The sequence below is a fragment of the Rhodanobacter sp. PCA2 genome (genome assembly GCF_013620825.1).
In the GTDB taxonomy this organism is placed as follows: Bacteria; Pseudomonadota; Gammaproteobacteria; order Xanthomonadales; family Rhodanobacteraceae; genus Rhodanobacter_A.
Map to the genome: position 1 here is coordinate 110208 of NZ_NJIC01000033.1, position 43991 is coordinate 154198.

Consider the following 43991-nt stretch of genomic DNA (forward strand, 5'->3'; position numbering starts at 1 on the left):
TCCTCGCGCCGGGTGCTGGCGATCCAGCACGGCCAGCCCATCCTCAACGGGTCGGTTTCCTTCCAGGTGCCGGAAAAGGGCTTCGAGCACCAGGTGGCGATGCCCGAGGTTCCCGCGCCGGAAGATGTGGAACCGATGCGCCCGCTGCCGCCCGACGAACTGGCCAAACTGCCGGTGAAGCTGCAGCGCTGGCTGGGCATCGACGGTCCGTTCGAGTTCCGCCTGGTGTGGCCGCGCGACGAGATGCACCCGGTGAAGCGCCCGCCGATCCAGCACATCTGGTTCCGCCTCGCCGCGCCGATCGGCGATTCGCCGGTGCTGCATCGCGCCCTGCTGGCCTACGCCTCCGACTTCCACCTGATCGGCACCGCCACGCTGCCGCACGGCATCTCCTACCTCACGCACAACGTGCAGATGGCCAGCCTCGACCACGCGCTGTGGTTCCACCGCCCGTTCCGGGTGGACGAGTGGCTGCTGTACTCCTTCGACAGCCCCACCGCCCAGGGCGGCCGCGGCCTCGCACGCGGGCAGATCTTCAGCCGCGACGGCCGGCTGGTGGCCTCCACCGCGCAGGAAGGCCTGATCCGCCTGCGCGGGGGCTGAGTAAAATCACGCCATGCGCCAGATCTATACCTCGCCCCGCCCCGAAAACATCGACCGCGTGGTCTCCCTGATGTCCGAACACGGCATCGAGGCGTCCGTGGAAAACCGCTCCAACTGGCGCAAGCCCGGCCACCGCCGCTTCAGCTACCGCGACCCGATCGACGACCGCAGCAGTTGGGAACAGGTGTGGATCGCCCGCGCCGACGACTATCCGCGCGCCCGCGCGCTGCTGCGCGAGCTGGGCATCGAGCCGGTGGTGCGTTTCGGGCAGGACCTGGCCGAATCGCGCAATCCCACGCCGCAGGCACGCCGCCGGTATACCGTGGCGCGGGTGCGCCGCATCGTGCTGCTGGCGATCCTGGGCATCGTGGCGATGATGACGCTGCGCTACCTGCACATCTTCTGAGACCCGCCCCGGGCAAAAACCGCCACCGGGCCGCGCGGAATCCGGCGGCCATGGCCTGCGGGCGGCCCGCCGCAAGGGCTCGTGCCCGCCAGATGCGCGCACCCCGACTCCGGCCTAGAATCGGGCCATGCGCTCCGAACACGTCCGCCTGTTCCAGACCCTGCCGCACGCCTGCGGCTACTACGCCGAGCGCACGGCGCAGAACCTGGTGATCGACCCGGCTGCGCCGCAACTGGACCGGCTGTACGGGCCGGCGCTGGAGCGCGGCTTCCGGCGCGCCGGCGGCCACCTGTACTTTCCGCACTGCCCGGAGTGCAACGCCTGCACGCCGTGCCGCATCGACGTGGCGCAGTTCCAGCCCGACCGTTCGCAACGGCGCTGCCTGAAGCGCAATGCCGACATCACGGTCACCGAATGCCGGGCCGGCTACAACGCCGAGCGCCACGCGCTGTACGAGACCTACCTGCGCCAGCGCCACCCCGGCGGCGGCATGGACGAGGCGGACGCCAGCGACTTCCGCCGCTTCCTCACCGCGCCGTGGAGCCCCACGGTGTTCCTGGAGTTCCGGCTCGGCCGGCGCCTGCTGGGCGTGGCGGTGACCGACGTCTGCCGCACCAGCCTGTCGGCGGTCTACACCTTCTTCGACCCCGCCGAAAGCGCGCGCGGCCTGGGCACCTACGCGATCCTGCAGCAGGTGGCGATGGCCACGCGACGCAAGCTGCCCTGGGTGTACCTGGGTTTCTGGATCGAAGGCCACCCGAAGATGGACTACAAGCGCCGCTTCCGGCCGCTGCAGCTGCGCACGGCCGAGGGCTGGCAGCCGATGCCCTGAGGCGGCCCCGCCGCCTCAGCCCGCGCCGGCTCCCGGCGGATAGGGAAACAGCTTCACCAGCGGCACCGAGATGCCGTCGTCGCCGACCACGCGGCAATGCGTGCGGTCGAGCTGGCGCGGATCGTCCACGCCGCAACTGTGGGCGATGATGCCCACTTCGTGCATCACGTTGCGCGCGTAGTTCGCCACCTTCTCGGTCTTGTCGCTGACCACCAGGCCGCGCTGCAGCCTGGGGTCCTGCGTGGTGATGCCGGTGGGACAGGTGTTGCGGTTGCACTGCAGCGACTGGATGCAGCCCAGCGCCAGCATGAAGCCACGGGCGGAGTTGACGAAGTCCGCCCCCGTCGACAGCGCCCGCGCCACGTCGTAGGCGGTGATGCACTTGCCCGAGCAGATCACCTTGACGCGTTCGCGCAAGCCCTTCACGACCAGCGTGTCGACCAGCGCGGGCAGCGCCTCGTGCAGCGGCAGGCCCACGCCTTCCATCAGCGTCTGCGGCGCGGCGCCGGTGCCGCCTTCGGAACCGTCCACGACGATGAAGTCCGGCGCGCTCTCGATGCCGCGCCGGTGCACCTCGTCGCACAGCTCCGCGATCATGTCCATGTCGCCGAACACCGCCTTGAAGCCGGTGGGTTTGCCGGTGAGCTCGCGGATGTGGTGGATCGCGTCCAGCAGCTGCGGCACGTTGGCGATGTCCAGGTGCCGGTTCGGGCTCTGCGAATCCTGCCCCACCGGAATGCCGCGGATCTCGGCGATCTCCGGGGTCACCTTCGCCGCCGGCAACAGGCCGCCCATGCCGGGCTTGGCGCCCTGGCTCAGCTTGATGCTGACCATCTTCACCTGCGGGTGCGCGCAGACCGCCGCGAGCTTGCCGTCGTCGAGCCTGCCGTCGCTGGTGCGCACGCCGTACTTCGCGGTACCGATCTCGAACACGATGTCGCAACCGCCTTCGAGGTGGTATGGCGCGAGGCCGCCTTCGCCGGTGTCCATCCAGATGCCGGCCTTCGCCGCGCCGTGCGACAGCGCGCGCACCGCGGGCGCGCCCAGCGCGCCGAAACTCATCGCGGAGATGTTGAAGAACGCGGCGTGGTCGTACGGTTCGCGCGCGTAGGGGCCGATGCGCACCGGCTTCGGCTTCACGTGGTGGTCGCCCAGCGCCGGGAAGGCCGCGTTGACGAAGAACGGCACGCCTTCGGCGCGCAGGTCGCGGGTGGAGCCGAACGCATTCGTGTTCTCCGCGTTCTTCGCCGCGCGGTATATCCACACGCGCTGGGCGCGGTTGAACGGCAGCTCCTCGCGGTCGCTGGAATACAGGTACTGGCGGAAGAACTCGCCCAGGCGCAGGAAGCCGTAGCGGAAGTGGCCGATCACCGGGAAATTGCGCAGCACCGCGTTCGCGGTCTGGTTGCGGTCCAGCACCCACACCGACGCGGCCACCACCACGGCCATTACCAGCAGCAGCACGAACAGCGCCGCGAAGGTTTCCACCAGCACCACCAGCCAGCGCGCGAATCCCGTCGATTGCATGTGCCGCTCCCGTGCGTTGCAGGAAATACCGATCGCGCCGAGCGTAACTCGCGCAGCGGGCGAAGTCGAAGCGCCGCGCCCGGCATGCCCTTCGACCTTGCGCCTGCGGCGCGACACCGGGGCGAACGGTGTCGCGATCGGCGCATCGGCCGCGCGGCCGGTCTAGAGCTCCACGCGCAACTGTGCCGCCGCGCGCACGGCCTTGGCCCTCGCCGCCTCGATGCTGGCGTCGCGCGCCAGCGTCACCGCCATGCGGCGGCGGCCCTTCACCTCGGGCTTGCCGAACAGGCGCAGCTGCGTGTCGGGCTCCGCCAGCGCGGCCGCCACGCCGTGGTAGCGCGGCGCGCGGCCCTCCCCCTCCACCAGCACCGCGCACGAGGCCGAGGGACCGAACTGGCGGATCGCGGGAATCGGCAGGCCCAGGATCGCCCGCGCGTGCAGCGCGAATTCCGACAGGTCCTGCGATATCTGGGTGACCAGGCCGGTGTCGTGCGGGCGCGGGCTGACTTCGGAGAAGATCACCGTGTCGCCCTTGACGAAGAACTCCATGCCGAACACGCCCCAGCCGCCCAGCGCATCCGCCACGGCCGCGGCCTGGCGCTGCGCCTCGGCCAGCGCCTGGTCGCCCATCGGCTGCGGCTGCCACGACTCGCGGTAGTCGCCGTCCTCCTGGCGATGGCCGATGGGCGCGCAGAAGCTGGTGCCGTTCTTGTGGCGCACGGTGAGCAGGGTGATCTCGTAGTCGAAATCGACGAAGCCTTCCACGATCACCCGCCCCTGACCGGCGCGACCGCCGGACTGCGCGTAGTCCCAGGCATGCTGCAGCCCGGCTTCGTCGCGCACGACGCTCTGGCCCTTGCCCGAGGAACTCATCACCGGCTTGATCACGAACGGGTAGCCGATGTCGGCCACGGCGCGGCGGTAGTCGGCCTCGTTGTCGCAGAAGCGGTACGGCGAGGTGGGCAGTTCCAGTTCCTGCGCGGCCAGCCGGCGGATGCCCTCGCGATCCATCGTCAGCCACGCGGCGCGCGCGGTGGGGATCACGTGCAGGCCTTCGCGTTCCATCTCCACCAGGGTGGGCGTGTGGATCGCCTCGATCTCCGGCACCACCAGGTCGGGATGCTCGGCCTCGATCACGCGGCGCAGCGCGGCGCCGTCCAGCATGTCGATCACGTGGCTGCGGTGCGCCACCTGCATCGCCGGCGCGTCGGCGTAACGGTCCACCGCGATCACTTCCACCGCATAGCGCTGCAGCTCGATCGCCACCTCCTTGCCGAGCTCGCCGGAGCCCAGCAGCAGCACGCGCACGGCATGGTCGGAATGGGGTGTGCCGAAGGGTTTCACGGGCGGGCTCCGTCATTGGGCGGGAGCGCATTGTAGGCGGATCGCGACCGCTTCCGCGGCGTCGCATGATTTTGCTGCGCCGCGCATTGACCCTGCCCCACATCCCCCTTCCACTGCGGATTCCCGTCTCGCAGACCCACTTCATGGGTCGTCCGATCGCCTGGTTCCGGCTGGCGCTTTGCCTGGTCTGCATGTTCGCCATCCCGGTGCAGGCCCGGGATGCGGTCGCCGCTCCCGCCGACGCGGAAGACACCTGGATGAGCGTGCTGCTGGGCGGCCGCAAGATCGGCAGCCTGCACGTCGAACGCCAGCGCGACGGCCGCACGGTGACCACCATCCAGACGTTGACGATCCTGCTCACCCGCAACGGCAAGAGCATCCCGCTGGCGAACACCATCCGCAGCGTGGAAACCCCCGACGGCCGGCCGCTGGGCTTCGGCGCACGCACCACGATGTCGACGATGGACAGCGTGGTCGAGGGGCTGCGCCTGCCCGATGGCCGCTTCGAGGTCGACCTCGTCGTGGGCGGCGCCACGCAACGGGAAACCATCGACTGGCCATCCGATGCCTTGCTTGCCGAAGGCCAGCGCCTGGCCATGCAGGCCGCGCAGGCGCGACCGGGATCGCATTATCTGCTGCCGGCGTTCGACCCGGCCAGCCGCCAGGTGATCGATGCCCAGGTGGACGTGCTGGGCGAGGAGCTGGTGTCCTTGCCGGACGGCCCCGAACGGCTGAGCCACCAGCGCCAGCGGCTGCACCAGGCCCGCGGCGACCAGGTGATGGACCTGTGGCTGGACCGGGAGGGCCGGGTGCGCAAGGGGCTGGTGGCCATGCTGGGCAGCTCCATGGAGATGGTGGCCTGCAGCCGGGCCTGCGCCGAGGCGCCGGCGCAGAGCGTGGACATGTTCCGCGCGGCGATGGTGGCGTCGCCGCGGCCGCTGACGCCCAACCTGCGCAACAACTCGTTGCGTTACCGCGTGCACGTCGAAGGCGATGCGGCGCAGCCGCTCATCGATACCGACGAGCAGCGCATCACCCCGCTGGGCCACGGCGACTGGCAGATCGACACCGGCGGCCCGCATGCGCACGGGCAACCGCCACCGCAACCCGGCGACCTGGCGGCGAATGCGTGGCTGCAGTCCGATGCGCCGCTGATCCGGGAACTCACGGCGAACGCGATCGGCAAGGCCGCCACTCCGCACCAGAAAATGCGCCGGCTGTACAACTTCGTCGGCAGCTACATCACCCAGCACGGCCTGGACGTGGGTTACGCCTCCGCGCTGGAAGTGGCGAACACCCGCCAGGGCGACTGCACCGAATTCGCGGTGCTGCTGGCAGCCATGGCGCGCGCCGCGGGCGTGCCGGCACGCGTGGTGACGGGGATGGTCTATGCCGACCGCTACGGCAAGGCGTCCCGCGTGTTCCTGCCGCATGCATGGGTGCAGGCATGGGTGGGCAACCGCTGGCAGAGCTACGACGCCGCCCTGCGCCAGTTCGACAGCACCCACGTCGCGCTGGACAGCGGCGACGGCGATCCCTGGCACTTCTATGGAGTGACCGACCTCTTTGGCCGCCTGCGCATCGACAGCATCAAAGCCGCGCCGGAGATCTTCGATGCTCCCATCGACAACGCGCCGGCGCCCGCACCGTCCACCGGCATTTCAGGAAACGGCGCGGGTCCGGGTGGCGACGGCGGCTGATGCCCAGCCGTACCGGGCACGCTGGCTCAACGCGAGCGGGAAGCCGCCATGCCCAGCTCCGGCAACCTGAGCTCGCGTCGCGTGCCGTGGTCGTCCACCAGGTACACATGTCCGTCGCGGCGGGCCATCGCGGCGATGCCGCCGGCGGCGGCGGGCCCCAGCCGCTGCAGCGGGCGGCCATCGGCAGCGTCATACACGGTCAACTGGTCGGTATCGGCGTCGGCGACCAGCAACCAGTCGTGGCCGGCATCCTGCCAGCGCATCAGTTGTCCGGAACCCGACGGCGGATGCGCCAGGCCGAAACCGCCGGACACGATCGCCACCAGGGCCGCCCACAGGATCAGGGCCGCCAGCCAAGGACGGTGAGGCGTGGTTGCAAGCGCGGGCATGCGCCCATGCTCGTACCGCGGCATGACAGCCGCATGACGCCGCGATCAGCGGCCATCCCCGCGCGGATGCAGCGCCAGCCCCAGCGCAATCCAACCCGCCACGAACGCCACGCCGCCGAACGGCGTCACGATGCCTACCCAGCGCGGCGCGCCCAGGGCCAGGGCGTACAGGCTGCCGGCGAACAGCACGATGCCCAGGGCGAACGCCGCGGTCGCGCAGCGACCGGCGCGCCCGCTGCCGAGGCCTGTCGCGGCGACCAGCGCCAGCGCATGCCAGGCGTGGTACTCCACTGCGGTGTGCCACAGTTCGCGATGGGCCGGGTCCAGCGTGCCGCGCAAGGCGTGTGCGCCGAACGCGCCCAGCAGCACCGCGCTGGCGCCGGCGAGGCCGGCGAGCAGGCCGGCGCCGCGTCGGCGTACGGGAGGATGGACAGTTTGTCGCAGCATGGCCGGGCTCCGGGACGCGCACGATCGCTCAGCGCGGGCGCTGGCGTATGCTTGGACGCTTGCAATCCACGGATTCTCGCATGAAGCACCTGCGTCTCCTGCGCTGCGCCCTGCTCCTGTTGCCGCTGGCCGGCGCATTGCTGCTCGGCGCCTGCCATCGCGACGCGCTGCCGTTCCGGCTCACCAACGTCAGCGGGCACATGCCGGACCTCGACTTCCGGCTCACCGACGACAACGGCAAGCCGGTGACCGGCGCCGACTACCGCGGCAAGGTGGTGCTGCTGTACTTCGGCTACACGCACTGCCCGGACGTGTGCCCGCTGACCCTGGCCCAGTTGCACGTGGTGATGCAGCGGCTGGGCAAGCAGGCCGACGACGCGCGCATCCTGTTCGTCAGCGTCGACCCCGCGCGCGACACGCCGGAGGTGATGCACGCCTACGTCAACGCGTTCGACAAGCGCGCGGTCGGCCTCACCGGCAGCCCGCGCGCGATCGAGGCGCTGAGCAAGCGCTACCGCTCCGCCTTCACGCGCGAGCCGTCGACGAAGGACGGCAACTACGAGGTCACCCACAGTTCGGCGATCTACGTGTTCGACCGCGACGGCCACGCCCGCGTGCTCTCCACCCCCGGCACCCCCCAGGAGGATCTGGTGCACGACCTGTATCTGCTGCTCAACACCGGAGCCCCCGCATGAACCGTATCGCCCTGTCCCTGCTGCTTGGCCTGCTCGCCGCCGTACCGGCGCATGCCGCCGCCCCCGCGCAGGTCAGCGCCAGCCACGCCTGGATCCGCGTGCTGCCCGGCAGCCTGCCCGCCGGCGCCTACGTCGTGCTGCGCAACGACGGCGATCGGCCGGTCTCGCTGACCGGCGCGAGCAGCCCCGCCTACGGCGAGGCGATGCTGCACGAAAGCTCCAACGCGGGCGGGATGAGTCGCATGGCCATGATCCATGCGCTGACCATTCCGGCCCACGGCACGCAGACGCTGCAGCCCGGCGGCTATCACCTGATGCTGATGGACGCGAAACACCCGGTGCAGCCGGGCGACACGGTGAAGGTGGTGCTGGAGTTCGCCGACGGCAGCACGCTGCCGGTGGATTTCGCGGCGCGGCCCGCGAGCGCGCTGGGCGAAAAGGACTGACTCAGCCACGCCCGCCCGCCACCGCGGGAGGGCGCGCCGGCCACGTCTTGCGCGGCAGACGCCCCCTGCGCGACAGCCGCAGCCACTGCTGCAGCGCCAGCAGGCCGCCCACCGATTCCAGCAACGCCGCCGGCACCCAGGTGATCACGCCGCCTATCATCTGGCCGGTGAGCACGTTGAACGTGAACGCGCGACCGCAGATCTCGAAGATCGGGTAGAGGTCGGTGCGCGAGAAGGTGACGATGGCGCCGGCCAGGATCTGCGGCGCCATCGTGATGCCGGGCGACAGCACGCGCATGCCCGCGCCCATGCGCCCCGGAGGATGCGGGCGGTGGTCGAGGATCAGCGACCAGTAGACGAAGCCGCTGAGCAGCATCGTCCAGTTCATGAAGCGGTACACGCGCCAGTCCAGCATCGCCAGCGTCTGCATCGACGGCAGCAGCCAGACCAGCACGAAGAACACGAACAGCACCGACGCCACCAGCGGCTGGAACAGCACGCCGCCGACCACGCGCCACGGCCACGAGCGGCGCAGCGGCCTCAACCAGCGCAGGCGCCAGCGCCGCGGCAGGCCCGCGCGCAGCACGCTGGCGGGATACGAGGCGCAGATCAGCAGCGGCGTGAGGTGGTGCAGCAGCAACTGCTGCAGCCGGTGCACGAAGAACTCGTGCTCCGCGTAGAAATCCAGGTAGGTCTGCAGGCTGAGCCAGATGATCGTCATGCCGGCCCAGAACGCGATGCGCCGGCCGCGGCTCACGCCAAGGCGCCGGCTGCCGCGCCAGTACAGCACGCCGACCAGGAAGAAGCTCGCGAGGAACACCCACGAGAACTCCCACGGCACGATCCATTTCAGCAGTGTTGCCATCAATCAGCCCGACGCACCCGCATGGCCTGCCAGCATAGCGCCGGCCCGGCGCGGCCGTCGCGGCGGATCGTCGCCCTCACGGCCGCCGCCGGTTGCGCCGCGAACGGCGCCAGCCGTACAGCAGGCCCAGCAACGCCACCAGCGCCGGCACCACCACGATGTTGATCACCTTCAGGCGCAGGCCGAGCGCGTCGATCTCGGCGTTGAGCTGGTGCTGCACGTCGCGCAGCTCCTTGTTGATCGCGAGCTGGCGCTGGCGGAACTGCTCGATCTCGCGCCGCTGCTCGGTGCCGATGCTGGCCCCGTGGCCGCCGCCCTTGCCCGGCTGCAGCTCGTCCAGCCGCTGCCGGGTCTCGGCCAGCTCGCGCTCCAGCTCCTGCTCCTTCTGCAGGAACTTCTGGTCGGCCACGTTGCGCAAGGCCTCCACCCGGGTGAACGGCCGCTGCGAGGTCGAGCGGCCGCGGATCGACAGCAGCGCCGAGGAACCGCTGAGGTTGTCCACCAGGTTGCCCACGAAATCGCCGTTGTTCGCGAACGGCCGCAGCATGGTCTGGCCCAGGATGGTCTGCGACTCCACCCACAGGCGGTCGCTGAGCAGGTCGGTGTCGGCCACCAGGATCACCTCGTCGCCGGGTGCGGACTGCGCGAGGTGGCCGGGCTGCCCTGCCCGCCCGGGGAACGCGCTGGCGAAGCTGCCGCGCAGGCGCGCGGCGAACACGTAGCGCGTATCGGTGGGCGTGTAGCCCTGCAGCAGCAGGGAAGGATTGTCGCTGGCCTGCAGCACCTGCTGCACCGGCACCAGCTCGGCGTCGGGGCTGCTCTGCAGCAGCGGGATCAGCCGGGCGTTCGCGTTCGCGGCAAGGTCGAAATGGCCGGCGGTGGAGAGGTCGATGCGCTGCAGGCTCGCGGTGACGACGTCGTTGTGGTTCAGCGACTGGGCATCCAGCCCCAGCATCGCCGGGTGGCTGACGTTCGCGCCGTTCAGCTCGACGGCGAGCGCATGCGAGCGGTCCAGCACCACCTGGTGCGGGTCGTAGCGCACACCCCAGGCCGCGAACAGCCGCGACAGGTCGGAGCTGCGGTCGGGCAAGCCGCCGGTGGCAAGCGTGTCCGGGCTGTCGTCCATTTCCGCGTCCGGGTCCACGAACACCACCAGGTGGCCGCCGCGCAGCACGTACTGGTCGATCGCATACTGCGCATCTTCCGGCAACGCCTTGGGATGGATCAGCAGCAGCACGTGGATGTCCGCCGCGACCTGTTTCAGGTCGCCCGCGTTCATCGTCGTCACGTCGAACAACTGCGACAGCTGCTGCATCACCACCCAGGGCTGCTGGCCCAGCACCGGATTGCCCTCCACCGGCAGCGAGCTGATCACGCCGATGCGCGGCTTGCTGGACTGGTTGAGCTCGAACAGCAGCTTGGTGATGTCGTATTCCAGGAACGACTCCCGCGACAAATCGAAATACGGGATTGCCAGCAGGCGCTCGGGCGCCGCGCCCTCGATCGTCTCGCCGTCGGCGCCCGCCGGCAGCGCGCCGCCGGCGAGGCCGAAGAACACGCGCTCGCCGTTGCTGCCGCCGGTGGCCGGGGTGAGGCCGGCGCCCTCGGCGCTGGCCTCGTCGTCGGAATACGGCACCGGGTCGATCACCTGCAACTGCACGCGACCGTGCGAGCGGGCGGCGATCTCCCGCAACATGTCGCGCACGCGCTGTTCGTAGCTGCGCAGCTTCGGCAGGTCGCGGGTGGCGTGCTCGGAGAAATACAGCGTGAGCCGCAACGGCCGGCGCAGGTGGTCGACGATCTGCACGGTGCCGGGCGAGAGCGTGTACAGCTTGTCGGCCGTGAGGTCGATGCGCCGCGTGCGCAGCCAGTGGCCGCTGGACACGATCAGCGAAACGAACACCACGGTCAGCAGGGCCAGCGCGACATAGATCGCGGTGCGGCGGCCGATCCGCAGCGGGCGGGTGAAGGCGGCGGGCAGGCGCGGACGCATCATCTCAGCGCACCCGCTTCAGCTCTAGCAGCAGCACGCCGGCGATCAGCCAGCCCAGCGTGCTCAGCACGAAATACGCGAGGTCGCGCAGGTCCAGCACGCCGCGCGCGATCGCCTCGAAATGGCGCAGCATGCTGAGGTAGCCCATCGCGTTGACCAGCCGGCGCGGCAGCGCGCCGGAGAAGAAGTCCAGCACCTGCGGCTGGCCGGCCAGGATCAGCAGCACGCACACCGTGGCGGTGAGCACGAAGGCCACCACCTGGCTGCGGGTGAGCGCGGACATGCAGGCGCCGATCGCCACGAAGCTGCCGGCCATCAGCCAGCTGCCGAGGTAGCCCGCGAAGATCACGCCGTTGTCGGGCGCGCCCAGGTAGTTCACGGTGAGCCAGATCGGGAACGTGAGCGCCAGCGCCAGGCCGATGAACAGCCACGCCGCGAGGAACTTGCCCAGCATCGCCTGCCACAGCGTCAACGGCAGGGTCAGCAGCAGTTCCAGCGTGCCGCCCTTGGCCTCCTCCGCCCACATGCGCATGGTCACCGCGGGCACCAGGATCAGGTACAGCCAGGGATGCATCACGAAGAACGGCTGCAGGTCGGCCTGGCCGCGCTCGTAGAAGTCGCCGGTGTAGAACGTGAGGATGCCCGCCAGCACCAGGAAGATGACCAGGAACACGTAGGCCATCGGCGTCACGAAGAAGCTGCGCAGCTCGCGCCGCATCACGGCCGTCACCGGACTCATGCCGGGGTCCCTTGCTGCGCGGTGGTGATGTGCCGGAACACCTCGTCCAGCCGCCCGCGTTCGAGCTGGATCTCCGAAACCTCCAGGCCCTGCTCGCGCAGCAACTGCTCCACCGGCTCCAGGATGCGCGCGCCGGGCTTGGGAAACACGGTGATGCGCCCGTCCAGCGGGTCCACCTCGATCGCGGCCACCTGCGGCAGCCGCCCCAGCATCTCCTGCGACACGCCGCTGCCCGGCGCGCTGAACGACACCGCGCCGTGATAGCGCGAGCGCGCCTCCAGTTCGGCGGGCGTGGCGTCGGCCAGCAGCCGGCCGCGGGCGATGATCACCACGCGGTTGCACAGCGCGTGCACTTCCTCCAGCAGGTGGGTGGAGATCAGGATCGTGCGCTCGCGCGCCATCGCGTCGATCAGCTGGCGCACCGCGTGCTTCTGGTTCGGGTCGAGGCCGTCGGTGGGTTCGTCCAGCATCAGCACCGGCGGGTCGTGCAGGATCGCCTGGGCCAGCCCCACGCGCCGGCGCAGGCCCTTGGACAAGGTCTCGATCGAGGCCTCCAGCACGTCCTCCAGCTGCAGCCAGCCCACCACCTCGTCGAAACGGCGCCGTCCGGTCTCGGCCGCGAGCTTGCGCATGCGCGCGATGAACACCAGGAACTCGCGCACCGTCATCTCGCCGTAGCTGGGCGCGCCCTCGGGCAGGTAGCCCAGCGCGCGCCGGGCGGCCAGCGGTTCACGCTGCACGTCGTGCCCGCAGACCCGCGCGGTGCCGGAGGTGGGGGCGAGGAAGCCGCCTATCATGCGCATCGCGGTGGACTTGCCCGCACCGTTGGGGCCGAGCATGCCCAGCACCTGCCCCGGCTCGGCGCGGATGCTCAGCGCATCCACCGCGGTGAGGTGGCCGTAGCGGCGGGTGAGTCGTTCAGTCTCGATCATGGACAGGCGGGCGACGAAATCCACTGCAATGTACCGCATGCATGCGGGAAGGTTCACCGCACGGCACCGCACAAGAAGAAAGGCCCTTCCGGGGAAGGGCCTTTCGATGGAACGACGGGCGGAACTCAGGGGCTGGCGGCGGGCGCCGGAGCCGTGCCGGCCGGCGCCGGCGCACTGCCGGACTCGGCCGGGCCTTCCACTTCCAGCGTCGGCTGCTTGATGCCGGCAGCCTGCTCCGGCGTCTGGTCCGGGGCATTGCCCAGCGGGAGGTACACGTCGAATTCGGCGTAGCTGGTGATGTTGCCCTGCGCATCCTTCACTTCGGGCTTGGCGAGGATGTCGTAGCTGCGGTTCACCACGTCGTCGAACTTGTAGCCGTGGGTCAGCGCATAGGCCTTCAGCATGTCGCGGGTCTGCGGCACGCCGGCGGCGGTGCCGTTCCACACGCCTTCCAGCGCGGCGCCGCCGAACGCCAGGGTGGCGCGCACGTTGCCGTCGACGACGAGGCGGCCCAGATTGTCGTGGTCGCCCGGCTTCAGCGTTTCCGCGGTGGCGGGCGCCTCGGCGGTGCCCGCTTCGGCCGGCGCGTTGGCGTCCAGCGCGGGCGGCGTCGGTGCGGTGAGCTGCTGGGTCTGGCCGTTGACGTTCAGTGCGCTGGAATCGATCGGCATCGCCACGTCGAACGTGTAGGTGGTGTCGCCGTAGTTGGTGGTGAACAGGATGCGCGGGCCGGTGACGTTCACGCCCAGCTTCTTCGCCGTGGCCTGGATCTGCGCCACCGCCTTGTTCACGGTGTCGGCCAGGCCCTCGATGCCGTCCTTGCGCTGGATCGACGCCGGCACCAGCAGCACCGGGGTCTGTTCGGTCTGGCGGATGTAGGGGATCAGGTCCTTGTAGTCCACGTTCGGCACGGAGGCCAGCACGTTCTGCAGGTTGTTCAGGCCGTACTCGATGAACGAGTCGGGATCGCCGTGGATGTACAGGTTCGCGAAGCGGTTCACCAGGTTCCAGCCGTACTTCACGTCATACGCCCAGGTGACGTTGGTGAGCTGGTTGCGGCTGCCCTGGCGCTCCAGGTCGAAGGTGAAGGTCTTGTTGTAGCCCTTCCAGCCGTTTTCCACGTCCCACACGATCTTCGCGGACTTGGCGGTGCTGTCGACCTTGTTGAAGTCCGGCGTGGCGCTGTCGATGGTCAGCGAACCGGTGCCCACCTTGGGGTCGCTGCTGGTCCAGGCCACCTCGGCGCCGGGGCCGTAGGTCTTGCCGGAGTAGGTGTACTTGATCTGGCGATCGTTGGAAGTGAGCACCGAATACTCGGGGAAGCGCCGGAAGTTGCTCAGCACGTCGTAGACCTGGCGCATGTCCTTGCCAACCGCCAGGGAGCGCTCGATGTGGCCGCTGCCGGGCATGACCACCGCGGCGAGGATACCAAGGCCGACGACGATGGCGCACGCCGCCAAGAATTCAAGAACACGAACACGCATCATTCCAAGGTCTCCGAACGTCTGAACGCGGTATCCAGGTGTTGCCCCAGCCGTCGCGCGAGCCTGGACGTCGGCTCGATCGCGGGGGGACGACCGGGGGTCGGCAAACGCCGAAGGACTGGATGGTACTTGCTCATGCGCCGGAACGCCACGGGTTCCGGCGCCCCGTTTGGACGGCCGCAAGGCCTTGTCTTGTCAGGCTTGTCGGCACCTGCCCGGCATTGCGCCGCAGCATCCGCCGGCGCATGGAATCGCCGCCGGGCGGCCTCAGACGATGCCCAGTTCCAGCGCCTTCAGCACCGCCCGGGTGCGGTCGCGCACCCCCAGCTTGGAGAGGATGTTGGAAACGTGGTTCTTCACCGTGCCCTCGGCCACCTTCAGGGAGTTCGCGATCTCCTTGTTGGAGTAGCCGCCGGAAAGCAGGCGCAGGATCTCGGTCTCGCGCTCGGTGAGCGGGTCGGGCTGCTCCAGGCTGGTGAACTGGTTCTGCATGCGGCCCACGCCGGCCAGCAGGCGCTGGGTGACCATCGGCGCCACCAGCGAGCCGCCCGCGGCCACGGTGCGCACGGCCTCGACCAGTTGTTCCAGCGACACGTCCTTCAGCAGATAACCACGCGCGCCGGCCTTCAGGCCCTGCAGCACCAGCTGGTCGTCGTCGAAGGTGGTGAGGATGATGGTGGGCGGCAGCTCGTTGCGGGCGGCCAGCGCCTGCAGCACCTCCAACCCGCTCATGTTCGGCATGCGCAGGTCCAGCAGCACCACGTCGGGCTTGACGCGCGGGATCTCCTGCACCGCCTGGGCGCCGTCGGCGCACTCGGCCACCACGCGGATGTCCTGGGCCAGATCGAGCAGCGAACGTACGCCCTGGCGCACCAGGTTCTGGTCGTCGACGAGACAGACTGAAATCATCGTGGATCCTCGAAACGGTCGTCGTTCCAGCGCAGCGGCGATCGGACCGGCGCATTCTGGCACGCTGAAACCGCGCAACGCGAACCCCGGCCGGGGGTCAGGTCGGTACTGTGCATCAGGGCACACTCAACGCCGGCGGAGCGATGCGCGAAGGCGCATGCGCCAGCTCCGGCTGCTCGCCCAGCGGCAGCCGCACGGTCAGCGCGAAACCCTCGCCCGGCGCGGTTTCCAGCGTCATGCTGCCGCCGAACTCGGCCAGCCGTTCGCGCATGCCGGACAAGCCGTTGCCCGCCTCCGGCTGCGTGGCGCCGCGGCCGTCGTCGCGCGCGTGCAGCCCCAGCAGGCTGGGGCCGGCATAGGCGAAGGTCAGCCACAGGTTGCGCGCGCCGGCGTGCCGCGCGGTGTTGGTGATGATCTCCTGCGCGCAGCGCAGCAACACCTGTGCGCGGCGCGGGTCCTCCATGCTGAAGCGCGGCGGCATCGCCACGTGCACCTTCAGCCCCGGCACGCCCTCGGTGAGGCCCTGCAACGCCTGGGTCAGGTCGATCGCGTCGTCCTGGCGCAGCTCGCTCACCGCCTCGCGCACGTCGGCCAGCAGGTGCTTGGCGGTGGTCTGGGCCTTGCGCACGTGCGTGCCGGCGTCCTCGTTGCAGACGTGGCTGGCCACTTCGAGGTTGAGGCTGAGCGCGGTGAGGTGGTGGCCGATCAGGTCGTGCAGCTCGCGCGCGATGCGCATGCGCTCGGCCAGGCGGCTGGATTCGGCCAGCAGCGCGCGGGTGGCGCGCAGTTCGGAATTGAGCCGGCGCAGCGCCTCGCGCTCCTCGGTCTGGTGGCTGGCCACCACCGAGGCGATGAACGCGAGCGCGCAGATGCCCAGGTAGATGATGGTCTGCAGGAACGCCAGCGCCAGCGTCGGGTATTCGGGAAAACGAGTGAACACCGCCACCAGGCAGATGTTCTGCACCACGATGCACAGCACGCCCAGCCAGAACGGCAGCAGCCACGGCAACACCATCGCCATCACCGCCAGGAACATCGCGGTGAGGCCGCTGTGGCTGTACCAGCCCACCGCCAGCGCCGCCAGCGTCATCACCATCAGGCCCAGCAGGCGCAGCCCCAGATGGCGCCGCGAACCGAGGTCGTAGGTCACCGCCCAATACAGCACGCCGAACACCAGGTAGCACAGCGACCACAGCAGCAGCGCGAAATTCGGCCGGTTCAGCAGCACCAGCCGGTTCGTCGCCCACTCGGTGAGCAGCGGCGTGCCCACGCAGAGATAGGTGAACAGTCCGGCATAGCGCAGCAACCGGATATGGCTGAAATTGACCTGGGGCATGCCGCCCATGATTGGACACCTGCCGACCCTGCGCAATGCGCGGGAAGTCATCCCTGCCGAAAGGCACGGCCCCGGGTTTTACGCAGCCTTTACATGTGGCGGCGCGAGGTGTGCAGGTGCCGGGTGCATGCCATAATGCGTCTCTGCCGTCAGGCCATGCCGGCCCGGCACCCACCTTCCCTGCGGAGCAACGCATGGCCCTCGCCATCCGCGACGTCAGCGAGCACGACCTGGACGCCGTGCTGGCCCTCAACAACGCCGGCGGCCAATCCATCATCGCGCTCGACGCGGCCCGGCTGCGCTATTTCTTCGAGCGCGCCGACTACTTCCGGGTAGCCGAGATCGACGGCCACCTCGCCGGCTTCCTGATCGCGCTGCGCGAAGGCGGCGACTACGAAAGCACCAACTACCGCTGGTTCAGCGAACGCTATCCCGCGTTCCTGTACATCGACCGCATCGTGATCGCGAACGCCTACCGCCGCCACGGCCTCGGCCGCATCTTCTACTGCGACGTCACCAGCTATGCCGAGGTGCGCGTGCCGCTGCTCGCCTGCGAGGTGTTCCTGGAGCCGCGCGACGACGTGGTCGTGCTGTTCCACGGCACCTACGGCTTCCAGGAAGTGGGCCAGCAGCGCATGGCGCCGCACGGGCGGCAGGTGAGCCTGCTCGCCAAGGAACTTCCCAGCTACGCCTACGTGCGCGAGACCTGGCTCGAACACGGCGGCCTGCCCGATCTGCCCTGGCTGGCCGAGCGCGAACGCGCCACGCCGGCCTCCAGCCCGCGCCGACAGGCCGGAGATCGCCGCCAGTGACCGTTAAAGTGGATACCTCCGACGCCTGCGATCTGCGCTTCGGGCAGGTCGGCCTCGCCTGCGTGCGGGTGCGCCGCGCCGATGCCGCCGCGCTGTGCGACGAACTGGAGCGCCGCGTGCGCAGCGCACCGCAGCTGTTCGCGCGCGCCGCCGTGGTGCTGGACCTCAGCCACCTCGCCGCCCTGCCCGACGACGGCGCGGTCGACGCGCTGCTGGAAGCCGTGCGCAGCGCCGGCATGCTGCCGGTGGGCCTGGCCTACGGCACCAGCGAGACCGAGGCAATGGCCCGGCGCATGGGCTTGCCGCTGATCGCGAAGTTCCGCGCCGCCTACGAGCCGGCCAGCGGCACGGCCGCGGCTCCCGCCGAACCCGAACCCGCCGCCGCACCGGCGCCCGCACGCGATGCCACGCCTGCGGAAGCCGCGCCTGCTGAACGCACGCAGGGCACGCTGCACCACGACGGCACCGTGCGCTCGGGCCAGCAGATCTACGCGCGCGACCGCGACCTCGCCGTCACCGGCACCGTCGCGAACGGCGCCGAGGTGATCGCCGACGGCGACATCCACATCTACGGCGGGCTGCGCGGCCGCGCGATGGCGGGCGCCCAGGGCGACACCGACGCGCGCATCTTCGTGCACGACTTCCGCGCCGAACTGGTGGCCATCGCCGGCCACTACCGCGTGTTCGAACAGATACCGAAAGACCTCGAAGGCCAATCCGTGCGATGCTGGCTGGAAGGGGAGAAACTGCTGCTGGCCAGGCTGTGACCGGCCGCAGTCGCAACAACCACAACGACAAGAACATTCCCGGGAGATGGTTCCTTGACTGCTGAAATCATTGTTGTCACCTCGGGCAAGGGCGGCGTCGGCAAGACCACGACCAGCGCCTCGCTTGCCACCGGCCTGGCGATGGCCGGCAAGAAGGTAGCCGTGATCGACTTCGACGTCGGCCTGCGCAACCTCGACCTCATCATGGGCTGCGAGCGCCGGGTGGTGTACGACTTCGTCAACGTCGTGCACGGCGAGGCCACGCTGAAGCAGGCCCTGATCAAGGACAAGCGCCACGAGAACCTGTACGTGCTGGCCGCCAGCCAGACCCGCGACAAGGACGCGCTGACCCAGGAAGGCGTGGAGAAGGTGCTCGACGGCCTGTCCGCGGACGGCTTCGACTACGTCGTGTGCGACTCGCCCGCCGGCATCGAGAAGGGCGCGCACCTGGCGATGTACTTCGCGGACCACGCCGTGGTGGTGGTGAACCCGGAAGTGTCCTCGGTGCGCGACTCCGACCGCATCCTCGGCCTGCTCGCCAGCAAGACCCGGCGCGCCGAGCGCGGCGACGGCGCGATCACGCAGCACCTGCTGCTGACCCGCTACAGCCCGGTGCGCGTGGCCAACGGCGACATGCTCAGCGTGAAGGACGTCGAGGAAATCCTCGGCATCAGCGTGGTGGGCGTGATCCCGGAATCGGAACAGGTGCTGGCCGCCTCGAACTCGGGCGTGCCGGTGATCCTCGACCCGAATTCGCACGCCGGCCAGGCCTACAGCGACACCGTGGCCCGCATCCTCGGCGAGGAGCGCGCCCTGCGCTTCCTCGACGCGCCTAAGAAAGGTTTCCTGCAACGCGTGTTCGGAGGCTGACACGATGGGCATACTCGACTTCCTGAAGCGCAAGCCCGAGCCCACCGCAGGCGTCGCCAAGGAACGCCTGCGCATCATCGTGGCGCAGGAGCGCTCCACCCGCGGCGCGCCGGACTACCTGCCGCTGCTGCGCAACGAGCTGCTCGAGGTCATCAAGAAATACGTCCACGTGGACCTCGAAGCCATCAACATCAACGTCGAGCGCGACAGCGGACACGAGGTGCTGGAACTGTCGGTGGCGTTGCCCGAGGGCAAGGCTGCGTCCAACCCCGCAACCTGATGCCCAGCTCCCTCTCCCCTCCGGGGAGAGGGTCGGGGTGAGGGGCCACGCTGCCTCGCCCCTGTCGTTGCAGCAAGGTTTTTCTGCTTTCGAAGCGCCTCGAAGATCGGCTTTCCCGCCAACCTGATCCCACCACCTCGCCCTTCCTCCCGGAGGGGAGAGGGAACGCCATGTCCAGCCCTGTATTGCGCCTCGCCGATATCGACACCGCCACCGTCGAATCCCTGCTTGCCCGCTACGGCCTCGCGCTGCACCGCGTGGCCGACGGCACGCCCATTCCCGGCAGCTACTGGGGCGACGAGGAAGCCGGCATCATCGGCCACGACGTGTATGCGCGCGGCGACACGCCGGTGCATTCGCTGCTGCACGAGGCCTGCCACCTGATCGTGCTGCCGCCGGAACGGCGCGCCGCCGTGCACACCGACGCCACCGACTCGATCGAGGAAGAGGACGCCACCTGCTACCTGCAGATCGTGCTGGCCGACGCCCTGCCCGGCGTGGGCCGCGTCCGCCTGATGGCCGACATGGACGCCTGGGGCTACAGCTTCCGGCTCGGCTCCGCCCGCGCCTGGTTCGAGCAGGACGCCGGGAATGCGCGGCAGTGGCTGGTCGAGCGCGGTCTGCTCGTGCGCGAGGACAAGCCTTCCGCCACGCCTGACGCTACGATGCGCGCTGCTGGCTGACCCGGCTCATCTCCTGCAGGCATACCGTGGCGCGATCACCGCACGACTCCTTCGACCTCGACCACCTGCGCCGCCGCGCGGCGCGCGGACTGATGCGCCTGCTGTTCGGCGCGCCGGCGCAACCCAGCAGCGAGCCGCTGCCGCGCCGGGGCATCCATCGCATCCTGGTCTGCCACATCAGCCACACGCTGGGCAACGCGCTGCTGCTGACGCCGCTGATCCAGGAGCTCGAAGCCACGTATCCCGGTGCCGAGATCGACATCGTCACGCGCAGCCAGGCCGGCCGCGAACTCTACGGCCACTACGACCGCGTCAGCCAGGTGTTCCAGCTGCCCGCGCACGGCTTCGGCCACCCGCGCCAGTGGATGCGCGGGCTGCGCGGCATGCGCAAGGCGCACTACGACCTCGCGATCGACGTGGACCCGCAATCGCAGACCGGCCGCCTCTTGCTGCTGAAGGCGCGCGCCACCTGGACGCTGGGCTACAGCGGCCCGAAGAAGAGCGGCAGCGTGACCCACGCGGTCGAGGTGCCCGAGCACGTGCAGAGCAAGGGCCAGCGCCCGGTGTACCTGCTGCGCCAGGCGCTGGGCGACACCGCCGAACGCGCCTACCCAGTGCCGGACATCCGCCTGGACGAGGCCGAGCGCGCCCGCGGGCGGCAGGTGCTGGATCGCGTGCTGGCGCTGGCGCCAGCCGATCCCGCGCAGCGCAAGACCATCGGCGTGTTCGCCAACGCCACCGGCCCCAAGCTGCTGGGCGCGGACTGGTGGAACCCGCTGCTGCAGACGCTGGAACGGCTGCGCCCCGACTGCCGGCTGGTGGAGATCGTGCCGATGTCCGGCCGCTCCATGCTGGACTCGCGCTATCCCGACTACTATTCCACCGACCTGCGCCAGCTCGGCGCCGTGCTCGCCAGCCTCGACGGCTACCTCAGCCTCGACTGCGGCATCATGCATCTGGCCTGCGCCTCGGGCGTGCCCACGCAGGGCATCTTCACCACCACGCGCGCCGACGAGTGGGGCCCATACGGCCCCGGCAACCATGTGATCCACGCCTACGGCCTCGCCCCGGAAGCCGTGGCGCAGGAACTCGCCGCCCGTCTCTGATTCCCCAACGGCTCCGTGCCCTTCGACACTGCGCGCGTGGGCTGCGCTGCGCTAGTCTTCCGGCATGGCCGTGCCGCCACGGGCGGATACGGTTCGTCATGCCATGGGGAAATTCTCGATGAAACCGCTCACCCGGATCGCCTGCGCCCTTGCCCTCGCCCTGCCCATGAGCGGCGCGGCCCTCGCGGCGCAGGCCGCGCCTGCGGCTGCCACGGCGGCAGCGCCTGCCGATCAGGCCTTCATGCAGCTGGCCGACCACTATTTCGACGACTACTACTTCCCGGCCAACCCCAGCACCGCCACCGTCGACGGCTTGCACGCCCTGGACGACAAGCTGGAGGACTACTCGCGGGCAGGCGTGGACGCCAACATCAAGGCGCTGAAGCAGTGGGAAGCGCGCGTCGCCGCGGTGGACCCGAAGACGCTCGGCGAATACGTGCGCGGCGACCGCGAGCTGGTGCTCAACAACATCCGCAGCACCCTGCTCACGCTGGAGACGATACGGCCCTGGCAGAAGAACCCCGACATCTATTCCAGCGGCATCACCAGCAGCGCGTTCACCCTGATGGAGCGCAAGTTCGCGCCGCCCGAAACGCGCCTGCGCGCGCTGATCGCCCGCGAGAAGCTGATGCCCGCCGTGCTGGCCGATGCGCGCAGGAACCTCGACAACCCGCCGGAGATCTACACGAAGATCGCGCTGGAACAGCTGCCCGGCCTGGTGAGCTTTTTCCAGAAGGACGTACCGTCCGCGTTCGCCGACGTCGCCGATGCGGACCTCAGGAAACAGTTCGCCGCCAGCAACGGCGCGGTGATCAAGGCGCTGCAGGATTACCAGGCGTGGCTGAAGACCGACCTGCTGCCGCGCTCGCACGGCGACTTCCGCATCGGCGCGCAGGCGTTCCGCGACAAGCTGAAGTACGACGAGATGGTCGCGCTGCCGCTGGACAGGCTGGTCGCGATCGACATGGCGAACCTGCACGCGAACCAGCAGGAGTTCGCCAGGGTCGCGCACGAGCTCGACCCCGCGAAGACGCCGCAGCAGGTGCTGGCCGAGCTGGCCGCCGACCATCCGCCGCGCGACAAGCTGCTCGATGCGTTCCGCGGCACCTTCGACCAGCTGGTCGCGTTCATCCGCGCGAAGGACATCATCACCGTGCCCTCGGACGTGCGGCCGATCGTGGAGGAAACGCCGCCGTTCATGCGCGCCACCACCTTCGCCTCGATGGACACGCCCGGGCCGTACGAGCACGTGGCGAAGGAGGCCTACTTCAACGTCACCCTGCCCGATCCGGACTGGAGCAAACAGCGCACCCAGGAATTCATGGCGCAGTTCAGCTACCCGGTGATCAGCAGCGTGGCCACGCACGAGGCCTATCCCGGCCACTACATCCAGTTCCTGTGGATGCACGACCTTCACGACCGCGTGCGCAAGCTGCTGGGCGCGAACACCAACGTGGAAGGCTGGGCGCACTACTGCGAGCAGATGATGCTGGACGAGGGCCTGGCGCAGTTCCTCTACCCGCACGACCGCCGCCAGCAGCTGATGCTGCGGCTGGGGCAGCTGCAGGATGCGCTGCTGCGCAACGCGCGCTTCGTCGTCGGCATCAAGCTGCACACCGGCCGGATGACGATGGACCAGGCCGTCGATTTCTTCGTGAAGGATGGCTACCAGTCGCGCGCCGTGGGCGAGGTGGAAACCAAGCGCGGCACCTCCGACCCCACCTACCTCTACTACACGCTGGGCAAGCTGGAGATCCTCAAGCTGCGCGCCGACCTGGAAAAGAAGCAGGGCAAGGACTTCAACCTGGAACGCTTCCACGACAGTTTCATGCAGCAGGGCTTCGCGCCGATCGCGATCGTGCGCAAGGCGATGCTGGGGGACGATTCGCCGGTGCTGTGACGCGGCGCATCGTCCACGCGGTGTCGTCCGGCACGGACGCCGGGCGACCCGGAATCCGGACGGACAACGCGGCCGCGGCCGCCACGGAGGACGACATGAGCGCACGCAGACTGGTCGTACTGTTCGACGGCACCTGGAACAAGCCGGAGTCCAACACCAACGTTGAGCGCCTGCGCCGGCTGATCGCGCCGCGCGACCCGGCCGGCGCCGAGCAACTGGTCGAGTACATCCCCGGGGTGGGCGTGGAACCCGGCATCGGCCGCCTGCTGGGCGGCGCGTTCGGCTACGGCCTGTCCGGCAACGTCAAGGACGGCTACCGCTGGCTGTGCGAACGCTGGCAACCCGGCGACGAGATCTGGCTGTTCGGCTTCAGCCGCGGCGCCTACACCGCGCGCAGCCTGGGCGGCATGCTGCGCAAGTGCGGCCTGCTGCACTGCGACCGCAGCGGGACCATCGCCGACGCCGACGCGAGCGCCGCCTACACGTTCTATCGCGACACCGAGATCAAGCCCGGCGACGACGCGGCCGTGGCCTGGCGCACCGCGCGCTCCCGCGAAACGGACATCCATTTCATCGGCGTGTGGGACACCGTGGGCTCGCTGGGCATCCCCGGCACCGCCGCCTGGTTCCCGTTCGCCCGCAAGCGTTACCAGTTCCACGACACCGACCTCAGCTACATCGTCAAGCACGCCTACCAGGCGCTGGCGCTGGACGAGCGCCGGGCCGACTTCGCGCCCACCAAGTGGACGCGCAACCCCGCGATGCTCGCGCCCGGCGAGCCGTCCACCAGCAAGAAGCCCGAGCAGATCGACGTGGAGCAGCGCTGGTTCGTCGGCGCGCACGCCGACGTGGGCGGCGGCAACGACCACGACGGCGCCGGTCGCAGCCCCGATCCGCTGCCGGACCTTGCGCTGGCCTGGCTGCAGCGCAAGGCGATGGACGCCGGCCTGGCCTGCAGCGCGCTGCTGACGCCCGCGGCCGACGCGGTACTGGGCACGCCGCGCGATTCCTTCGGCGAATTCATGGGCGGCGTCTACAAGCGGTTCAAGTCGCCGTACCAGCGGGAGCTGGGCGGCGGCGTCAACGAGACCGTGGACGAGTCGGTGTGGCAGCACGCCAGCGTGGCCGCGGATTACCGCTCCGCGACGCTGGCGCAGGCGCTGCGCGACGACGTGATTTCCGCGCCGCCCGGAGTCGCTTGACCCCGGCCCCGTCGCATCGGCTAGCATGCGGCTCCATGAGGGAGATGGCATGCCTCCCGTTCCCCGACGGAACGAACCGCCCCGCACGACCCATCGCAGGGGCTGATGATGCCTGCACCACCGGATTCCGGCGGCGCAGGCGTGCCTGTAGCCGCGGATGCCACGAAGCGCGCACAGGAGACTTTTCACGTGAACTTCAACGGATTCATCGCGGTGGGCCTGGGCGGCGCGCTGGGCTGCTGGCTGCGCTGGCTGCTGGGCATCGCGCTCAACCCGATCTTCCCCACCGTGCCGCTGGGCACGCTGGCGGCGAACCTGCTGGGCGGCTTCATCATGGGCTGCATGATGGGCGTGTTCGAGCACTTCCACAGCCTGCCGCCGGAGCTGCGGCTGTTCATGCTCACCGGCTTCCTCGGCGGACTCACCACGTTCTCCACCTTCTCCGCGGAAGCCGACACCCTGCTGCTGCGCCAGCAATACCTGTGGTTCGGCGGCCACGTGGCGATGCACCTGGTCGGCTCGCTGGGCATGACCATCGTGGGCATCGCGCTCAGCCGCGGCCTGCTCAGGCACTGACACCGGAGTGGCGACATGGGCACTGAAAACCTGATCGACGGCGTGCTGCTGCGTTTCTACGCGCAGATGCACGCGCGCAACGACGGCATGCTGGTCTCCGAGTGGCTGCTGGAACTGGCGAAGCGGCGCAAGCTCGGCGGCGGCTCGGTGTTCCGCGCCATCGCCGGCTTCGGCCGGCACGGCGTGCTGCACGAGGAAGCGTTCTTCGAACTCACCGACGACCTGCCCACGGTGGTGGAGTTCATGCTGCGCGAAAGCGAGGCCGAGGCGCTGCTGCAGGAAGTGCGCGACGCCGGCGTGGCCGTGGTCTACGCACTTCTGCCGGCGCGCTTCGGCGTGCTGGGCGGCGAGCGGCTGCCGTGAGCCGGGATTCGCTGAAGCAGCGCGCCGCCGAGCTGCTGGAGCTGGCCGGCGTGCGCATCAACGGCCACGCCCCCACCGACATCCACGTGCACGACAGGCGCCTGTACGCCCGGGTGTTCGCGCATGGTTCGCTGGGCCTGGGCGAGGCCTACATGGACGGCTGGTGGGACGCCGAGGACCTGCCCGGCTTCTTCACCCGCCTGCTCGGTTCGCACGTGGACGAGCATCTCCGCACGCTGGACACCTTGATTGCCCATCTCCGGGCGCGCTTCGTCAACCTGCAGCGCGGCGAGCACGCGTTCGAGATCGGCAAGGCGCATTACGACCTCGGCAACGACCTGTTCCAGGCCATGCTGGGCAAGCGGCTGGTGTATTCCTGCGCCTACTGGGCGCAGGCCGACAACCTCGACGACGCCCAGGCCGCCAAGCTGGACCTGGTCTGCCGCAAGCTGCGGCTGGCGCCCGGCCAGCGCGTGCTGGACATCGGCTGCGGCTGGGGCGAGGCGCTGAAATACGCCGCGGAGCACCACGGCGTCAGCGGCGTGGGCATCACCGTGTCGGAGCAGCAGGCCGAGTTCGCCCGCGAGCTGTGCCGGGGCCTGCCGATCGAGATCCGCCTGCAGGATTACCGCGAGATCGACGAGCCGTTCGACGCCGTGTACTCCATCGGCATGTTCGAGCACGTGGGCGGGCGCAACTACCGCGCCTACTTCGAGGCCGTGCGCCGCTGCCTGAAGCCGGGCGGCCTGTCCGTGCTCCACTGCATCGGCAGCAACGGCCCGCCCGCGCAGACCGACCCGTGGATAGAGAAATACATCTTCCCCAACTCCATGATCCCGGCGATGGGCCAGGTCGCCGCCGCGCTGGAGAACCTGTTCGTGGTCGAGGACTGGCACAACTTCGGCCCGGACTACGACCGCACCCTGATGGCGTGGCGCGCGAACTTCGACGCCGCGTGGCCTGCGCTGTCGAAAAGCTACGACGAGCGCTTCCGCCGCATGTGGCACTACTACCTGGGCGCCTCCGCCGCGGTGTTCCGCAGCCGCCGCGACCAGCTGTGGCAACTCACCCTGAGCCCCGACGGCGTGCCGGGCGGCTACCGCGTGCCGCGCTGAGCAGGCGGCGACCTTCCGCGCTGGCTTGCGCCCGCTGTGCCGCGCAGCCTTGAGCGGTCGCGCGCCAGCCGATAACCTCCGTCCGCATGCCCACCTCCATCATCGTCGTCGACGACTTCCTCCAGGATCCCGTCGGGTTCCGCGACGCCGCCCTCAAGCTCACCTATCCGCCGCAGGAAGGCTCGTTCCCCGGGCGCAATTCGCTGGAACGCCTGCCGCTGGACGGGCTTCCCGAATTCGTGTCGACCATCGTGGGCGAACCGCTGGCGCTGATGACGCCGCCGCAATCCCACGGCAAGTGCCGCATCACGCTCGCGAACGACCAGGGCAAGGCCAGGGTGCACACCGATCCATCGCACTGGTCCGGCGTGCTGTACCTCAGCCGGCCGGAGGATTGCCGCGGCGGCACCGACTTCTACCGCCACCGCCGCACCAACACGGACCGCCGCCCGCTCACCCACGAGGAACTGGCGGCGATGGGCTACGCCTCCAGCGCCGAAATGCACCGCGACATCATCGAGAAGGACAGCAACGACGACAGCCAGTGGGAACTCAGCATGACGGTGCCCATGCGCTTCAACCGCCTCGTCCTGCTGCGTCCCTGGCTGTGGCACACCGCCGGCAACGGCTTCGGCGACAGCCTGGAAAACGGCCGCCTGGTCTACCTGATGTTCTTCGGCTCCGGCCGCCGCTGAACCGCGGCGCAGCGCGCCCTGCGCGCGCCGCCCCTCGCCCGGGGGCCCCGGTTTCTGGCACCATCGTCCGGTTATCCGCGCGATCCGCGCGCCTTTTCGACGTTCCCGCATGAACCTGCAAGCCAATTACGAACAGATCCCGCTCAAGGAATACGCCGAGCGCGCCTATCTCGACTACTCGATGTACGTGGTGCTGGACCGCGCCCTGCCCTTCGTGGGCGACGGCCTGAAGCCGGTGCAGCGGCGCATCGTGTACGCGATGAGCGAGCTGGGCCTCGCCGCCAGCAGCAAGCCGAAGAAATCCGCGCGCACCATCGGCGACGTGATCGGCAAGTTCCATCCGCACGGCGACACCTCGTGCTACGAGGCCATGGTGCTGATGGCGCAGCCGTTCTCCTACCGCTACCCGCTGGTGGACGGCCAGGGCAACTTCGGCTCGCCGGACGATCCGAAGAGCTTCGCGGCGATGCGCTACACCGAATCCAAGCTCAGCCCCATCGCCGAGGCGCTGCTGGGCGAGCTGGGCCAGGGCACGGTGGACTGGGTGCCGAACTTCGACGGCACGCTGGAAGAACCCTCGTGGCTGCCCGCGCGCGTGCCGCACGTGCTGCTCAACGGCTCGATGGGCATCGCGGTCGGCATGGCCACCGACATCCCGCCGCACAACCTGCGCGAACTGGCCGCCGCCTGCATCCGCCTGCTCGACGAGCCCGAGGCCACGGTGGCCGACCTCTGCGAGCACGTGCGCGGTCCGGATTATCCGACCGAAGCCGAGATCATCACCCCGCGCAGCGAACTGCTGGCGATGTACCAGGGCGGCACCGGCTCGGTGCGCGCCCGCGCGGTGTACGTGCGCGAGGAAAGCAACATCGTCATCACCGCGCTGCCGCACCAGGTCAGCCCGTCGAAGATCCTCGAACAGATCGCCGCGCAGATGCGCGCGAAGAAGCTGCCGATGATCGAGGACCTGCGCGACGAATCCGACCACGAGAACCCGATCCGCCTCGTGCTGGTGCCGCGCTCCAGCCGCGTCGACGCCGACGAGCTGATGCCGCACCTGTTCGCCACCACGGACCTCGAAAAGAGCTTCCGCGTCAATCTCAACATGATCGGCCTGGACGGCCGCCCGCAGGTGAAGGACCTCAGGAAGATCCTCACCGAGTGGCTCAGCTTCCGCACCAGCACGGTGACGCGCCGGCTCAACCACCGCCTCGCCAGGGTCGAGCGCCGCCTGCACCTGCTGGAAGGCCTGCGCATCGCCTACCTCAACCTGGACGAGGTGATTCGCATCGTCCGCACCGAGGACGAGCCCAAGCCGGTGCTGATGAAGCGCTTCGCGCTCAGCGAGGAACAGACCGACTACATCCTCGAAACAAGGCTGCGCCAGCTGGCCCGCCTCGAGGAAATGAAGATCAACGCCGAGCGCGACCAGCTCGAAGAGGAGCGCGCGCGCATCAACGTGCTGCTGAAGTCGCCGGCCAAGCTCAAGGGCCTGATCAAGGACGAGTTGCGCGCCGACGCCGAGAAGTACGGCGACGCGCGCCGCTCGCCGCTGGTCGAGCGCGAAGCCGCGCAGGCGCTGGACGAAAGCGCCCTGGTCGCCAGCGAACCGGTGACCGTGGTGCTGAGCCAGAAGGGCTGGGTCCGCGCCGCCAAGGGCCACGACATCGACGCCGAGGGCCTGAGCTACCGCGAGGGCGACGGCCTGCTCGCCACGGTGAAGGCGCGCACCACCCAGCAGATCGCGGTGATCGACTCCACCGGCCGCAGCTATTCCACGCCCGCGCACACCCTGCCCTCCGCACGCGGCAACGGCGACCCGCTCACCGGCCGCTTCACCCCGCCGGCCGGCGCCAGCTTCGACGCGCTGACCGCGGGCGACAACGACACCCGCCTCGTGCTCGCCACCGATTTCGGCTACGGCTTCGTCACCCGCTTCGAGGCGCTCACCGGCCGCAACAAGGCCGGCAAGCAGATCATCTCGCTGAGCGACGGCGCCAGGGTGCTGGCGCCGCAGGCCAGCGCCGACCCCGCCCGCGACCGCATCGTGGTGGTCACCTCGGAAGGCCACCTGCTGATGTTCTCGGTGGCCGAACTGCCGGAACTGGACAAGGGCAAGGGCAACAAGCTGATCGAGATTCCGAAGAAGCAGCTCGCGGAAGGCGAGCGCGTGGCCGGCGTCGCGGTGGTGACCGAGGGCAAGGGCGAGGTCACGATGTACGCTGGCGCGCGCAAGCTCACCCTGCGCTGGGCCGACCTGGTCGAGTACGGTGGCAACCGCGCCACCCGCGGCAACCTGCTGCCGCGCGGCCTGCGGCGGGTGGAGCGGATCGAGACCACGGGCTGAACGGCGCCGGACGGAACTTCCGGCGGTGGCCAGCCGTCCAATCAGGCAGGTGTCCACCGCGTCGCCGCGTCGCGCGTTGTACACGCAAGGTCCCCGGAGCCCCGCCCCATGAAACGGCTAGTCATCGCACTCACCGCCAGCCTGCTGGCCACCGCGGCCCTGGCCCAGACTTCGGGCCAGCCGCTCAACCTCAAGCTGCCGCCGCAGAGCGACCTGCCGCCCTCGGACCTGCCCGCGCATGCCGGCACCACGTCCAAACCCGCCAGCAGCGCGCCCGGCGTGTACTACGGCGACACCAGCGGCCGCACCCGCGCGCAGGACGAGCAGCTCGCCAGCGCGCAGCGCTGCGACGACTCCACCTACAACCAGGCGCAGATGCACGGCAGCGTGGGCATGGGCGTGATGGCCGGCAACCACATGAGCGGCAACTACCAGACCGGCACGGTGGGCGTCACCAAGCGACTTGGCGACTGCGACCATCCCACCGGCGCCGTGAGCTTCTCGATCGGCGTGGGCAAGAGCAATTTCCACGGCCGCGGCTGGTAAGCCGGCTCCGCGTTAAAATCGTCGTCCACGTCCCGGCAGGCCCGGGCGACACGCAGGCGCGCGGCGGATGCACGGCGAATACAAGATGCCCGGCGGCAAGCTGGTGGTGATGGACCTCGCGCTGCGCGACGGCCGGCTCGCCGACGTGCGGCTGAGCGGCGATTTCTTCCTGGAACCGGATACGGCGCTGCCGGCCATCGACGCCGCGCTGGAAGGCCGGCCCGTCGCGAGCGACGACGCCACGCTCGCCGCCGCCGTCGAGGCCGCGCTCCCTGCAGGCACCATGATGTACGGCATCTCCGTCGAGGCCATCCTCGTCGCGCTGCGCCGTGCCCTGCACGAAGGCGCGCACGCATGAGCCGCAGCGAATGGCGCGACCACGACTGGCGGCTGATCCACGCCGCGCCGCAGCCGCCGTTGCTGCACATGGCGCTGGACGAAGCGTTGCTGACGGAAGTCGGCGCGGGCCGGCGTCCGCCCACGCTGCGGCTGTGGGAATGGGCCGCCCCCGCGGTGGTGATCGGGCGGTTCCAGTCGCTGCGCAACGAGGTGGACGGCGAGGCCGCGCGGCGCCACGGCATCGAGGTGGTGCGGCGCATCTCCGGTGGCGGCGCGATGTTCATCGAGCCGGGCAACACCATCACCTATTCGGTCTACGCACCGCTGTCGATGGTCGAAGGCCTGAGCTTCCAGGAATCCTACGCGCTGATGGACGCGTGGGTGCTGGAGGCGCTGCGCGAACTGGGCATCGAGGCCTGGTACCAGCCGCTCAACGACATCGCCTCCGCCGCGGGCAAGATCGGCGGCGCCGCGCAGACGCGCCGCGGCGGCGCCCTGCTGCACCACGTCACCATGGCCTACGACATCGACGCGGCGAAGATGCTGGACGTGCTGCGCATCGGCCGCGAGAAGCTGTCCGACAAGGGCACCGCCAGCGCCGCCAAGCGCGTCGATCCGCTGCGCAGCCAGACCGGCCTGCCGCGCGCGGCGGTGGTCGAACGCATGCTGGACACCTTCCGCCGCCTGCATGGGCTCGCCGACGACTCGCTGCGCGAGGAGGAACAGGTGCAGGCGCAGGCGCTGGTGAAGGACAAGTTCGGCACGGATGCGTGGATCGCCGACGTGCCCTGACCGGCGCGGCTCAACGCAGCAACGGCAGGATGTGTTCCAGGCTCAGCTGCGCCACCGGCACGTCCGGCGCGGCGGGATCGACCCAGCACAGTTCGGCGATCTCGGCCTGGGCGCGGATCGCGCTGCTCACCTCGACCAGGTAGACCTCGGCCTCCACCACGTAGCCGCGCTCGTTCGCGGCGGGCGCGCTGGCGCGGCACAGGAAACGCGCCGAACCGGGTACCAGCGTGCAGCCAAGCTCCTCGCGCAGCTCGCGCGCCAGCGTGGCCTGGTCGTCCGCGTCGCCGGGATCGCGCTTGCCGCCGGGCTGCTGGAACACCGTGGTGCCGTGCTTGCGTACCAGCAGGGTGCGGCCGGCCGCGTCGCAAATCACCGCGGCGACGATGCGGATGCGCTTCGCCGCCGCGCTCACGACCGGCTGCACGACCACGACTGCATGCGCCCGTCCTTGTATGGCATTACGCCGTGGAACGGGCGCGGGTCCGCGTCGAACACCAGCGGCAGGAAGTGGCGGTCGCCTTCCCACATCGGCAGGTCCAGCAGCCGGTCGCGCGCCACCCATTCCAGCGTTCCTTCCGGGTTGGCGGCCAGCGGCGTGCCTTCGTAGCGGTCGATCAGGAAGATGAAGCCCAGCCAGTCCTCGCCCTGCTTGCCGAAGCCGGGCCAGTTCAGCGTGCCGCGCAGCTGCATCGACAGGCATTCGATGCCGGCCTCCTCGCGGATCTCGCGGCACATGCAGGCGGCGATGTCCTCGCCCGGCTCCATCTTGCCGCCCAGGCCGTTGTACTTGCCCAGGTGCTGGTCGTCGGGCCGGGCGTTGCGGTGGATCATCAGCACCCGGCTGCCGTCGGGCGAGAGGACGTAGCCCAGGGTGGCGACGATGGGGGTGTAGGGCATGGCGAAACGACCGCGGAAAGCGGCCATTCTAGCGGCTTTGTGACGCCGGCCCCGGATGCGGCGTCCGCGGACTTGCGCCGACGGCCGCCGGGCGGCGACCATCCGCGGATGCGCATGATGCCCCGCCCCCCCCGCATGCTGCGTCGCTGGCGCCCGCTGGCGCTGCTCGCGCTGCTTGCGTGCGCCGCCGGTTGCAACAGCTCCGCCCGCACGCCCAGCAGCCGCGAGCTGAGTTTCGACGGCCAGAACTACCGGGTGGTGACGCTGGACCTGAAGCGCGACCCGCTCAGCCTGCACTGGCGCGACCCGGCCAGCAGCGAGGCCTACGGCGACATCGAGACGCTGCAGCAATGGGGCGAGGCGCGCGGCCAGCGCCTGCTGTTCGCCACCAACGCAGGCATCTACGACCGCCAGAACGCCCCGCTGGGCCTGTACGTGGAGAACGGCAAGACCCTGGTGCCGCTGAACCTGGCGCACGGCAACCCGGCCTCCGGCAACTTCTCGCTGCTGCCGAACGGCGTGTTCGCGGTCTACCCCGACGGCCACGCCGCCGTGCGCACCAGCGCCGACTTCAAGGCCGACGGCAAGCCCGCGCGCTGGGCCACGCAGTCCGGCCCCATGCTGGTGATCGCCGGCCAGCTCAATCCGCAGTTCGTGGACGATTCCGGCAGCCTGAAATGGCGCAGCGGCGTGTGCGCGAAGACGCCGCACGAAGTGGTGTTCGCGGTGAGCGAGGTGCCGGTGAATTTCCACGACTTCGCGCGGCTGTTCCGCGACGAACTGGGCTGCCGCGACGCGCTGTATCTCGACGGCAGCATCTCGCAGATCTTCGTCAACGGCGACGGCTACGCAGGCGCGCCGGCCTTCCTGGTCCGGCCCTACGCGGGCATCTTCGCCGTCTTCGCGCCGCAATGAGCGCGCGCCGCCGCCGCTGGGTGCGCGGCCTGCTGCTCGGGGTGGCTGTGCTGCTGTCGGGCGCGTTCGCCGCCGGCTGGTACGCGCTGGCCGGCAGCCGCGCCCGGCTGGATGGCGAAGTGCGCACCGGCGGCGTGCAGGCGCCGGTGCAGATCCAGCGCGACGCGCTGGGCACGGTCACGTTCACCGGCAAGAGCCGCAGCGACCTGGACTTCGCGCAGGGCTACGTGCACGCACAGGAACGCTGGTTCGAGATGGACCTGACGCGTCGCGCCGCCGCGGGCGAGCTGGCCGAACTGGTCGGGCCGCCGGCGCTGGCGATCGACATCGAGCATCGCCGCCATCGCCTGCGGGCGGTGGCGACAGCCGCCTATGCCCAGCTTTCCCCGGCCGACCGGCTGGCGCTGGAACGCTACCGCGACGGCGTCAACGCCGGGCTCGCCGCGCTGCGCGTACGGCCCTGGGAATACCTGCTGCTGCGCACGAAGCCCAGGCCGTGGCGCGCGGAGGACACCTTGCTGGTGATCGCCGCGATGTACCTGGACCTCAACGGCGACGGCCGCAACACGCGCGAGCTGCACATCGCCCAGATGCGCGCGACGCTGCCCGGCCCGCTGGTGGATTTCCTGCTCGCACCCGACCCCGAGTGGGAGGCGCCGCTGCAAGGCCCGCTGTCGCCGCAGCCGGTGCCGCCCGATGCCGGCACGTTCGACCTGCGCCGCCTGCCCGCCGCCAAGCCGGCCGCCAGCCTTGCCGCGCTGCTCGCGCCCAGCCACGACGCGCGGCGCCCCGGCAGCAACAGCTTCGCGGTGGCCGGCAGGCTCACCGGCAGCGGGGCGGCGATGCTGGCGAACGACATGCACCTGGGCCTGCGCGTGCCCAACATCTGGTTCCGCACCCGCCTGCGCTATCCCGACCCCGCCGCGCCGCACGGCGAGCGCGACGTGGTCGGCGTGGGCCTGCCCGGCACGCCGGCGGTGGTGGTGGGCTCCAACGGCCAGCTCGCCTGGGGCTTCACCAACAGCTACGGCGACTGGATGGACTGGGTGCGCGTGCAGCGCGATCCGCGCGATCCCTCGCGCTACCAGGTGCCCGGCGGCTGGGACACGCTGCAGACGCACCAGGAAATCATCCGGGTGAAGGACGCGGCGCCGCACACGCTGGCGGTGGAAGACACGCGCTGGGGCCCGATCCTCGCGAAGGACACCGACGGCACGCCGCTGGCGCTGGCCTGGATCGGCCAGCAGCCGCGTTCCTACAACCTCGAGCTGATGCAGCTGGAACACACCGCCACCGCCGCGGCCGCGCTGGATCTCGCGCCCCGCTTCGGCATGCCGCCGCAGAACATCCTGGTGGCCGACAGCGCGGGCCACGTCGGCTGGACCATCGCCGGCAACGGCGTTCCCTTGCGCGCCGGCCACGACCCCCAGCTGCCCGCCGACTGGTCGCAGCCGGGCAGCGGCTGGACCGGCCGGGCCGCCGCAGCGCAGTACCCGCGCGTGTCCGATCCCGCGGACGGCCGGCTGTGGACGGCGAACAACCGCACCGTGGGCGGCGAGGCGCTGGCGCTGCTCGGCGACGGCGGCCACGACCTCGGCGCGCGCGCGCGGCAGATCCGCGACGACTTGTCCGCGCGGGCCGATTTCATGCCCGGCAATCTGCTCGACATCCAGCTCGACGACCGTGCGGTATTCCTCGCCCGCTGGCAGCGCCTGCTGCAGGACACGCTGGCCGACGCGCGCGATCCGTCGCTGCGCCAGTTGCGCGAACTCACCGCCGCCTGGAGCGGCCGCGCCGATCCGGACAGCGTGGATTACCGCCTGGTGCGCGCGTTCCGCCACGAGGTGCAGGACGCGGTGCTCGCTCCGTTCGCCGCCCGCGTCCACGCAAAGTATCCCGACTTCGCCTGGCCCGGCCTCGGCAACCCGGAGGCCGCGCTGTGGATGCTGGTGCAACGCCAGCCGATGAACCTGCTGGACCCGGCCTACGCGGACTGGCACGCGCTGCTGCTGGATGCCGCGCGCCGCGTGGCCGACCGGCAGGGCGCGCGACCCGGCGGCCTGGCCGCGCGCCGCTGGGGCGAGATCAACCATGCGGGAATCGCGCACCCGCTGTCGCGCGCCCTGCCCGGTTTCCTGGCGCACTTCCTCGACATGCCGGCAGACGAACTGCCCGGCGACGACAACATGCCGCGTGTGGCGCGCCCCGGCTTCGGCGCTTCCGAACGCCTGGCGGTGTCGCCCGGCCACGAGGCGCAAGGCATCCTCGAAATGCCGGGCGGACAGAGCGACAACCCGCTGTCGCCGTATTACGGCGCCGGCCACGAAGACTGGGTGCGCGGCCGCCCCACCCCGCTGCTGCCGGGTCCGGCGCAGCACACGCTGGTGCTGGAGCCGGCGACGCCGTAGGCCGGCCTCACATCGGCGGCACGGTGCCGTCCAGGCCCACGCTCACCACCGCGGCCGTCACCGGGTCGCCGGGCGGGCCCGCCACGAAGACATGCGCGCCCACCACCAGCGCGCTGCGGTCGGCCGGCCGGAACGTCACCACCGGCGCGTTCGCCGGCACCTCGATGGTCTTTTCGCCCTTGCCGTAATCGACCACCAGCCGAAGCTGGCCCTGGCCGGCCACGGTCTTCACCGTACCGTTCGTCATCGCCGAGGGCATCGCGGCGCCACGGCTCACCTGCTTGACGCTGCCGTTGGTCATCGCGGTCGGCAACCGGCTGCCACCGGCCGGCAGGTCCCAGGGGTAGTCGCCCAGGCCCATGCCCTTCATCGCCGGCGGAAACACCACCACTTCCAGCGCGCGGGCGGCGTTGCCATCCGGCACGTTGGCCGAACCGATGAACGATCCCGGCTTGATCTCCGCCAGCGTGCCCGGAACCACCCCGGCAATGCGCGTGGTGTCGGCGATCGCGACGCGGCGCGGGCCGTCGCTGGTCTGCACGGTGAAACCGGTGGCGGTCACCTGGGTGATCGCCCCGCGCACGTGGATCGGCCGATCCGCAGCAGCGGCAGACAGGCTGGCCACTGCGGTGGCGGCGAACAACACGGCAAGCGCGAGCTTGCCGCGACGGAGCGGATGGATTTGCATGGGCATGGCTACCTCGGGGACGGGACGGAATGGGAATCGCCCTGTCCTTTCGCCGCGGAGGCGCGGAACGTTACCTGGCCATGCCCGGCTGTCGCGCCGGCCGCGTCAGCCCAGCGAGTAATCGAAGCTGTACGAGTGGCCGCCCTGCGCGTCGATGTGGATCGCCAGCGCGCCGGTGAGCCCGGCCAGTTCGTCGGTGCCCGAATCCGGCACCACGCGCACGGTCAGCGTGGGCGTGCCGCGGTCCATCGTGCCCGAGTGCTGCAGCACGAAGGCGCCGCGCCGCCCGTGCAGCGTGCCGGTCACGCGCTCCATCGCCACGTAGCCGGCCGAGCCGTCCACCGCGCTGCGGAACGCCAGCATCTCGCCCAGGCTGTGCGCCTCCAGATCGCCGCTGAATTGCTTGTCGATGCCCATGCGGCCGAGGCCGCTGTCGGCGTGCGCGGGCGATTGCGGTTCGAGTTTTACCGTGAACGTGCCGGTGGCCTGCATGGTCAGCTCTCCCGATGAAATGTCGCCTGCGTCAGACGTCCAGTTGCATGCCCGGTTCCGCCAGCGTCACCTTGACGCCGAAGCGCTGCTGCAGGATCGCCGCCAGCGCCTCGCGCGCCGGATTCTCGCCATGCGCCAGCGCCACCGGCGGATGCTCGGGGCCGCTGGCGTACCAGTCCAGCAAACCCTGCTGGTCGGCGTGTGCGGAGAGGCCGCCCACGGTGTGGATCTGCGCACGCACGGAAATGTCGTTGCCGAACAGGCGCACGCGCGGCACGCGGTTCACCAGCAGCCGCCCCAGTGTGCCTGCGGCCTGGTAGCCCACGAAGATCACGTGGTTGCGCGCGTAGGCAAGGTTGTTCGCCAGGTGGTGGCGCACGCGGCCGCCGTTCGCCATGCCGGAACCGGCGATAACGATGGCGCCGCCGTGGATGCGGTTGATCGCCTTGCTGTCGTCCACGCTCTCGCTGACGCGCAGGTTCGGCAGCTTGAACGGCTTGATGCGCCCACTCCACACCTTGGCCGCCGCGCTGTCGAACAATTCCTCGTGGCTGTCGTACACCGCCATCACCTTGGCCGCCATCGGGCTGTCGAGGAAGATCGTCCACTTCGCGAGGCCCCAGTCCTCGTAGTGTTCGGCGAACCAGTACAGCAGTTCCTGGCTGCGCCCCACCGCGAACGCGGGAATCACCACGTTGCCGCCGTCCGCGCGCGCCGCGGCGAGGATCTGTCCCAGCTCGGCCACGGTGGCGGCGCGGTCCTTGTGGTTGCGGTCGCCGTAGGTGGATTCCATCAGGATCAGGTCGGTGCGCGGCGCCGGCGCGGGATCGCGCAGGATCGGCGTGCCGCGCATGCCGACGTCGCCGGTGAACAGCATCGAGCGGCCGTCCGCGCGCAGCTCCAGCATCGCCGAACCGAGGATGTGCCCCGCCTCGTGCAGGCGCAGGGTCACGCCGGGCAGGATTTCCGTGTCCTTTTCGTACGGCAGCGGACGCAGTTGCCGCTGCGCGACGGTCACGTCGGCGGCGGTGTAGAGCGGCACCGCCTCCGGTTCGTGCGGCGCGCGGTCGCGGTTCTCGAATTCGGCGCTGCGCTCGGCCAGCGACGCGGCGTCGAGCAGCATGATGGGAAACAGGCCGCAGGTGGCCTCCTGCGCCCAGATCGGCCCGCTGAAGCCGCGCTTGACCAGCAGCGGCACGCGGCCGATGTGGTCGATGTGCGCATGGCTGAGCACCAGCGCATCGATGGATGCGGGATCGAACCCGAACGGCTCCGCGTTGCGCGCCTCCGCTTCGCGGCTGCCCTGCACCATGCCGCAGTCGAACAGGATGCGCTTGCCGGCCGCCTCGACCAGATGGCACGAACCCGTGACTTCGCCGCCTGCCGCACCGTGGAATTCGATCCGCATGTCGCCTCCTCGTGGCACTTCGTTCCGGCCGAGCATAGTTCGCGGCGGCCTGTGAAGTCGAAGCATCGGTCCGCGCGCCCTTCGACTCCGGCGCTGCGGGCCTGCGCCCGGGGTGAACGGGTACTCACATGGACGGAGGCTCAGGGCGAACGATCGGGGGAATCCGCCAGCATCCGCTCGCAGATCGCCCGGTACAGGTCCGGCAGGCGTTCAAGTTCGGCCACGTCCACGCATTCGTCCACCTTGTGGATGCTCGCGTTGACCGGGCCCAGTTCCACCACCTCGGCGCCCAGCGGCGCGATGAAGCGGCCGTCCGAGGTGCCGCCGCCGGTGCTCTGTTCGGGCTCGATGCCGCACAGCTCGCGGCACACCGCCACCACCACGTCGCGCAGCTTGCCGCCGGGCGGCGTGAGGAAAGGTTCGCCGGAGAGGTTCCATTCCAGCGCGAAATCCAGCCCGTGCCGTTGCAGGATCGCCTCGGTGCGCGCACGCAGGTCATCGGCGCGGCTGGCGGTGCAGTAGCGGAAGTTGATCAGCGCGGTGAGCTCGCCCGGAATCACGTTGTTCGCGCCGGTGCCCGCGTTGAGGTTGGACACCTGGAACGAGGTGGGCGGGAAATCCGCATTGCCTTCGTCCCAGCGCTCGGCGGCGAGTTCCGCCAGCGCGGGGGCGAAGGCGTGGATGGGATTCAGCGCCTTCTCCGGATACGCCACGTGCCCCTGCACGCCACGCACGACCAGCGTGCCGGAGAGCGAACCGCGGCGACCCACGCGGATCAGGTCGCCCAGTGTCGCCTTCGCCGATGGCTCGCCCACCACGCACCAGTCGATGCGCTCGCCGCTGGCGCGGAAACCTTCGGCCACCTTGCGCACGCCGTCGAGGTTGGTCGGGCCTTCCTCGTCGCTGGTGAGCAGCAGCGCGACGCGGCCCGCATGGTTCGGTTGCGCTGCCACGAAACCTTCCAGCGCCACCGCCATCGCCGCCACCGAGCCTTTCATGTCGGCGGCGCCGCGGCCGTACAACTTTCCCTGCCGGACGACCGATTCGAACGGCGGGCTCTGCCACGCCGTTTCCGGCCCGCTCGGCACCACGTCGGTATGGCCGAGGAAGGCGAGGGTCGGCCCGCCGTCGCCGTGCACGGCCCACAAGTTGTCCACCTCGCCATGGCGCAGGTGCGCGATGCGAAAACCAACACGCCGCAGCCGTTCGGCCAGCAGCGCCTGGCAGCCGGCGTCGTCCGGCGTCACCGAGCGGCGGCGGATCAGTTCGCAGGCGAGGGCTAGCACATCGGACATGGCGACGGATCGGCGGAGAAGGAGTGCCGCAGCATAGCGCGCGTTGCCGCTCAGCCGGCGATCACGCTGCCCAGCAGATGCCCCACGCCGTAGGTGATCGCCGCCGCGGCCACGGTGATCGCGAACTGCCGCGTGATCGAGAACAGCACGCCGCGCCCGGTGAACAGCGAGGTGCCCGTGCCGATGAACGCCAGTCCCACGGCGGTGGCGGCGACGCTGCCCAGCATGGCGGCGTGGCCGTGCAGGAACAGGTAGGGCGCGACCGGGAACGCGGCGCCGAACGCGAACAGGCAGAACGAGGATATCGCCGCGCCCCATGCGGAACCGCCCAGCTCGTCCGGATCGACGCCCAGATCCTCGCGCACCACGGTATCCAGCGCGGCGCGCGGCGTCTCGGTGAGATGCTCGGCCAGGTGTTCCGCCTCGGCATGGCCCAGGCCCTTCCCGCGGTAGATGCCGGCGATGTGGCGCACGCCGTCCTCCGGCGCCACCGCGAGGCGCTCCGCGCGCTCGGTGATCTGCGCCTGGTAGAACTCGCGCGAACTGTTCACGCTCAGCCATTCGCCCAGCGCCATCGAGCAGGCGCCGGCCACCAGACCGGCCAGGCCGGCGAGCAGCACGGCGCGGTCGTTGGCGGCTGCGCCGGCCATGCCCATCACCAGGCTGACGTTGGAGACCAGGCCGTCGTTCGCGCCCAGCACGGCGGCGCGCAACGTGTTGCCGCTCTGCGCGCGATGATTGTGGCCACGGGGCGCACGCAGGTGCGGCGGCACGAAATGGTCGCGGTGGCCGCTGCGGTCCACCGGCGTGGCGTCGCGGTCGGCATGCTCCAGCCGCACCACGGTAGGCATCACGAATTCGGTGCCGAAGGCCCGCGCGAACCAGCTCAGCATGCGTACGCGCATGCCGGTGCGCGGCGGCGGCACGGTCGCGCCCTGCTCGCGCAGGCGCGACTCCCAGAACGCAGCGTTGGCCTGCTCGCCCTCGGCGATGCGCCGGTACGCGCGCGCCAGCCGCGGATCGGCGGCCAGCTCGGCCAGCCGCGCATACAGCGCGGCGTTGTCGCGCTCGATGCGCAGGTTGATGCGGTCGCGGCGCAGACGGTGGTCGCCCACGGCGTCAGCGGCCGAACAGCTTCTTGAAGCCATTGTCGCTGAAGCCCACGCTGACGCTGCCGTCTTCCTGCAGCACCACCGGGCGACGGATCAGCGCGGGGTACTCCTTCAGCAGCAGGGTCCACTCCGGATCGGTGCCGGGGTTCTTGCGCTGGGGCAGCAGGTTGCGCCAGGTGGTGGAGGACTTGTTGACCAGTGCCTCCCAGCCGCCCAGCTGCTGCGCCCAGGCCTTCAGCGTGGCGGCCGGCACCGGCTCGGCGCGGTAGTCCACGAACGCGTACGGCACGGCGAAGCGGTCCAGCCAGTTGCGCGCCTTGCGGCAGGTGTCGCAGGTGGGCAGGCCGTAGATCGTCGCGCTCATTCGCCGCTCCGCAGCAGCTCGTTGATCGAGGTCTTGGAGCGCGTCTTCTCGTCCACCTGCTTCACGATCACCGCCGCGTAGAGACTGTGCGAGCCGTCCTTCGCGGGCAGGCTGCCGGCCACCACCACGCTGCCGGCGGGGATGCGTCCGTAGCTCACCTCGCCGGTGGCGCGGTTGTAGATGCGCGTGGACTGGCCGAGGAACACGCCCATGCCGATCACGCTGCCCTGCTCCACCACCACGCCCTCGACCACTTCCGAGCGCGCGCCGATGAAGCAGTGGTCCCCGATGATCGTGGGATTCGCCTGCAGCGGCTCCAGCACGCCGCCGATGCCCACGCCGCCGGAAAGGTGCACGCCCGCGCCGATCTGCGCGCAGGAGCCCACGGTGGCCCAGGTATCGACCATGGTGCCGGCGCCCACGTACGCACCGATGTTGACGTAGCTGGGCATCAGCACCGCGTCCTTCGCGATGTGCGCGCCGCGGCGCACCAGCGCGCCGGGCACCACGCGCGCGCCCAGGCCCTGCAGCTCGGCGTCGTTGCCGTGGGCGAAGCGCAGCGGCACCTTGTCGAAGGCCAGTGCGGAGCCGCCGTCGACCACGCGGTTGCCGTTGATGCGGAAGTACAGCAGCACCGCCTTCTTCAGCCACTGGTTGACCTTCCAGCCGCCCTGCCCGTCCGGCTCGGCCACGCGGCGCTCGCCGGACTCCAGCAGGTCCAGCACCTGGTTCAACGCGGGGCGCAGGTGGGTCTCGACCTCGGCATGGGTCAGCTCGTTGCGGCGTTCGAAGGCGTCGTCGATCAGGGACTCGATGCTTTGCATGGCGAATGGACGTCCAAATAAGTCGGGGAAACCCCGCCATTGTGCCCGCCCGCGCCGCGCGGGGAAACCGTCCGTCCCCGCATGCCGCCGCGCGATCACGCCAGCGTCAGCAGAATGGGCACGGCGACGCCGGCGAGGAACACCGCGACCAGCCGCCCCACGCGGCGCGAATGTCGCCACGCCATGTACAGGCCGGTGAGCGTGGACACGGTCAGCGACAGCGCGACCAGCGCGGTGAACACCTTCAGCGGCAGCGGGTTCCTTTTCGGCGTGGCCGGTGCCGGCGCAGGGGTTGGCGCCGCAGCCACGCCCGGCGCCGCCGCGGGGTTCGCGGCCGGGCGCGGCTTGCGCACCGGCAGGTCCGGGGTCTGCTTCTTGTGCAGTTGCGCCGCCACCGCCAGCCAGCGCGGCGGCGCGTAGCTGCTGCCGCGCGTGGTCTCGTGCAGGCTGAAGGTTTGCAGGCCGCCGGTGATCGCGAAGAACAGCAGCGCCGGCGCGGTGAACACGCCGAGGTAGAGATGCAGCTGGCGACAGGCCTTGAGGAAGCGATGGTTCAATGGCATGGAAGGAACGTCTGCGAATGATAATCTCTATCATTTAAACAGATGTGGCCGGGGCCGGGAAGCGTGCTGCGCCCAGCCAGCCGCTGCCGCCTAGCCCCGCTCCGGTGCCGCGTCCAGCCGCTGGTGCAGCGCCTGCAGCAGGCGTCGCTGCTGCGCGCCGGTGAGCGGCGCGTCGTGGCGGTCGCTGAGTTCGAAGAAGTCCTCCACCCGCTCGCCGAAGGTGGCGATGCGGGCGTCGTGCACGCGGGCGTCGCAGGCCACCAGGATCTGCGCCACCGCGGCCAGCAGGCCCGGGCGGTCGCTGCAGGTCAGCGCCATGCGCGTGCGCCCGTCGACCCGGGTGAAGTCGATGCGCGGCGGCATCTGGAAATGCTTCAGCTGGCGCGACATGTTGCGGCGTGGCGGCAGGATCTGCCCGCCCTGCGCGAGCCCGCGCTGCATGCGCTGGCGCAGCTCTTCCGCACGCAGCGCGCTGGCCGGCTGCTGACCATCCGTCTCCAGCAGCAGGAAGGTGTCCATCGCCATGCCGGCGGTGGATACCAGGATGCGCGCCTCGACCACCGAGAAGTGCAGCCGGTCCAGCATCGCGGTGACGCTGGCGAACAAGCCGTCGCGGTCGGGCGTGCAGACGAACAGCTCGGTGCTGCCGCGCACCGACAGCGGATGCACGGCGACCAGCGGCCACGCGCCGTCCGCGCGCAGGATCGCCGTGGTCTGCCACGCGATCTGCTCGGGCCGATGGCGCAGGAAGCTGGATTCGGGGAACGCGTTCCACGCCTGCTCCACCGCCGCCGCGTCGATACCCTCGGCGCGCAGCAGCGCCAGCGCCTCCGCGCGGCACTCCTGCAGCCGCGCCGTGGCGTCGTGCGCGGGCTGCGTGTCGCTGCGCAGCGCGTGGCGGGTGGCCGCGTGGAGGTCGGCCAGCAGGCGGTCCTTCCAGCCGTTCCACAGCTTGGGGCTGGTGCCGATGATGTCGGCCACGGTGAGCAGGTAGAGCTGGCCCAGCCGCTCGCGGTCGCCGACCACGTCGGCGAAGCGCTGCACCACCTCGGGATCGGTGATGTCCTGGCGCTGCGCGGTGGTGCTCATCAGCAGATGCCAGCGCACCAGCCACGCCACGCGTTCCGCGTCGGCCGCGGGCAGCGCCAGCTTCGTGCAGAACGCGCGCGCGTCGCTCTCGCCCAGTACCGAGTGGTCGCCGCCGCGGCCCTTGGCGACGTCGTGGAACAGGCCGGCCAGCAGCATCAGCTCGGGCTTGTCCAGCGCGGGCCAGATCGTGGAGGCGAGCGGGAATTCCGCTTCCGCGGCAGGGTCGGCGAAGAACGCCATCTGGCGCAGCACGCGCAGCGTGTGTTCGTCCACCGTGTAGACGTGGAACAGGTCGTACTGCATGCGGCCGAACACCTGGCCGAACGCCGGCATGATCGCGGCGAGCAGGCCGTGCCGGTTCATCCGCCACAGCGCGTCCACCGCGGGCGCACCCCGCCGCAGCAGGCGCAGGAAGGCGGCCAGCACCGTGGGATCGTCGGCCAGCTTGCCGTCGTGCTGGGCGGTGGCCTGGTGGATGCGCCGCATGGTGTCCGCGCTGAAACCCTTCAGGCCCTGCTCGTCCAGCCGCGCGATGAAGATCTCCACCAGCGCCGCCGGCCGCCGCACGAACAGCTGCGGATCGCGCGCCGACAGGCGGGTGCCGTGGCGGACGAAATCCTCGCCCACCGGCTGCGCCTCGCCGGGCGGTTCCAGCAGTTCCACGAAGCGCTCGGCGATCTGCACGCCCAGCCGCTCGACCTGGCTGGCCGCGCGGTAATAGCCCTGCATGAACTGCTCGACGCCGAGGTTCTTCTCGTGCTCGTCCTCGAAGCCCAGCCGCACCGCCAGCGCGCGCTGGTAGTCGAACAGCAGCCGTTCCTCCGGCCGCCCGGCCTCCAGGTGCAAGGCCCAGCGGTAGCGGCGCAGCGTGGCCTCGGCCTCGCACAGGCTGGCGC

Annotated in this window: 46 protein-coding genes and 1 riboswitch (1 of these 47 only partly in view); of the genes, 24 read left to right on the forward strand and 22 right to left on the reverse strand. The window is 70.2% G+C overall.

Features of this window, described 5'->3' with window-relative positions:
* From tesB to PCA_RS11520, 3 genes are all read left to right on the forward strand, one after another.
* Nucleotides 1-603, forward strand: partial view of an acyl-CoA thioesterase II gene (tesB, locus tag PCA_RS11510; protein WP_181302755.1) — the 3' portion only. Its footprint begins 264 nt before the window's first position; the window shows 603 of its 867 coding nt (coding positions 265-867); its start codon lies off the left edge, out of view; it ends in the stop codon at nucleotides 601-603.
* 13 nt (nucleotides 604-616) lie between these two features.
* Nucleotides 617-1009: a hypothetical protein gene (locus PCA_RS11515; RefSeq protein WP_181302756.1), complete on the forward strand. Its 393-nt coding sequence runs from the start codon at nucleotides 617-619 to the stop codon at nucleotides 1007-1009.
* A 127-nt stretch (nucleotides 1010-1136) separates the two neighbouring features.
* On the forward strand, nucleotides 1137-1841 hold the full coding sequence (locus PCA_RS11520; protein WP_181302757.1) for an arginyltransferase: 705 nt from the start codon (nucleotides 1137-1139) through the stop codon (nucleotides 1839-1841).
* A gap of 15 nt (nucleotides 1842-1856) precedes the next feature.
* On the opposite strand, the gene PCA_RS11525 is transcribed toward PCA_RS11520, so the two are convergent.
* The gene (locus PCA_RS11525; protein WP_181302758.1) at nucleotides 1857-3368 is read right to left on the reverse strand and encodes an FMN-binding glutamate synthase family protein; all 1512 of its coding nucleotides are present in this window, start codon (nucleotides 3366-3368) and stop codon (nucleotides 1857-1859) included.
* Nucleotides 3369-3530: 162 nt separating this feature from the next.
* Nucleotides 3531-4712 carry a formate-dependent phosphoribosylglycinamide formyltransferase gene (gene purT, locus PCA_RS11530; protein WP_181302759.1) on the reverse strand — a complete coding sequence of 394 codons (1182 nt, stop codon included), beginning with the start codon at nucleotides 4710-4712 and terminating at the stop codon, nucleotides 3531-3533.
* Nucleotides 4713-4855: 143 nt separating this feature from the next.
* On the opposite strand from purT, the gene PCA_RS11535 reads away from it, so the two are divergent.
* Nucleotides 4856-6412, forward strand: a complete 1557-nt coding sequence (locus tag PCA_RS11535) for a transglutaminase-like domain-containing protein (RefSeq protein WP_181302760.1) — start codon at nucleotides 4856-4858, stop codon at nucleotides 6410-6412.
* Nucleotides 6413-6438: 26 nt separating this feature from the next.
* Here the strand turns inward: PCA_RS11535 and PCA_RS11540 are convergent, their stop codons facing one another.
* Both PCA_RS11540 and PCA_RS11545 read right to left on the reverse strand, forming a co-directional pair.
* Nucleotides 6439-6801: a hypothetical protein gene (locus PCA_RS11540; protein ID WP_181302761.1), complete on the reverse strand. Its 363-nt coding sequence runs from the start codon at nucleotides 6799-6801 to the stop codon at nucleotides 6439-6441.
* A 45-nt stretch (nucleotides 6802-6846) separates the two neighbouring features.
* Complete coding sequence (locus PCA_RS11545; protein WP_181302762.1) at nucleotides 6847-7248, reverse strand: DUF423 domain-containing protein; 402 nt, start codon at nucleotides 7246-7248, stop codon at nucleotides 6847-6849.
* A gap of 80 nt (nucleotides 7249-7328) precedes the next feature.
* On the opposite strand from PCA_RS11545, the gene PCA_RS11550 reads away from it, so the two are divergent.
* Both PCA_RS11550 and PCA_RS11555 read left to right on the forward strand, forming a co-directional pair.
* Nucleotides 7329-7943: an SCO family protein gene (locus PCA_RS11550; RefSeq protein ID WP_181302763.1), complete on the forward strand. Its 615-nt coding sequence runs from the start codon at nucleotides 7329-7331 to the stop codon at nucleotides 7941-7943.
* A complete protein-coding gene (locus PCA_RS11555) occupies nucleotides 7940-8389 on the forward strand; it encodes a copper chaperone PCu(A)C (RefSeq protein ID WP_181302764.1) in 450 nt (149 codons plus the stop codon). The genes PCA_RS11550 and PCA_RS11555 overlap by 4 nt, the downstream gene beginning before the upstream one ends.
* A 1-nt stretch (nucleotide 8390) precedes the next feature.
* Here the strand turns inward: PCA_RS11555 and PCA_RS11560 are convergent, their stop codons facing one another.
* The 7 genes from PCA_RS11560 to PCA_RS11590 form a co-directional block, all read right to left on the reverse strand.
* Nucleotides 8391-9257, reverse strand: a complete 867-nt coding sequence (locus PCA_RS11560) for a cytochrome c oxidase assembly protein (RefSeq protein WP_181302765.1) — start codon at nucleotides 9255-9257, stop codon at nucleotides 8391-8393.
* 73 nt (nucleotides 9258-9330) lie between these two features.
* Nucleotides 9331-11250 carry a Gldg family protein gene (locus tag PCA_RS11565; RefSeq protein ID WP_181302766.1) on the reverse strand — a complete coding sequence of 640 codons (1920 nt, stop codon included), beginning with the start codon at nucleotides 11248-11250 and terminating at the stop codon, nucleotides 9331-9333.
* Nucleotide 11251: 1 nt separating this feature from the next.
* Complete coding sequence (locus PCA_RS11570) at nucleotides 11252-11986, reverse strand: ABC transporter permease subunit (protein ID WP_181302767.1); 735 nt, start codon at nucleotides 11984-11986, stop codon at nucleotides 11252-11254.
* Nucleotides 11983-12918 (reverse strand): ABC transporter ATP-binding protein, encoded by a 936-nt coding sequence (locus PCA_RS11575; RefSeq protein ID WP_181302799.1) that lies wholly within the window; start codon nucleotides 12916-12918, stop codon nucleotides 11983-11985. Before PCA_RS11575 ends, PCA_RS11570 begins: the two co-directional genes overlap by 4 nt.
* Before the next feature lie 125 nt (nucleotides 12919-13043).
* Nucleotides 13044-14402, reverse strand: a complete 1359-nt coding sequence (locus PCA_RS11580) for a polyketide cyclase (RefSeq protein ID WP_181302800.1) — start codon at nucleotides 14400-14402, stop codon at nucleotides 13044-13046.
* Between the two features lie 267 nt (nucleotides 14403-14669).
* Nucleotides 14670-15311, reverse strand: coding sequence for a response regulator transcription factor (locus PCA_RS11585; RefSeq protein WP_077482853.1), 642 nt, complete (start codon nucleotides 15309-15311; stop codon nucleotides 14670-14672).
* A 115-nt stretch (nucleotides 15312-15426) separates the two neighbouring features.
* Nucleotides 15427-16656, reverse strand: a complete 1230-nt coding sequence (locus PCA_RS11590; RefSeq protein WP_255436803.1) for a sensor histidine kinase — start codon at nucleotides 16654-16656, stop codon at nucleotides 15427-15429.
* A 185-nt stretch (nucleotides 16657-16841) separates the two neighbouring features.
* On the opposite strand from PCA_RS11590, the gene PCA_RS11595 reads away from it, so the two are divergent.
* The 16 genes from PCA_RS11595 (at nucleotide 16842) to PCA_RS11670 (ending at nucleotide 31040) form a co-directional block, all read left to right on the forward strand.
* Entirely contained in the window at nucleotides 16842-17459 is a 618-nt protein-coding gene (locus PCA_RS11595) for a GNAT family N-acetyltransferase (RefSeq protein WP_181302768.1), read from the forward strand.
* The gene (gene minC, locus PCA_RS11600; protein WP_181302769.1) at nucleotides 17456-18226 is read left to right on the forward strand and encodes a septum site-determining protein MinC; all 771 of its coding nucleotides are present in this window, start codon (nucleotides 17456-17458) and stop codon (nucleotides 18224-18226) included. The genes PCA_RS11595 and minC overlap by 4 nt, the downstream gene beginning before the upstream one ends.
* 54 nt (nucleotides 18227-18280) lie before the next feature.
* Nucleotides 18281-19096, forward strand: coding sequence for a septum site-determining protein MinD (minD, locus tag PCA_RS11605; protein WP_181302770.1), 816 nt, complete (start codon nucleotides 18281-18283; stop codon nucleotides 19094-19096).
* 4 nt (nucleotides 19097-19100) lie between these two features.
* Complete coding sequence (minE, locus tag PCA_RS11610) at nucleotides 19101-19376, forward strand: cell division topological specificity factor MinE (RefSeq protein ID WP_181302771.1); 276 nt, start codon at nucleotides 19101-19103, stop codon at nucleotides 19374-19376.
* A 170-nt stretch (nucleotides 19377-19546) separates the two neighbouring features.
* Entirely contained in the window at nucleotides 19547-20059 is a 513-nt protein-coding gene (locus PCA_RS11615; protein WP_181302772.1) for a hypothetical protein, read from the forward strand.
* Between the two features lie 26 nt (nucleotides 20060-20085).
* Nucleotides 20086-21165 carry a glycosyltransferase family 9 protein gene (locus tag PCA_RS17795; RefSeq protein WP_181302773.1) on the forward strand — a complete coding sequence of 360 codons (1080 nt, stop codon included), beginning with the start codon at nucleotides 20086-20088 and terminating at the stop codon, nucleotides 21163-21165.
* Nucleotides 21166-21283: 118 nt separating this feature from the next.
* A complete protein-coding gene (locus PCA_RS11625) occupies nucleotides 21284-23065 on the forward strand; it encodes a DUF885 domain-containing protein (protein WP_219918739.1) in 1782 nt (593 codons plus the stop codon).
* Between the two features lie 95 nt (nucleotides 23066-23160).
* Nucleotides 23161-24267 carry a DUF2235 domain-containing protein gene (locus tag PCA_RS11630; protein WP_181302774.1) on the forward strand — a complete coding sequence of 369 codons (1107 nt, stop codon included), beginning with the start codon at nucleotides 23161-23163 and terminating at the stop codon, nucleotides 24265-24267.
* A gap of 31 nt (nucleotides 24268-24298) precedes the next feature.
* Nucleotides 24299-24389: riboswitch (Fluoride riboswitch) on the forward strand.
* A 67-nt stretch (nucleotides 24390-24456) separates the two neighbouring features.
* Complete coding sequence (gene crcB, locus PCA_RS11635) at nucleotides 24457-24843, forward strand: fluoride efflux transporter CrcB (RefSeq protein ID WP_181302775.1); 387 nt, start codon at nucleotides 24457-24459, stop codon at nucleotides 24841-24843.
* Nucleotides 24844-24858: 15 nt separating this feature from the next.
* Nucleotides 24859-25206, forward strand: a complete 348-nt coding sequence (locus PCA_RS11640; RefSeq protein WP_181302776.1) for a DUF190 domain-containing protein — start codon at nucleotides 24859-24861, stop codon at nucleotides 25204-25206.
* Nucleotides 25203-26321, forward strand: coding sequence for a cyclopropane fatty acyl phospholipid synthase (cfa, locus tag PCA_RS11645; protein WP_181302777.1), 1119 nt, complete (start codon nucleotides 25203-25205; stop codon nucleotides 26319-26321). The genes PCA_RS11640 and cfa overlap by 4 nt, the downstream gene beginning before the upstream one ends.
* Nucleotides 26322-26407: 86 nt before the next feature.
* Entirely contained in the window at nucleotides 26408-27016 is a 609-nt protein-coding gene (locus PCA_RS11650) for a DUF6445 family protein (protein ID WP_181302778.1), read from the forward strand.
* Between the two features lie 109 nt (nucleotides 27017-27125).
* Nucleotides 27126-29363, forward strand: a complete 2238-nt coding sequence (gene parC / locus PCA_RS11655) for a DNA topoisomerase IV subunit A (RefSeq protein ID WP_181302779.1) — start codon at nucleotides 27126-27128, stop codon at nucleotides 29361-29363.
* 108 nt (nucleotides 29364-29471) lie between these two features.
* Nucleotides 29472-29909: a hypothetical protein gene (locus PCA_RS11660; RefSeq protein WP_181302780.1), complete on the forward strand. Its 438-nt coding sequence runs from the start codon at nucleotides 29472-29474 to the stop codon at nucleotides 29907-29909.
* 67 nt (nucleotides 29910-29976) lie between these two features.
* Nucleotides 29977-30267 (forward strand): biotin--protein ligase, encoded by a 291-nt coding sequence (locus PCA_RS11665; RefSeq protein ID WP_181302781.1) that lies wholly within the window; start codon nucleotides 29977-29979, stop codon nucleotides 30265-30267.
* A complete protein-coding gene (locus tag PCA_RS11670) occupies nucleotides 30264-31040 on the forward strand; it encodes a biotin/lipoate A/B protein ligase family protein (RefSeq protein WP_181302782.1) in 777 nt (258 codons plus the stop codon). Before PCA_RS11665 ends, PCA_RS11670 begins: the two co-directional genes overlap by 4 nt.
* 10 nt (nucleotides 31041-31050) lie before the next feature.
* On the opposite strand, the gene PCA_RS11675 is transcribed toward PCA_RS11670, so the two are convergent.
* Together PCA_RS11675 and PCA_RS11680 are read right to left on the reverse strand one after the other, a co-directional pair.
* Complete coding sequence (locus PCA_RS11675) at nucleotides 31051-31452, reverse strand: NUDIX domain-containing protein (protein WP_181302803.1); 402 nt, start codon at nucleotides 31450-31452, stop codon at nucleotides 31051-31053.
* On the reverse strand, nucleotides 31449-31937 hold the full coding sequence (locus PCA_RS11680) for an 8-oxo-dGTP diphosphatase (protein ID WP_181302783.1): 489 nt from the start codon (nucleotides 31935-31937) through the stop codon (nucleotides 31449-31451). The genes PCA_RS11675 and PCA_RS11680 overlap by 4 nt, the downstream gene beginning before the upstream one ends.
* Before the next feature lie 117 nt (nucleotides 31938-32054).
* Here PCA_RS11680 and PCA_RS11685 point away from each other — a divergent pair, with 117 nt between their 5' ends.
* Nucleotides 32055-32852 carry a phosphodiester glycosidase family protein gene (locus PCA_RS11685; protein ID WP_255436804.1) on the forward strand — a complete coding sequence of 266 codons (798 nt, stop codon included), beginning with the start codon at nucleotides 32055-32057 and terminating at the stop codon, nucleotides 32850-32852.
* Entirely contained in the window at nucleotides 32849-35260 is a 2412-nt protein-coding gene (locus tag PCA_RS11690) for a penicillin acylase family protein (RefSeq protein WP_181302784.1), read from the forward strand. The genes PCA_RS11685 and PCA_RS11690 overlap by 4 nt, the downstream gene beginning before the upstream one ends.
* 7 nt (nucleotides 35261-35267) lie before the next feature.
* Here the strand turns inward: PCA_RS11690 and PCA_RS11695 are convergent, their stop codons facing one another.
* The 9 genes from PCA_RS11695 to glnD form a co-directional block, all read right to left on the reverse strand.
* Nucleotides 35268-35954 (reverse strand): metal ABC transporter permease, encoded by a 687-nt coding sequence (locus tag PCA_RS11695; RefSeq protein WP_181302785.1) that lies wholly within the window; start codon nucleotides 35952-35954, stop codon nucleotides 35268-35270.
* A 99-nt stretch (nucleotides 35955-36053) separates the two neighbouring features.
* Nucleotides 36054-36440, reverse strand: a complete 387-nt coding sequence (locus tag PCA_RS11700) for a DUF3224 domain-containing protein (RefSeq protein WP_219918741.1) — start codon at nucleotides 36438-36440, stop codon at nucleotides 36054-36056.
* Nucleotides 36441-36471: 31 nt separating this feature from the next.
* Nucleotides 36472-37848 carry an MBL fold metallo-hydrolase gene (locus PCA_RS11705; protein ID WP_181302786.1) on the reverse strand — a complete coding sequence of 459 codons (1377 nt, stop codon included), beginning with the start codon at nucleotides 37846-37848 and terminating at the stop codon, nucleotides 36472-36474.
* Nucleotides 37849-37988: 140 nt separating this feature from the next.
* The gene (gene dapE, locus PCA_RS11710) at nucleotides 37989-39143 is read right to left on the reverse strand and encodes a succinyl-diaminopimelate desuccinylase (RefSeq protein ID WP_181302787.1); all 1155 of its coding nucleotides are present in this window, start codon (nucleotides 39141-39143) and stop codon (nucleotides 37989-37991) included.
* A gap of 50 nt (nucleotides 39144-39193) precedes the next feature.
* The gene (locus PCA_RS11715; protein ID WP_181302788.1) at nucleotides 39194-40258 is read right to left on the reverse strand and encodes a VIT1/CCC1 transporter family protein; all 1065 of its coding nucleotides are present in this window, start codon (nucleotides 40256-40258) and stop codon (nucleotides 39194-39196) included.
* Nucleotides 40259-40262: 4 nt separating this feature from the next.
* Nucleotides 40263-40619 (reverse strand): Spx/MgsR family RNA polymerase-binding regulatory protein, encoded by a 357-nt coding sequence (locus PCA_RS11720; protein WP_181302789.1) that lies wholly within the window; start codon nucleotides 40617-40619, stop codon nucleotides 40263-40265.
* A complete protein-coding gene (dapD, locus tag PCA_RS11725) occupies nucleotides 40616-41623 on the reverse strand; it encodes a 2,3,4,5-tetrahydropyridine-2,6-dicarboxylate N-succinyltransferase (RefSeq protein ID WP_343204442.1) in 1008 nt (335 codons plus the stop codon). The genes PCA_RS11720 and dapD overlap by 4 nt, the downstream gene beginning before the upstream one ends.
* On the reverse strand, nucleotides 41539-42006 hold the full coding sequence (locus PCA_RS11730) for a PepSY domain-containing protein (protein WP_181302791.1): 468 nt from the start codon (nucleotides 42004-42006) through the stop codon (nucleotides 41539-41541). The genes dapD and PCA_RS11730 overlap by 85 nt, the downstream gene beginning before the upstream one ends.
* A 90-nt stretch (nucleotides 42007-42096) precedes the next feature.
* A partial coding sequence (gene glnD, locus PCA_RS11735) for a [protein-PII] uridylyltransferase (protein ID WP_181302792.1) occupies nucleotides 42097-43991 on the reverse strand: 1895 nt, incomplete at its 5' end.

Excerpts from the sequence above, each read along its gene's own strand:
- PCA_RS11575 (WP_181302799.1), bottom strand. The coding sequence starts at position 12,918 with ATGATCGAGACTGAACGACTCACCCGCCGCTACGGCCACCTCACCGCG.
- PCA_RS11640 (WP_181302776.1), top strand. The coding sequence starts at position 24,859 with ATGGGCACTGAAAACCTGATCGACGGCGTGCTGCTGCGTTTCTACGCG.
- PCA_RS11730 (WP_181302791.1), bottom strand. The coding sequence starts at position 42,006 with ATGCCATTGAACCATCGCTTCCTCAAGGCCTGTCGCCAGCTGCATCTC.
- dapE (WP_181302787.1), bottom strand. The coding sequence starts at position 39,143 with ATGTCCGATGTGCTAGCCCTCGCCTGCGAACTGATCCGCCGCCGCTCG.
- PCA_RS11525 (WP_181302758.1), bottom strand. The coding sequence starts at position 3,368 with ATGCAATCGACGGGATTCGCGCGCTGGCTGGTGGTGCTGGTGGAAACC.
- PCA_RS11565 (WP_181302766.1), bottom strand. The coding sequence starts at position 11,250 with ATGATGCGTCCGCGCCTGCCCGCCGCCTTCACCCGCCCGCTGCGGATC.
- PCA_RS11660 (WP_181302780.1), top strand. The coding sequence starts at position 29,472 with ATGAAACGGCTAGTCATCGCACTCACCGCCAGCCTGCTGGCCACCGCG.
- PCA_RS11545 (WP_181302762.1), bottom strand. The coding sequence starts at position 7,248 with ATGCTGCGACAAACTGTCCATCCTCCCGTACGCCGACGCGGCGCCGGC.
- PCA_RS11695 (WP_181302785.1), bottom strand. The coding sequence starts at position 35,954 with ATGCCCATGCAAATCCATCCGCTCCGTCGCGGCAAGCTCGCGCTTGCC.
- PCA_RS11650 (WP_181302778.1), top strand. The coding sequence starts at position 26,408 with ATGCCCACCTCCATCATCGTCGTCGACGACTTCCTCCAGGATCCCGTC.
- PCA_RS11625 (WP_219918739.1), top strand. The coding sequence starts at position 21,284 with ATGAAACCGCTCACCCGGATCGCCTGCGCCCTTGCCCTCGCCCTGCCC.
- PCA_RS11670 (WP_181302782.1), top strand. The coding sequence starts at position 30,264 with ATGAGCCGCAGCGAATGGCGCGACCACGACTGGCGGCTGATCCACGCC.
- PCA_RS11580 (WP_181302800.1), bottom strand. The coding sequence starts at position 14,402 with ATGCGTGTTCGTGTTCTTGAATTCTTGGCGGCGTGCGCCATCGTCGTC.
- parC (WP_181302779.1), top strand. The coding sequence starts at position 27,126 with ATGAACCTGCAAGCCAATTACGAACAGATCCCGCTCAAGGAATACGCC.
- PCA_RS11570 (WP_181302767.1), bottom strand. The coding sequence starts at position 11,986 with ATGAGTCCGGTGACGGCCGTGATGCGGCGCGAGCTGCGCAGCTTCTTC.
- PCA_RS11595 (WP_181302768.1), top strand. The coding sequence starts at position 16,842 with ATGGCCCTCGCCATCCGCGACGTCAGCGAGCACGACCTGGACGCCGTG.
- PCA_RS11680 (WP_181302783.1), bottom strand. The coding sequence starts at position 31,937 with ATGCCCTACACCCCCATCGTCGCCACCCTGGGCTACGTCCTCTCGCCC.
- PCA_RS11590 (WP_255436803.1), bottom strand. The coding sequence starts at position 16,656 with ATGGGCGGCATGCCCCAGGTCAATTTCAGCCATATCCGGTTGCTGCGC.
- PCA_RS11535 (WP_181302760.1), top strand. The coding sequence starts at position 4,856 with ATGGGTCGTCCGATCGCCTGGTTCCGGCTGGCGCTTTGCCTGGTCTGC.
- minE (WP_181302771.1), top strand. The coding sequence starts at position 19,101 with ATGGGCATACTCGACTTCCTGAAGCGCAAGCCCGAGCCCACCGCAGGC.
- PCA_RS11630 (WP_181302774.1), top strand. The coding sequence starts at position 23,161 with ATGAGCGCACGCAGACTGGTCGTACTGTTCGACGGCACCTGGAACAAG.
- PCA_RS11515 (WP_181302756.1), top strand. The coding sequence starts at position 617 with ATGCGCCAGATCTATACCTCGCCCCGCCCCGAAAACATCGACCGCGTG.
- PCA_RS11585 (WP_077482853.1), bottom strand. The coding sequence starts at position 15,311 with ATGATTTCAGTCTGTCTCGTCGACGACCAGAACCTGGTGCGCCAGGGC.
- PCA_RS11550 (WP_181302763.1), top strand. The coding sequence starts at position 7,329 with ATGAAGCACCTGCGTCTCCTGCGCTGCGCCCTGCTCCTGTTGCCGCTG.
- PCA_RS11615 (WP_181302772.1), top strand. The coding sequence starts at position 19,547 with ATGTCCAGCCCTGTATTGCGCCTCGCCGATATCGACACCGCCACCGTC.
- PCA_RS11685 (WP_255436804.1), top strand. The coding sequence starts at position 32,055 with ATGCCCCGCCCCCCCCGCATGCTGCGTCGCTGGCGCCCGCTGGCGCTG.
- PCA_RS11690 (WP_181302784.1), top strand. The coding sequence starts at position 32,849 with ATGAGCGCGCGCCGCCGCCGCTGGGTGCGCGGCCTGCTGCTCGGGGTG.
- PCA_RS11555 (WP_181302764.1), top strand. The coding sequence starts at position 7,940 with ATGAACCGTATCGCCCTGTCCCTGCTGCTTGGCCTGCTCGCCGCCGTA.
- PCA_RS11700 (WP_219918741.1), bottom strand. The coding sequence starts at position 36,440 with ATGCAGGCCACCGGCACGTTCACGGTAAAACTCGAACCGCAATCGCCC.
- PCA_RS11705 (WP_181302786.1), bottom strand. The coding sequence starts at position 37,848 with ATGCGGATCGAATTCCACGGTGCGGCAGGCGGCGAAGTCACGGGTTCG.
- PCA_RS11665 (WP_181302781.1), top strand. The coding sequence starts at position 29,977 with ATGCACGGCGAATACAAGATGCCCGGCGGCAAGCTGGTGGTGATGGAC.
- PCA_RS11720 (WP_181302789.1), bottom strand. The coding sequence starts at position 40,619 with ATGAGCGCGACGATCTACGGCCTGCCCACCTGCGACACCTGCCGCAAG.
- PCA_RS11540 (WP_181302761.1), bottom strand. The coding sequence starts at position 6,801 with ATGCCCGCGCTTGCAACCACGCCTCACCGTCCTTGGCTGGCGGCCCTG.
- PCA_RS11520 (WP_181302757.1), top strand. The coding sequence starts at position 1,137 with ATGCGCTCCGAACACGTCCGCCTGTTCCAGACCCTGCCGCACGCCTGC.